A 56,539-nucleotide genomic window follows, 5' to 3' on the forward strand; every position below is an offset into this window, starting at 1 on the left:
CTCGCGGATCTCGCGGGCCACCTCCTCTCGGCGGGCCCAGAGGGTCACCTCCGCGCCGGCGTCGGCGAGTACCTGGGCGAAGGTGGTGCCCCAGCTGCCGGCGCCGAGCACCGCGAGCCGGGGCGGGACGGGACGGTGCTCCTGGGCGTGTGCGCTCATGTCTCCTGCCTCGGGGGTCGGTAGGCGGGATCGGGGCGGCCCACCTCGGGCCGGTGGGCGTCGCGCCGGCCGTCGTGCAGCACCGCCGGGGGCTGCTCGCCGCGCAGCTCCCCCAGCAGGTCGGCGAGGCGTGCCATGAGCTCCTCGGTGACCCGCAGCGCCGCCTGCTGATCGGTCTCGCCCTCGCGCGCGGCGGCGGTGAACGGCTCCCCCACCCGCATCTGCACGCGCCGGCCGCGGCCGGGGCGCGGGAGCGGGGAGCCGACGGGCCAGAGCGCGCGGCCGCCCCAGGTCGCGATCGGGAGCAGCGGGGCGCCGGTCTCGAGCGCAAGACGGGCCGCGCCGGTGCGGGCCTGCATCGGCCACAGGGCCGGGTCGCGGGTGTAGGTGCCCTCGGGGAAGATCATCAGCAGCTCCCCGCGGCCCAGCGCCGCCCGCGCCTCCGCCAGGGCGCCCTCGCCGCCGCGCCCGCCGCGCCGCACCGGGATCTGCCGGGCGGCGCGCAGCAGCGCACCCAGCACCGGCACCGCGAACAGGGACTCCTTGGCCAGGAAGCGCGGGGCGATGCCCGAGGCCTGGAGCAGGTGGCCGTAGGCGAAGGCGTCCAAGGCGCTGAGATGGTTCCCGCAGGCGATCACCCCTCCGTGTGCCGGGAAGTGCGCCGTGCCCTGCCACTGCGGGCGGGTGAGCACCGTGAGCAGGGGGCGCAACGGCAGCTGGGCGAGGCCGATCACGAGGCCCGCCCGCCGCGCCGGGATCCGGGCCGTGCCCAGGTCCCAGCGACGCCGCAGGCCGGTCATCAGCGGGCGGCGGGGCCGCGGCCGAGCGCCCGGCGCGAGACCTGCCCGGTGAGCGAGGCCCGGCGCGGGTCCCCGGCGAGAGCGCGGCGGCGCAGGGTGGTGGGGGCGCGTCGCGCGAGGGTGTTCACGGCGGCGGCGTGCATCAGACGGCGCGGCGCGAAGGCGAGCCGTCCCCGCACCGAGCGGTACTTCACCGCGGTGGTGACCTGCAGCAGCTCCCCGCCGGGCAGCAGCGCCACCCCGATCCGCACGGTGAGCTTGTCGTCGTCGTCGATGATCAGCGCCTCGGAGCCGACCACCTCGTCCGCCACGAACTCCTTCTGCGGCGGGGGCACCATGTCGAACAGGCGCACGGCCTCGTCCCGCAGGGCGCGCACGCCGCGCGAGGTGAGCGGGGTGTTCTCGTGGGCGAAGATCGCCTCCGCCCACACCCGCGGATCGGTCTCCTCCACCCCGGCGGTGGGCACGATCACCACGTCGCAGTAGTCGGGGATCGGGATGTCCCGCAGGGCGAGGGAGCTCCCGGCGCCGGCCTGCGGCAGCTCGGCGCTCATCGGCCCTCCTCCCAGTACTCCGCCCCCAGGGCGGTGAGCTTCTCGCGGAACGACTCGTAGCCGCGGTCGATGAGGTCGATGCCCCGGATGGTGCTGACCCCGTCCGCGCCCAGCGCGGCGATCAGGTACGAGAAGCCGCCGCGCAGGTCCGGCACGGTGATGTCCGCGCCGTGGAGGGCCTCCGGCCCCGAGACCACCGCGGAGTGGTTGTAGTTGCTGCGCCCGAACCGGCAGCTCGAGCCGCCCAGGCACTCGCGGTACACCTGGATCCGGGCGCCCATGTCGTTGAGCGCGCGGGTGAAGCCCAGCCGGTTCTCGTAGACGGTCTCGTGCAGGATCGAGATGCCGTCGGCCTGGGTGAGCGCCACCACCAGGGGCTGCTGCCAGTCGGTCATGAAGCCGGGGTGGACGTCGGTCTCCAGGGCGATGGCGCGCAGCGCCGTGCCCGGGTGGAAGAACCGGATGCCGTCCTCGCGGATCTCGATCCCGCCGCCCACCTTGCGGAACACGTTGAGGAACGTGGCCATCGGCTTCTGCTGGGCGCCGCGCACGAACACGTCCCCCCGGGTGACCAGGGCGGCGCACGCCCAGGAGCCCGCCTCGATGCGGTCCGCGAGGGCGGTGTGCTGGTAGCCGCCCAGCGACTCGACGCCCTCGATGGTGATGGTGCGGTCGGTCTGCAGGGAGATCAGCGCGCCCATCTTCTGCAGCACCGCGATGAGGTCCTCGATCTCGGGCTCCACCGCGGCGTTGGTGAGCTCGGTGACGCCCTGGGCGCGCACCGCCGTGAGCAGCACCTGCTCGGTGGCGCCCACGCTCGGGTACTCGAGGGCGATCTTGGTGCCGCGCAGGCCGTGCGGCGCCGTGATGTAGATGCCCATCTCGCGCTTGTCGACCACCGCGCCGAAGCTGCGCAGCACGTCGAGGTGGTAGTTGATGGGGCGGTCGCCGATCCGGCAGCCGCCCAGGTCCGGGATGATCGCCTCGCCCAGGCGGTGCAGCAGCGGACCGCAGAACAGGATCGGGATGCGGGAGCTGCCGGCGTGGGCGTCGATGTCCGCGACGTGGGCCCGCTCCACGTTCGAGGGGTCCAGGTGCAGGACGCCGCCGGGCACGTCGTGGTCGATCTTGACCCCGTGGATGGACAGCAGCTTCGAGACGATCCGGACGTCGGAGATATCCGGCACCGAGCGCAGCACGCTCGGCCCCTCCCCCAGCAGCGCGGCGACCATCGCCTTCGAGACCAGGTTCTTGGCGCCGCGCACGGTGATCTCACCGTCGAGGGGGCGCCCTCCGCGCACGTGGAAAGTCGAACTCATGGTGTCCTCGCCTGGGTGGACGGACGCCCGGGGCGCCCATATCTGACCGGCTCACCATACCGGAGCGGGCACGGCCCGGGCCCGCGCGCTGCGGGCCCGGGCCGTGGTGCCGGTGCGCGCTGGCTCAGTGCGCGTCGGCGGTGCGCGCCGGCAGCGTCTTCGGCATCCAGGAGGGACGGGAGGCCTCGAAGGCGGTGATGTCCTGCTCGTGGCGCAGGGTGAGGCCGATGTCGTCCAGGCCCTCCATGAGGCGCCAGCGGGTGTAGTCGTCGATGTCGAAGCGGAACGTGCTCTCGCCGCTGTGCACCTGGCGGTTCTCGAGATCGACGGTCACCTCGGCGCCCGGGTTCTCCTCGAGGATCTTCCACAGTTGCTCGATGTCGTCCTGGGCGAGGATGCCGGCGACGAGCCCCTGCTTGCCCGCGTTGCCGCGGAAGATCTCCGCGAAGCGGGTGGAGAGCACGGCCTTGAAGCCGTAGTCGCGCAGCGCCCACACCGCGTGCTCGCGGGAGGAGCCGGTGCCGAAGTCCGGGCCGGCCACGAGGACGGAGCCCTGCGCGTAGGCGGGCCGGTTCAGCACGAAGTCGGGATCGTTCGTGCGCCAGGCGTTGAACAGGCCGTCGTCGAAGCCGGTCTTGGTGACCCGCTTGAGGTAGACGGCGGGGATGATCTGGTCGGTGTCGACGTTGCTGCGGCGCAGCGGGACGCCGATGCCGGTGTGGGTGGTGAAGGCTTCCATCGGGGGGACTCCTGGTAGGGCCGGGTCAGGCGACGGGCTGGAGGTCGGAGGGCGCGGCATCGGCGCCGAGGTCCGACGGGGAGGACAGGGTGCCGCGCACCGCGGTCGCCGCGGCGACCACGGGCGAGACCAGATGGGTGCGCCCGCCCTTGCCCTGACGCCCCTCGAAGTTGCGGTTCGAGGTGGAGGCGGCACGCTCGCCGGGCGCGAGCTGATCCGGGTTCATGCCCAGGCACATCGAGCAGCCCGCCTGGCGCCACTCGGCGCCGAAGGCGAGGAAGATCTCGTGCAGGCCCTCCTGCTCCGCCTGCAGCCGTACCCGCGCCGAGCCCGGCACCACCAGCACCCGCACGTCGGGGTGCTTGGTGCGGCCCTCGAGCACGGAGGCGAAGGCGCGCAGGTCCTCGATGCGCCCGTTGGTGCACGAGCCCATGAAGACGGTGTCGACCCGGATCTCCTTCAGCGGCGTGCCGGGCACCAGGTCCATGTACTCCAGGGCGCGCTCGGCCGCGAAGCGGTCCGTCTCGTCCACGAAGTCCTCCGGTGCGGGCACCGCGGCGGAGAGCGGCAGGCCCTGGCCGGGGTTGGTGCCCCAGGTGACGAACGGCTCGAGCGCGTTGGCATCGATGACCACCTCGGCGTCGAAGGTGGCGTCATCCTCGCTGCGCAGCGTCCTCCAGTACTCGACGGCCTCGTCCCACTGCTCCCCCTGCGGGGCGTGCGGGCGGCCCTTGACGTACTCGAAGGTGGTCTCGTCCGGCGCGATCATGCCGGCACGGGCACCGGCCTCGATCGACATGTTGCAGATCGTCATGCGCCCCTCCATGGAGAGGGACCGGATGGCCTCGCCGCGGTACTCGAGCACGTAGCCGGCGCCGCCGCCGGTGCCGATCTTCGCGATCACCGCGAGGATGATGTCCTTCGCGGTGACGCCCGGCTTGAGCGAGCCGGTGACCGTGACGGCCATGGTCTTGAACGGGGTGAGCGGCAGGGTCTGCGTGGCGAGCACGTGCTCGACCTCGCTGGTGCCGATGCCGAAGGCGAGCGCGCCGAAGGCCCCGTGGGTGGAGGTGTGGGAGTCGCCGCACACCACCGTGATGCCCGGCATGGTCAGGCCCAGCTGCGGGCCCACCACGTGGACGATGCCCTGGTCCTTGTCCCCCAGCGAGTGGATGCGCACCCCGAACTCCTCGGCGTTGCGGCGCAGGGTGTCGATCTGGGTGCGGGAGGTGATGTCCGCGATCGGCTTGTCGATGTCGATCGTGGGGGTGTTGTGGTCCTCGGTGGCGAGGGTCTGATCGATGCGGCGCGGGGTGCGACCCTCCTGGCGCAGGCCGTCGAAGGCCTGCGGGCTGGTCACCTCGTGCAGCAGCTGGAGGTCGATGTACAGAAGGTCCGGTTCGCCGTTCTCACCGCGACGGACCACGTGATCCGCCCAGACCTTCTCTGCGAGGGTCCCCGCCATGTCGATCCTTCCCTGCGCCCCTCGTGGGGGCGCGCACCGTCACTGCTCGAAAACGCTCGGGGTGCGAGCGATGGGGTCCATGGTGTGCGGGTCCACGATGCGGTGCACTTGCGTCTCACCCAATAAGACGTCAGTATCGGGTCATGGACAAGACCTCGGAGGAGAACGGCAGCGGCGTCGGCGTGCTGGACAAGGCGGCGATCGTGCTCGGCGCCCTGGAAGCCGGCCCCGCCACGCTCGCGCAGCTCGTGCATTCGACCGGCCTGGCCCGCCCCACCGCGCACCGGCTCGCGGTGGCGCTCGAGTTCCACCACCTGGTGACCCGCGACATGCAGGGGCGCTTCATCCTGGGCCCGCGCCTGGGAGAGCTCGCCGCGGCCGCTGGCGAGGACCGCCTGCTGGCCTCCGCGGGCCCGGTGCTCGCGGCCCTCCGGGACCACACCGGCGAATCCGCCCAGCTGTACCGCCGCCAGGGCGACCACCGCATCTGCGTGGCCGCCGCGGAGCGGCCCATCGGCCTGCGCGACTCGGTGCCGCTCGGGGCGGCGCTGACCATGCGCGCCGGCTCCGCCGCGCAGATCCTGCTGGCCTGGGAGGAGCCGGACCGGCTGCACCGGGGCCTGCTGGGCGCCCGCTTCACCGCCACCCAGCTCTCCGCGGTGCGCCGACGCGGCTGGTCGCAGTCCATCGGGGAGCGGGAGCCGGGCGTGGGCTCCGTCTCCGCACCGGTGCGCGGGCCGAACGGCCGCGTGGTGGCGGCGCTGAGCATCTCCGGGCCGATCGAGCGGATCACCCGCCAGCCCGGACGGCTCCACGCCGCCTCCGTGATGAGCTCGGCGAACCACCTCACCGAACTGCTGCGCCGCGCCGGCGCCTGAGCTCAGTCCCGCTCGATCCACACCGGGGTGTTCGCGAAGCGCAGCACGTTCACCAGCTGACGCGGCGCGGCGACCGTGCCGCCCGCCCCGGCCGAGCGCTCCCCCGCGACCACCATCAGGCACGCGTCCTGGCTCGCCTCGACGAGCTGCCGGGGGCTGTCCGAGGCGGCGATCGTCACATCCCGCACATACACCGACGGGTGGGTCATCGCGATCCGCTGCGCCGTGCCGGCGAGGATCTCCTGCGCCTCCTCCGGCGTGGTCTCCGGCCGCACCACCAGATGGATGTCCCGGCCGTAGGCCTCGGCGAGATCCGCGGCGCGGGCGAGCGCCTCCGTGGCGATCTCGTGATGGACCAGGCCGATCGGCCCCTGCCCGTCCACGCGCCCGCGCACCACCACCACCGGGCAGTGCGCCCGGGCGGCCAGCGCCAGGCTCTTGGAGCCGACGATCAGCGTCATCAGGCGCCCGAGACCGCGACCGCCCAGCACCAGCAGATCCGCCTCCTCACTGGCCTCGACCAGCACGGGCACCGCGTTGCCGTCCACGATCTCGGAGGTGACGGGGATGTCGACCCCGGTCTCGCGCACGATCTCCACGGCGTCCTGGATCAGGCTGTGCGCGGCGCTGCGGAAGCCCGAGCCCGCCATCCCGGAGATGGGATCGATGTTGACGTCGAGCTCGGTCCACACGAAGGCGTGGACCAGATGCAGCGTCCCGCCGACGGCGTCGGCATGACGGGCGGCCCAGCGGACCGCGAGATCGGATTCGTCGGCATCGAACACACCGACGGTGATGCGGGGACCGGTGCTGTGTGTCATGTCACGAGGATACTCTGCGGCCGCGGAGGCGGGTGGGGACCTGCGGTCCCGGTCGAGGCCGCACGACTCCTGCGGATCCGCCTCATGCAGGGAATGCAGAAGGAGCCGGCATCCGCTGGATGCCGGCTCCTTGTGGTACCCCGTACCGGATTTGAACCGGTGTTACCGCCGTGAGAGGGCGACGTCCTGGGCCGCTAGACGAACGGGGCGGGCGCGGGATCGATGATCCCGCCTCGTACCCCGTACCGGATTTGAACCGGTGTTACCGCCGTGAGAGGGCGACGTCCTAGGCCGCTAGACGAACGGGGCGCGGGCCGCACAGCAGAGGACTGCTGCGTAGCGCTGGGGTACCAGGACTCGAACCTAGAATAACGGTACCAGAAACCGTCGTGTTGCCAATTACACCATACCCCATGGTGAGAAGTACTTTCCGCAGTGTTTCCCGTTCCGCTCCCCGGTGGTTTCCGTGGGCTTCCCGGCGATCTCCTGCGTGCCGTACCGAGGTAAGACTCTAGCGGGTTCTCGCGGCGAGCACAAAGCGAGAGGGCCTCTGAGCGCTGTGAGGCTCGGCACCCCGCCCCACAGCGCCCAGCGGGCTCACACCCAGGAGCTCACGCCTGGAGCGCGAGACGCTCGCGCAGGGCGCGCAGCCGCGCCAGGCTCGAAGGACGGCCCAGCAGCTCCATCGACTCGAACAGGGGCGGGGAGATGCGCCGGCCGGCGATCGCGCTGCGGAGCGGGCCGAAGGCGAGGCGCGGCTTGATCCCCATGTCCTCGACGATCGCGGCGCGCAGCGCCTGCTCCAGCGTGGCCGCGGAGAAGGAGTCCGCCGGGACGGCCTCCACCTCGGCCACGGCGCGGTCCAGCACCGCCACCGGATCGTCCCCCAGCTTCTTCAGGGCGTCCTCCTGCACCACCAGGTCCTCGTCGGCGACGAAGAGGAAGCCCATGAGGTCCGCCGCCTCGCCGAGCAGGTTCATGCGGGTCTGCACCAGCGGCGCCGCGGCGGCGACGAGGGCGCGCTGCTCCTCGGTGACCTGCTCCGGCAGCACCCCGGAGGCCTGCAGGTAGGGCAGCAGGCGCTCCACGAACTCCGCCTCGGGCAGCAGGCGGATGTGGTCGGCGTTGATGGCGGTGGCCTTCTTGAGGTCCACCCGGGCGGGGTTGGGGTTCACGTCCGAGGCGTCGAAGCGCTCCACCATCTCCTGGCGGCCGAACACGTCCTGGTCGGCGCTGTAGCCCCAGCCCAGCAGGGCCAGGTAGTTGACCATCCCCTCGGGCACGAAGCCCTGCTCGCGGTAGAGGAAGAGATCGGCCTGCGGGTCGCGCTTGGAGAGCTTCTTGTTGCCCTCCCCCATCACGTAGGGCAGGTGACCGAACTCGGGGACCCGTTCGGCGACGCCGATCTCGATCAGCGCGCGGTACAGCGCGATCTGGCGGGGCGTGGAGGAGAGGATGTCCTCGCCGCGCAGCACGTGGGTGATCCGCATGAGCGCATCGTCCACCGGGTTCACCAGCGTGTAGAGCGGCTGGCCGTTGGCGCGCACCACCACGAAGTCCGGGGTGGAGCCGGCCTTGAAGGTGATCTCGCCGCGCACCATGTCGGTGAAGGTGATGTCCTCCTCGGGCATGCGCAGGCGCCAGGTGGGCTCGCGGCCCTCGGCCCGCAGCGCCTCCTTCTGCGCCTCGGTGAGGTCGCGATCGTGGCCGTCGTAGCCGAGCTGCGGGTCGCGCCCAGCGTCCCGGTGACGCTGGGCGATCTCCTCCGCAGTGGAGAAGGACTCGTAGATGTGCCCGGCCTCCTTCAGCCGCGCGATGACGTCCTGATAGATCTCACCGCGCTGCGACTGGCGGTAGGGGCCGTGGGGGCCGCCCACCTCGACACCCTCGTCCCAGTCGATGCCCAGCCAGCGCATCGCGTCCAGCAGCTGGTGGTAGGACTCCTCGCTGTCGCGCGCGGCGTCGGTGTCCTCGATGCGGAAGATCAGCTTCCCGCCGTGGTGGCGAGCATGGGCCCAGTTGAACAGGGCGGTGCGCACCATGCCGACGTGCGGGGTGCCGGTGGGGCTGGGGCAGAAGCGCACCCGCACCTCGTCGGCGGAGGTGCTCGGGGCGGGCTGGGCGGGGGCGGTGGTCACTCGGGGATGCTCCTCGGGGAGGTGGTGGGGTGCGACTCAGCGGCGCACGACGGGGTTGGACAGGGTGCCGATGCCCTCGATCTCGACGTCGACCCGGGCACCGGGCTCGACGGTGCGCACACCGGCGGGGGTGCCGGTGAGCACGAGGTCGCCGGGCAGCAGGGTGACGACCGAGGAGATCTCGGCGATCAGCTCCGGGACGCCGCGCAGCATGTCGGCGGTGGTGCCGGACTGGGCCGGCTCGTCGTCGACGCGGGAGGCGATGGACAGGCCGGCGGCAGGCTCGAGATCCGTCTCGATCCACGGCCCGATCGGGCACGAGGTGTCGAAGGCCTTCGCGCGGAACCACTGGTTCTCCTCGCGCTGCGCGTCGCGGGCGGTGAGGTCGTTCGCGCAGGTGTAGCCCAGCACGTGGTCCGCGACCTGCTCCGGGGCGAGGTCCTTGGCCATGCGCTTGATGACCACGGCGAGCTCCGCCTCGAGGCTCAGCTCCTGGCTGTAGGACGGGATCATCACGGGGTCGCCGGGGCCCACCACGGCGGTGTTGGGCTTGAGGAAGTAGAGGGCCTGCTCGGGGACCTCGTGACCGAGCTCGGCGGCATGGGCGGCGTAGTTGCGGCCCACGCACACCACCTTCGAGCGCGGGATCACGGGGGCGAGCAGCCGCACGTCCTCCAGCGGGAGGATCGTGCCGGTGGGACGGATCTCTGTGTACAGGGGATCACCGGTGATTCCGTAGACCATGTCCCGGCCGTCCTTCTCGCTGACGATGCCGAACATGGGGTCCTCGCCGGTGGTGAATCGGGCGATGCGCATGGGCGCCAGTCTAGGCGGTCGGCCCGGCGGGGCGGCCCTGCCCCGCTCGCCCCCGCGGACCCGTCCCTGCCCTCCACGCCGCGCTGGACGCCCCTGACCACCGCCCCTTATGCTTGAACTGTCAATCATCTAGGGCGGGAGCGCAGCACGATGAGCATCGATCCGCAGGCCGTGACCTTCGGCCTGGACACCTTCGGGGACGTGACTGTGGACGACGAGGGCGCGCCGGTGGCGCCTGCCCAGGTGCTCCGCGACGTCGTCGCCCAGGGCGAGCTCGCCGATCGGGTGGGCATCGACCACTTCTCGATCGGCGAGCACCACCGCCCCGACTTCGCCGTGAGCGCGCCGGACATCGTGCTCGCCGCGCTCACCTCGCGCACCGAGCGGATCACCCTGGGCACGGCCGTGATCGTGCTGAGCAGCGACGACCCGCTGCGCGTGATCGAGCGCTTCTCCACCCTCGACGCCCTCTCGCAGGGGCGGGCCGAGCTCACCGTGGGCCGCGGTTCCTTCACCGAGTCCTTCGCTCTGTTCGGCGTCGCGCTGGAGGACTACGAGACGCTCTTCGAGGAGAAGCTGGACCTGCTCGTCGCGGGGCTCTCCCGCGAGCCGATCACCTGGTCCGGCACCACCAGGCCCCCGCTGCGGAACCAGTCGCTGCATCCGGCGCTCGACCGGGAGCTGCCCACCTGGGTGGCCGTGGGCGGCAGCCCGCACTCCGTGCTCCGCGCCGCACGCCACGGCCTGCCGCTCATGCTCGCGATCATCGGCGGCCCGTCGCAGCGCTTCGCCCCCTTCGTGGATCTGTTCCGCGAGGCCACGCAGGAGCTCGGCGTGGGCGCGCTCCCCGTCGGCGTCCACTCCCCGGGCCACATCGCGGCCGACGACGAGACCGCGCGGCGACAGCTCGCCCCGCACTGGATCCACAACCGCAACGAGATCGGGCGCGAGCGCGGCTGGGGCCCCTCGGGCCTCGCCGAGTTCGAGGCGGAGGCCGACCACGGCGCGCTGTACGTCGGCTCCCCCGAGACCGTGGCGCAGAAGATCGCCGCGACCATCACCGCGCTGGGCATCGAGCGCTTCGACATGAAGTACGCCAGCGGCCCGATGCCGCACGCGCAGCTCATGGAGTCGATCCGCCTCTACGGCACCGAGGTGATCCCGCGGGTGCGGGAGCTGCTGGCCGGGTGAGGGCCGTCGCGCCGTGCGAGGATGAGCGCGCCCCCGACCTCGAAGGATCCCAATCGATGCCCGCTCCCCCGCCCGTGCGCACGCTCTCGGCGGCCGAGGCCGTCGCCGCCCGGCATGCGCACGAGCAGCGGGCCGATGCGCTGACCGCCGCGCATCGCGCGCGGAAGCGGCGGGGCGAGAAGCACGCGGTCGAGGACTTCCTGTTCACCTACTACCCGTTCTCGGCCGCGCGCCTGCGCCGCTGGCACCCCGGCTGGCGGGTCGACTACACAGCCGCGGCCGACGTCGACTCCGAGGGTCGCCCCCTGATCGCGGACGTCGACGAGGCCGGGCACCGCTCCTGGTACCTCGACTCGCCGGGACCGGAGGCCGTGCGGCGTGCGGACGTGCAGCGGTACCTCGCGGAGCGCGCCGACGCCCTCGCGTTCATGACCCGCCTGCTGCGCTCCTCGGCGCTCACCCGGCGCCGGCCGGAGTTCGGATGCTTCGGGCTGCACGAGTGGGCGATGGTGCACGGCCTGGGCGAGGGCGAGCAGCGGCACGAGGATCTGCCGCTGCGGCTCACGCAGCAGGAGACGGACGCGGTGGTGGAGCGGGAGAACCTGGTGTGCTCGCACATCGACGCGTTCCGCTTCTTCACGCCGTCGGCCGCGCCCCGGAACTCGCTCGAGCCCGCGCGCGCGACCCAGGTGGACCACGACAACCCCGCCTGCCTGCACGTGGGGATGGATCTGTACAAGTGGTCGATGAAGCTCACCCCGCTGATCCCCTCGGACCTGGTGCTGGACTGCTTCGAGCACGCCCGCACCACCCGGGTGCTGGACATGGAGGCGAGCCCCTACGACGTGCGGCCGCTCGGCTACGGCGCGGTGCCGATCGAGACCCCGGCCGGGAAGGCGGAGTACGTGCGCCGCCAGCGCGAGCTGGCCCGCGGGGCCGAGGCGCTGCGGCAGCGGCTGCTGGAGGAGCTGGAGGGCCTGCACGCCGGCGGGCCGGTCCCGTGAGGGGACCGGCCCGCGGCGTCGGGAGGCGCGGCGCTCAGAGCGTCGCGGCCTCCTCGTAGGCGTCCTGCGCGTCCTCACCGAAGTAGGGGCCGTACATGACGTTCTTCTGCGTGGTGTAGCCGAAGCTGTTCACCGAGTTCTGTGCCCCATCGTCGAGGAACCAGGGACCGCCGGAGGAGCCGCCGGTCATGTCGCAGTCGATGCCCTGAGAGAGGGTGCCTCCCAGGGTGTCGTCGGAGGCCGTCCCGGAGCAGGACTCCAGGGACTGCCCGTCGAAGGGGGTTGCGGCGGGGTAGCCGTAGGCGGTGTAGTGCTCACCGCGCGCCTGGTTGAAGGCGATCGAGGTGGTGCCCACCACGGACTCCAGCGTGCCCGAGCCGCTCTCGGGGACCACGGTCGCGAAGGCGACGTCGTAGCTGATGTCCTCCTGCTGCACCCACTGGTCGGTGGAGACCAGATCCGTGGCGGCCCAGGTGCCGTAGGGCGCCTCGCCGTGGTCGTAGGCGGGCACGAACACCCAGTTGGTGGCCCAGGTCCCGGCGTCGTTCACGCAGTGACCGGCGGTGGCGACGGTGGAGCCGTTCGAGGAGGCGACCGCGTTGCCGGAGCAGACGTAGTCCACGCCGCCCTGGGTGAAGAACACCTTCCCCACCGTGTCCTGGGCGGCGGTGCCGGCCTTGGGGCCCTTCCCCTTGCCGGCGGGCTTGCCCTTCACCACGGCCGGGGCGCCGCGTTCCACGTCGGCGTGGACGGCCGCCTGCTCCGGGGCGAGCTCCGCGGCCGGGACGGCATCCTCCATGCGCTCGGCGGTCCAGTACTCGTGGGCGTCCGCCCGGGAGGAGGAGGCGATGCTCTCCCGGTCCACGTCGGAGCCGTCGGCGGAGGCGAGGCCGGCGCCGCCCATCGTGAGGGCTGCGGCGACGGCGACGGTGCCGAGCGCCCGGGCGCTGCGGCGGAGGGTTCCTGTGCGCATCAGGGGATGCCTTTCTGCGGGGGTGCAGGGATGGACGTCGCCGAAGCGACGTGGCGGCACGCTAACGCATGTGAGGCAGGCCACTGAGCGGGTTCCGGGCAAGCGTTCCGCTTTGACCGGTTTGGTCGTGACCGCGCGTGCTTACCGACCGGTAGCGTCCGCGTCGGGGCGGTCCCCGTCGCGCCGCTCCTCAGGATCGGCGCCCCCGACGTCGTCGGCATCGTCGTCCGACGGGCTCGGCGGGCGCCGCTCCAGGGGGACGGGGCGCGCGCGGTCCCGGCGCTGTGGGTCCCAGTGTGCGAGCGCGTCCTCGCCGCTGCGCTCGGCCGGGGTGAGGGAGGTGTCCTCGGAGCGTCGTGCGGGCATCGCTCACCTTCCGTCGTCGGGACCAGCAGGCTACGCCCGGCGCGTCGGCGCCGCCTGGCAGACTGGCACCATGTCGACCCTCACGCCGTTCCTGCCCGAGAGCTCCGCCGACGCCGGACAGGACGCGATCGTGGACGGCTTCATCGCGGCGCAGGAGTCCGTGGGACGCACGCTCTACCCGCATCAGGAGGAGGCGCTGCTGGCGATCACGGCGGGCGATCACGTGATCGCCGCGACCCCCACCGGCTCGGGCAAGACCACCATCGCCTACGCGGCGGTGTTCGCGGCGATGGCCCGCGGGGAGCGCTCCTACTACACCGCACCGATCAAGGCGCTGGTGAGCGAGAAGTTCTTCGACCTGGTGGCGCAGTTCGGCGCGGAGAACGTGGGCATGATGACGGGCGATTCCGCCGTGAACCACGATGCCCCGATCATCGTGTGCACCGCGGAGATCTTCGCCAATCACGCCCTGCGCGACGGCCCCGCCTCGGAGGTGGGACTCGCCGTGATGGACGAGTTCCACTACTACGGGGACCCCCAGCGCGGATGGGCCTGGCAGGTGCCGCTGGTGGAGCTGCCGCGGTGCCAGTTCGTGCTGATGAGCGCCACCCTGGGAGACGTCTCCTTCTTCGCGGAGGACCTCGAGGAGCGCACCGCGCGCGAGGTCACCGTCATCGACGACGCCCCGCGCCCCGTGCCGCTGGACTTCCGCTGGTCGCTGGACCCGCTGCCGGAGACGATCACCACGATCCTCCAGGACCGCGACGCCCCGGTGTACATCGTCCACTTCACCCAGAAGGACGCCCTCGAGCAGGCGCAGGCGCTGCAGGGCCAGAAGATCCTCGACGCCGGGGAGAAAGAGCGGATCCGTGAGATCATCGGCGACTTCCGCTTCTCGCGAGGCTTCGGGCAGATCCTCTCGCGCCTGGTGCGCGAGGGCATCGGTGTGCACCACGCCGGGATGCTCCCCAAGTACCGCCGCCTGGTGGAGAAGCTCGCGCAGTCCGGCCTACTGAAGATCATCTGCGGCACCGACACCCTGGGCGTGGGCATCAACGTGCCGATCCGCACCGTGCTGCTCACGGGGCTCGCGAAGTTCGACGGCAAGCGGATGCGGCTGCTCAACGCGCGCGAGTTCCACCAGATCGCGGGCCGCGCGGGACGCGCGGGCTTCGACACCGTGGGCCACGTCGTGGTGCAGGCGCCCACCTGGACCATCGAGTTCGAGAAGGAGCGCGCCAAGCAGCGCGCCCGGGAGGCCGCCGGAAAGGCGCCCAACAATGCGAAGAAGCGCAAGAAGGAGCCCAAGCCCCGCATTCCCGAGGGCGCGATCTCGTGGTCGGAGACGAATCTGACCAAGCTGGTGGAGAATCCCCCGGAATCGCTGCGCCCCCATCTGCGGATCACCGCCTCGATGGTGCTGGCGCTGATCGCCCGGCCGGGCGACGCGATCGCCTCCGGCCGGCACCTGATCATGACCAGCCACCAGACGCCCTCCCAGAAGCTGCGCCTGGTGAAGGAGGCGGTGGACCTCTTCCGCGGGCTGCGGGATGCGGAGATCGTGGAGGTGCTGGAACGGCCCGACCATCTGGGACGGCGGTTCGCCCTGGTGGAGGACCTCCAGCTCGACTTCACGATGAACCAGCCGTTGGCCCCGTTCGCGATCGCGATGATCGACTCGCTGGACGAGGAGTCCGAGACCCTCACCCTCGACACCGTCTCGATCATCGAGGCGATCCTCGAGGATCCCCGCCAGATCCTGCTGGCCCAGCAGAACGCCGCCAAGGGCGAGCTGCTCGCCGAGCTGAAGGCCGACGGAGTGGAGTACACCGAGCGGATGGCGCGGCTGGACGAGGTGAGCTGGCCGAAGCCGCTCGAGGAGGACCTCGAGGCGGCGCTGGAGATCTACGCCCGCACCCGGCCGTGGGTGCGCGCCGAGGACCTCTCCCCCAAGTCGGTGGTGCGGGAGTTCTACGAGACCGGCCAGACCTTCAGCGAGTTCGTGCAGCGCTACGGCCTGCAGCGCTCCGAGGGCATCGTGCTGCGCTACCTCTCCGACGCCTACCAGGCGATGCGCCGCACCGTCCCGCAGGACCTGCGCACCGACGCGCTGGAGAGCCTCATCGAATGGCTGGGCGTGCTGGTGCGCGGGATCGACTCCTCGCTGCTGGACGAGTGGGAGGCGCTCACCCATCCCGAGGACCTCGAGGGGGATGCCGCCTCCGAGATCCGGCCCAGCTCCCCGCGCGGTCTCTCCGCCCAGACGGCGGTGCTGCGCACGATGGTGCGCGCCGCGATGTGGCAGCGGGTGGAGCACTTCGCCTTCGAGCGCGAGGAGCGCCTGGCGGAGCTCGACAGCGCCTCCGGCTGGGACCGGGCGCGCTGGGCCACGGCGATGGACGGCTACTACGACACCTATGACCACGTGGGGATCGACGGCGCGGCCCGCTCCCCGCAGCTGCTGCAGATCCACGAGGAGTCGCGGCTGTGGCGGATCCGCCAGGCCTTCGCCGATCCCGAGGGGAACCACGACTGGGCGATCGAGGCCGAGCTCGATCTCGAGGCCACCGACGAGGCCGGGGAGCCGGTGCTCGCGATCACCCACGTGGGCGACGCCGCGGCGCGCTGAGCATGCAGGAGGCCCGCGGCGCGGAGGACGCGCCGCGGGCCTCAGCACACGGTCACTGCGGGTTGACCTCCACCTGCGGGTTCACCTCGACCTGGGGGTTGACCTCGACGAAGCGCAGGGTCGACTTCTGGGGGTTCACCTCGACCTGGGGGTTCACCTCGACGAAGCGCAGGGTCGACTTCTGCGGGTTGACCTCCACCGCGCTCGCGGCGCCCGCGCCGGCGACGGCGAGGCCCACGGCGAGGGTCAGCCCACCGGCGACCTTGGCGACGCGTCCGGTCCAGCGGCGCGGGCCCGTAGCCCCGCCGAGCGTGTTCTTCTCTGACATCACGACGATCTTCCTCTCGACCCCTGGGCGGTGCCTCGGAACGGCCCGCCGGGACCCAGAATACCGAACGTGACGGGCCCCACAAGGGTCCGGCCGCTACCGGCCGCCACCGTGCGAGACCCCTTCCACCGCCGCGCACGCCTCCTCGAGGCTCGCCCCGCGCGCCACAGCCGCGCCCACCAGGAACGCGGAGATCGGGGCCATCGACCGCTGCACGCCGTCCGCCACCACGCCCGTCATCACGTGCACCCGGTCCACGTCGAGATCCACGCCGTCCACCCCGAGGGACGCGGCGGCGCGGTCCAGCCACGGCCGCAGGGTGGTCGACCAGTCTTCCTGCCGGGTCACCGGCTCCCTCGCCGCCATCAGAACTTCACCTTCTCCCAGCCGCGGCGCTCGGCCTCGCGGCGCGGATCCTTGCTGCGGTAGACGATGTACGGCCGCGTGAGGTAGCCGACCGGCGCGGCGAACACATGCACCAAGCGGGTGAAGGGCCAGGCCGCGAAGAGCAGCAGCGCGCTGAGCACGTGCAGCTGGAAGAACAGCGGTGCCTGGCTCATGAGCTCGGTCGAGGGCTGCAGGGTCCAGAACTGGCGGAACCAGATCGAGACCCCCTCGCGATAGTCGTAGTCGCCGAAGGTGGTGTGCACGAGCGTGGCGAGCACACCGAAGCAGATCACGGCGGTGAGGAGCAGGTACATGATCTTGTCGCCCACCGTGGTCGCCCCGAACACGCGCGCGTTGGTGCGGCGGCGGTACAGCAGGATCATCAGCCCGCCCACGCAGGCCACCGCGGCGGCGAGCCCGATCGTCACCGCCATGAGGTGGTAGACGTGGTCCGAGATCCCCAGGAAGCGCGTCCAGGACTTCGGGATCCCGAGGCCCACCACATGCCCCACGAAGATCCCGATGATCCCGAAGTGGAACATCGGCGAGCCGATCGAGAGCAGCCGCGACTCGTAGATCTGGCTGGACCGGGTGGTCCACCCGAAGCGGTCGGTGCGGAAGCGCCACACGTGCCCGAGCACGAACACGGCCAGCACCGTGTAGGGCAGCACCACCCACAGCAGCAGGTCGAGGGTCGAGGTGTCGTTCATCAGGGGCGTCCTCTCAGCAGGTCCACGGGAACGGGGCCGGGGGCGGTGGCGCGGGACTCGCAGCCGCTCGCGGCGAAGGTCTGCCCACCGAGCGCCGCCGCGTCGGCGTCGAGGCCGTAGCCGTCCAGACCCACGGTCTCCTCCTCCGGTCCCTCCTCGGCGAGGCGCAGCACGGCCGCGCGGTCGTCGGCGTCCAGGGGCGGGAGAGTCGCGCACAGGGCCACGAGCACCCCGTGCCAGGGCGAATCGATCTCCTCGAGGTGCAGGCGCAGCAGCTCCACGCCGGGCCGGTTGGCACGCAGGATCTTCGCCCCCCTCTCGGGATCGTGCGCGGCCGCGAACTCGAGCACCAGCGGGAGATGGTCCGGCAGCTCCTTCTCCCCCGCCTCCAGACCCGCCGCCCGGAAGTCCTGCTTGATGCGCAGCAGGGCCATGCCGCGGCGGCGGGTGTCGCCGTGGCTGAAGTACGTCAGGTGCAGGCAGCCCCGTCGGCGGGTGTCGAAGGTGTCGACGTACTGCTCCTGCAGCGCGATCGGGTCCATCGCCCGCAGCGCCTCGAGGCTTCCCGCGACGGCGTCCCGCAGCGCCGCCGGCAGCGGGGCGGTGAGCTCGGCGAGATCGGCGTAGCGCTCGCGCACCGCGGCGTCCGGGTAGCTCAGCAGCCACGAGGCGGCGAGCCAGGTGATCCGCAGCTGCGGCGTGTCCAGGCCCGAGGCGTGCAACAGGTCGCGCGGCGAGCGGACGCTCTTCGGCCCACGCGCCGCGGCGACGGCCGCGCCGTGCACGGCGTCCTCGCCGGTGCGGCGGCCGAGCAAGCGGGCGAGGGCGCCCATCAGGCACCCCCCGTCGCGGGCGCCGGGAAGAGACCGTCGGGGCGACCTCGACCATCCCAGTTCAACAGGTTGATCCGCACGCCGTCCGGGCGCTCGGGCGCGGCCTCCTGACGCTTGGTGGCGTAGCCCGGGCCGGCCATCCCGAGGGACTCCTCCGGCAGGGACATGGTCATCCCCGGGCCGCCGGGCGCGTTCAGCGGGCAGTCGGTGCCGGTGGACTCGAGGTCGTGGGCCGATTCGTGGTGGCCCACGGGGATCACGTAGCGATCCTCGTACTTCGCGATCGCCAGCAGCCGATACATCTCCTGCATGCTCTCGCCGTCCATCCCCACCGCGTTCGCGATCCCCTCGCGAGGCTCGCGGCCCAGGTTGATGTCGCGCATGTAGGAGCGCATCGCGGCCATGCGGTAGAGCACCCGCTCCACGGTGGGCACGTCGCCCGCGGTGAAGAGGTTCGCGAGGTACTCCACCGGGATACGCAGCGCGTCGATCGCGGCGAAGAGGTTCTCGGCATCCTCCGCGTCGTAGCCGGTGTCCCGCACCACGTCCACCACCGGGGAGAGCGGCGGGATATACCAGACCATCGGCATCGTGCGGTACTCGGGGTGCAGCGGCAGCGCGACCTCGTAGTCCTTGATCAGTCGATAGGTGGGTGACCGCTGGGCCGCCAGCAGCCAGTCGTGCGGGATGCCTGCGGCCTTCGCGCCCGCGATCACCTCGGGATCGTTCGGGTCCAGGATCAGGTCGCGCTGGGCGCGGTAGAGCTCCTTCTCGTCGCGGGTGGAGGCCGCCTCGGTGACACGGTCGGCGTCATAGAGCACCAGACCGATGTAGCGCAGGCGCCCCACGCAGGTCTCCGCGCACACCGTCGGCTCCCCCTGCTCGATCCGGGGGTAGCAGAAAGTGCACTTCTCCGCCTTGCCGGTGCGGTGGTTGAAGTAGATCTTCTTGTACGGGCATCCGGTGATGCACATGCGCCAGCCGCGGCAGCCGTCCTGGTCCACGAGCACGATGCCGTCCTCCTCGCGCTTGTAGATCGCGCCGGAGGGGCAGGAGGCCACGCAGGTGGGGTTCAGGCAGTGCTCGCAGATGCGGGGCAGGTAGAACATGAAGGTCTGGTCGAACTCGAAGGTGACCTTGTCCTCGATGCCCTTGAGCATCGGGTCCTTGTCCTTGTGCAGGTACGTGCCGCCGAGGTCGTCGTCCCAGTTGCCGGACCACTGGATCTGGGTGCGCTCGCCGGTGATCAGCGACTTCGGAGGCGCGGTGGGGATGTTCTCCTGCTGCGCAGGGGCGTTCAGGAGGGTGTCGTACTCGTAGGTCCACGGCTCGTAGTAGTCCTCGATGCCGGGCAGCTTCGGATTCGAGAAAAGCTGCATCAGCTTCGTGATCCGCCCGCCCGCCTTGAGCTTCAGCCGGCCGTTGCGCCCCAGCTCCCAGCCGCCCTTCCACTTCTCCTGGTCCTCGTAGCCGCGGGGGTATCCCTGGCCGGGGCGGGTCTCGACGTTGTTGAACCAGATGTACTCCGTGCCGGAGCGATTGGTCCACGCCTGCTTGCAGGTCACCGAGCAGGTGTGGCAGCCGATGCACTTGTCGAGGTTCATCACCATCGACATCTGGGCCATGACGCGCATGTCGTCTCTCCTCGTTCTCGCAGGTCTCAGTACTCGACGGGGGCGGTGCGGCGGCGGATCATCGTGACCTCGTCGCGCTGGTTCCCCGTCGGGCCGTAGTAGTTGAAGGCGTAGGACAGCTGGCCGTAGCCGCCGATGAGGTGGCTGGGCTTGAGCATGATCCGGGTCAGCGAGTTGTGGATGCCGCCGCGCATCCCGTCCCGCTCGGTGAGCGGCACGTTCACGGTCCGGTCCTGGGCGTGGTGCATGAAGGCGGTGCCCTTCGGCATCCGATGCGAGACCACGGCGCGGGCGGCGACCACCCCGTTGCGGTTGGTGGCCTCGATCCAGTCGTTGTCGGTGATCCCCACGGCCTCGGCGTCCTCAACGCTCATCCAGATCGTCTGCCCGCCGCGGGAGAGGTTCATCATGAAGAAGTTCTCCATGTACATCGAGTGGATCGCCCACTTGTTGTGCGGGGTCAGGTAGCGCACCGAGATCGAGGTGCCCTTCTCGTCCCTCTCCCCCGGCGGCAGCTCCCCGAACAGGGCGGTCATGTCCAGCGGGGGCCGGAACACGGGAAGCGCCTCGCCCATCTCGAGCATCCAGTCGTGGTCGAGGTAGAAGTGCTGGCGGCCGGTGAGGGTGTGCCAGGGCTTCTTCCGCTCCACGTTGATCGTGAAGGGGCTGTAGCGGCGCCCGCCGGACTCCGAGCCTGACCACTCCGGGCTCGTGATCACGGGGACGGGGGCGGCCTTGGTGTCCGCGAAGTGGATCCGCTTGCCCTCGTGCTCCGCGGCGAGGTCGTGCAGGCGGGTGCCGGTGCGCTTCTCGAGGGTCTTGAAGCCCTCGGTGGCCATGTGCCCGTTGGTGGTGCCGGAGAGTCCCAGGATGAACTCGCAGGCCTGCAGGTCCGTGACGAGCTTCGGCCGTCCGGCGGCGGGCCCGGTGCGGTGGGTGCCGTTGAGGCGGCCCAGCTCGGCGACGTAGTCGGCGACGTCGTAGGTGATGCCCTTGGTGGTCATGCCGAGGGTCTCGAGCAGCGGGCCGATGGAGGTGAACTTCGCGTGGATCTGCGTATAGTCCCGCTCCACCTCCACCAGGGTGGGCATGGTGAGTCCCGGCACGGGCTCGCACTCGCCCTTCTTCCAGTCCCGCACCCGCCCGTGCGGGGTGGCCAGCTCCCCGGGGGTGTCGTGCTGGAGCGGGAAGGCGACCACGTCGGTGCGGGTGCCCAGGTGCCCCTCGGCGAGCTCGCTGAAGCGCCGGGCGATCCCGGCCCACGTCTCCCAGTCGGTGCGGGACTCCCACGGGTTCGAGATCGCGGGGTTGAAGGAGTGCACGAAGGGGTGCATGTCCGTGGTGGACAGGTCGTGCTTCTCGTACCAGGTCGCCGCCGGCAGCACCACGTCGGAGTGGAGGGTGTGGCTGGTCATGCGGAAGTCGAGGGTGAGCATCAGGTCGACCTTCCCGATGGGCGCCTCCTCCCGCCAGCGCACGTCCCGCGGGCGCAGGTGCTCCGGCGTCTCCTCCTCGGTGGCGGCCGAGTCCACGCCCAGCAGGTGGCGGAAGAAGTACTGATCGCCCTTGGCGGAGGAGCCCAGCGTGTTCGCCCGCCAGATCGACCAGATCTTCGGGTGGTTCTGCGGGGCGTCCGGATCCTCGGCGGCGAAGCTGATCCCGCCGTCCTTCAGCTGCTCGACGAGATACGGGATCGTCTCCTTCCCGGCCTCCGCGGCGCGGTCGGCGACGTCGAGGGAGGAGACGTCGAACTGCGGGTAGAACGGCTGCCAGCCCAGGCGCTGCGAGAGGGCGACGGCATCCGCCGTGGTGGTGCCCGCGAAGCGGCCCGCGCCCGTGGCCGCGGCGAGGGTGTCCGCGCCGAAGCGGTCGTAGCGCCACTGGTCGGTGTGCATGTACCAGTAGGTGGTCTGGGTCATCTGGCGCGGCGGCCGGGTCCAGTCCAGCGCATTGGCGAGATGCAGCCAGCCGGTGATCGGCCGCACCTTCTCCTGTCCGACGTAGTGGGCCCAGCCCCCGCCGTTGACGCCCTGCGTGCCGCAGAGGGTGGTGAGGGTGAGGAAGGAGCGGTAGATGGTGTCGGAGTGGAACCAGTGGTTGGTGCCCGCGCCCATGATGATCATCGAGCGCCCGCCGGAGTCGATCGCACTGCGGGCGAACTCGCGGGCGATGCGCGCCGCGGCCACCCCGGGCACGCCCGTGATGGTCTCCTGCCAGGCGGGGGTGTACAGCGCCTCGGCATCGTCCAGCCCGCGGGCCCACTGCCCCGGCAGTCCCTCGCGCCCCACCCCGTACTCGGCCAGCAGCAGGTCGTAGACGGTGGTGACGAGCCGGCCGTCGAGCTCGCGCACGGGCACGCCGCGGGCGATGTCGCCGCGGCCGCCCTGCCCGGCCGTGTCGAAGCGGGGAAGGAGCACCTCGGCCACGTCCTCGTGGTGGCCCAGCAGGGTGAGCGCCGGATCCAGATCGTCCAGCTCGAGGTTCCAGCGGCCCTCGCCGTCGGCGCTGTAGCGGTGGCCGAGGGTGCCGTTCGGGACCACGACCCCGCCGCCGGCGCGGTCGAACATCATGGGCTTGAAGTCCGCGTGCTCGGTCGCGGCCTCGGCGGTGCGGTGCTCCCCCGCCTCGCTCGCCACCAGGAACTTGCCGGGCACCAGCGCGCCGTCCTCGCGCCTCTCGAGCTGCACCAGGAAGGGCAGGTCGGTGTACTGCCGGGAGTACTCCTCGAAGGCGGGGACCTGCTGCTCGACGTAGAACTCGCGCAGGATCGTGTGGCCCATCGCCATGGCGAGCGCCGCGTCGGTGCCCGGGTGCGGGGCGAGCCACTCGTCGGCGAACTTGACGCTCTCGGCGTAGTCGGGGGCGACGGAGATGACCTTCTGGCCGCGGTAGCGGGCCTCGGCCATCCAGTGGGCGTCCGGGGTGCGGGTGAGCGGCACGTTCGAACCCCACATGATGAGGTAGGCCGCGTCCCACCAGTCCCCGGACTCGGGCACGTCGGTCTGGTCGCCGAACACCTGCGGGGAGGCGGGCGGGAGGTCCGCGTACCAGTCGTAGAAGGAGAGCATCGACCCGCCGATGAGCTGGTGGAAACGGGCCCCGGAGGAGAAGGAGACCTGGCTCATCGCAGGGATCGGCGAGAAGCCGGTGGCGCGGTCGGGCCCGAACTCCTTCACCGTGTGCACGTAGGCGGCGGCGACGAGCTCCTCGGCCTCCTCCCAGGTGGCGCGCACCAGTCCACCCTTCCCGCGGGCGCGCTTGTAGCGCATCGCCTTCTCGGGATCGGAGACGATCGCCTTCCACGCCTCGACCGGGTCTCCCCCGGGCACCTTCGCCTTCTCCTCGCGGAACAGCTGCAGCAGCGCCGAGCGCACGTACGGGTAGCGCACCCGGGTGGGCGAGTAGGTGTACCAGGAGAACGAGGCGCCGCGGGGGCAGCCGCGCGGCTCGTACTCGGGCCTGTCGGGGCCGGTGGAGGGGTAGTCCGTCTCCTGCGACTCCCAGGTGATCACGCCGTCCTTGACGTAGACCTTCCAGGAGCAGGAGCCGGTGCAGTTCACGCCGTGCGTGGAGCGCACCACCTTGTCGTGGCTCCAGCGCTCCCGGTAGAAGGCGTCGCCGCCGCGCCCGCCCACCCGGTGGGTCTCGCGGCTGTCGGCGCTGATCCGCTCGGCGCGGGAGAACATCCTGCGGGCGCCGATCAGCGCGTCGAACAGCGGGGAGTCGATGCCGGGCTCTCCGGCGCCGGTGCTCGCGGGCGTCTCGCGACTCTCCTGGGTGGTCATGGGTGCTCCTTCAGCGATCGGGGCGGTCGAGGGGACGGGCGGGGCGGGCGCGGCTACGAGCCCGCGGCGGCGGTCCGGGCACCGCGGGCCACGAACAGCGTCACTCCGACGGCGCCGAGCGTGGCCAGCAGCAGCAGGACGATGCCCAGCGAGTAGCTGCCGCTGCTGGCGTGGATCGCGGCCATCACCAGCGGCGGGACGAAGCCACCGAGGCCGCCCGCGGCGCCCACGAAGCCCGTGACGGACCCGACCACCGACGGCTCGCTGGTCTGCGCCACCAGGGCGAACACCGCGCCGGAGCCCAGTCCGAGCCCGGCCGCCATGACGATGAAGGCGATCGTGCCCAGCGGCATCAGCGCGGGCTGGAACGCCAGGACGAGGGCCGCCGCGGCGACGGCGGTGTAGGACAGCAGCAGGGTGCGGGAGGCGCCGAGGGAGTCGGAGAGGGTGCCGCCCAGCGGGCGCATGATCACCGCGACGATCACGAATCCCGCCATGCGGAAGGAGGCATCGGCCGTCTCGAGCCCGTACCAGTTCTGGAGCATCGTGGGCAGGAACACCGAGAACGCCACGTAGCCGCCGAAGGACAGCGCGTACAGGTAGCAGGCCTGCCAGGTGACCGTCAGCCGCATCACGGCCGCGGACTGCGCGACGATGCTCCTGCGCGCGGGCTGCCAGGTGGGGGCGGGCCGCATGAACAGCCGGCCCACCACCGCGAAGGCGATCAGCGCGGCGGCGGTGGCCACGAACGGCGCCACGTCCCCGATGCCGGTGAGCAGCGGCACCGTGGTGAACGCGCTGATGGCGGTGCCGCCCATGCCCACGCCGTACAGGCCGGTGGCCATGCCCCGCTTGGCCGGCGGGAACCAGGAGTTCACGTAGGGCACGCCGATGGCGAAGGTGGTGCCGGCGATGCCCAGGAAGAACCCGCCCACCAGCAGGGTGGGGTAGGTGTACTGGCCCACGAACCCCAGGAAGAGCACCGGGATCACGGTGAGCACGGAGACCAGGGGGAACATCAGGTGGCCGCCGAAGCGGTCCGTGAGTGCCCCCATGACGATCCGCCCCAGCGAGCCCACCAGCACCGGGATGGCCACGATCAGCGAGGCATCGGCGCTCAGGCCGCGCTCCACGTAGATCGGGCCCAGGGGGCTGAGCAGCGCCCAGGCCCAGAAGTTGATGCCGAATCCTACGGTGACCAGGAGGAGGGCTCTCCAGGCGCCGGCGGGGACGGTGTCGGAGGAGGCGGTGGTGGTGCGGGACGGGGTCACGGTCATCGGTGCTCCACGCTCGGGGGCGGATACGCAGATCGAGGGGTCTCGACGGCGCACGGCGGGGTCGTTCCCGCGCCCCCATAGGGTCCTCGGCCTGTGGGCCCAGAGTAGGGGACGTCCGTCCCGAAAGCACTGTTACCGACTATTCACCTGCGGAATTCCCGGGGCCGCCACGGAAAGTGATGCCGAGGACACGCGAAGAACGCCGCGTGAAGGACGAGAGAAACGCAGCCCTCTCCTCGCGCGGCGCACGAAAGAATGAATTCCGTGAATCCGGTGATGCGATATTCCGCGTCGCGGCGGCTCAGGCGGGAGCGTCGAGCTCCAGGTCCACCATCAGCTCCCCGGCGATGGTCTCGAGCGCCTCGCGCAGGTCCTGCTCCTGGGCCGAGGCCGGCAGGCGGACCTCCGCCTCCGCCTCGAACAGCATCCCGCCGCCCTCCGGCGCCTCGCGGGTCCAGCTGCGCAGGCCGTCGATCGTCGCACCCTGCGAGCGCAGGGCCGTGGTGATCTCGCGGACCATGCCCGTGCGGTCCTGTCCCAGCAGGTGCAGGGCGAGGACATGGCGCGGCTCCTCCGCCGCCTCCCCGGCGCGGCCGGTGGTCGCCTCGACCTCCAGCCCCACCTCCTCGGCGAGGGCCGGCAGCGCGGCCAGGAAGTCCTGTGCGCGCTCGGCGGGCAGATCCACCTGCACGATCCCGGCGAACTTCCCCGCCAGGAGCGCGAGCTGGCTGTCCACCCAGTTCCCGCCGTGCTCGTCCACGGCGGCGGCGAGAGCCGCGACCAGGCCCGGGCGGTCGTCCCCGATGGCGGTGAGCACGAAGGAGGTGGCAGGCACGTGGGTCGTCATGGGCTCAGCGTATCCCGCGGGGCGGCGGGAGGAGCGGCTTCGCGCAACTCCGCCCGGCCTCAGACCCCCGACTTGTACAGCCCGTAGGTGTACGCGTCGTAGATCGCCTCCCAGGAGGCCTCGATGACGTTGGGCCCCACGCCCACGGTCTGGAACTCGAGGCCGCGGCCCGAGGTGCGCACCAGGACGCGCACGGTCGCGTCCGTGCCGTGCTGGGCGTCGAGGATGCGCACCTTGAAGTCGCGCAGCTCGAAATCGTCCACCTCCGGATGCCGCTCCCGCAGCGCGGAGCGCAGTGCCAGGTCCAGGGCGTTGACGGGACCGTTGCCCTCCGCGATCGCGACCTTCCGCTCGTGCGGGCCGTCGCCGTCGCCGTGGAGCTTCACGGTCGCCTCGCTCTCGAGGGTGCCGTCCCGGCCCCGCTGCGATGTGGCGCGCCACGACTCCACGGTCGAGTAGCTCGGCACCTGCCCGAGCTCGTCCAGCAGCAGCAGCTCGAAGGAGGCGTCGGCCGCCTCGTAGGAGTAGCCCGAGGCCTCGCGCTGCTTGACCGTGGCGGCCAGGCGCGAGAGCAGCTCGCCCTCCCCCGTCAGGTCGAAGCCCAGCTCGCGGCCCTTGAGCTCGATCGAGGCGCGCCCGGCCATGTCGGAGATGATCATGCGCATGTCGTTGCCGACGCGCTGCGGATCGATGTGCTGATAGAGATCCGGGTCCACCCGGATGGCGCTGGCGTGCAGGCCCGCCTTGTGGGCGAAGGCGCTGGCTCCCACGTACGGGGCACGGGTGCCCACCGGCATGTTCACGATCTCGCCGATCGCATGGGCGATGCGGGTGGTCTCCTCGAGCACGTGCGCCGGCACCAGCTCCATGCCCATCCGCAGCTGCAGATCGGCGAGGAGGGTGACGAGGTCCGCGTTGCCGGTGCGCTCGCCGTAGCCGTTGACGCAGCCCTGCACGTGGGTGATCCCCGCGCGCACCGCGGTCAGCGCGTTCGCCACCGCGCAGCCGGAGTCGTTGTGGGTGTGCACACCCAGGCGGGCCGCACCGGCGCCGGCCTGCTCGAGCCGGGTGCGGAGCTCCTCGATCACCTCGGTGACCTGGTGCGGGAGCATGCCGCCGTTGGTGTCGCACAGCACCAGCACGGAGGCGCCCGCCTCGTGCGCGGCCGTCATCACCGCGGTCGCGTGCTCCGGCTCGTGCCGGAAGCCGTCGAAGAAGTGCTCCGCGTCCAGGAACACCTCGCGGCCCAGGCCCACCAGGTGCGCCACCGTGTCCCGCACCATCGCGAGGTTCTCCTCCGCGGTGGTGCGCAGCGCCCCCGTCACGTGGCGCAGATCGGACTTGGCCACCAGGGTGATCGTGGGGGCGCCGGAGTCCACCAGGGCGGCGACCTGCGGATCGTCCTCGACACGCACGCCCGCCTTGCGGGTCGCGCCGAAGGCGGCCAGGCGCGCATGGCGCAGCGTGAGCTCCTCGCCCGCGCGGGCGAAGAACTCGGTGTCCCGCGGCACGGCGCCGGGCCAGCCGCCCTCGATGTAGGTCACGCCCAGCTCGTCGAGGTGGCGGGCCACGGCGAGCTTGTCCGCGACCGAGAGCGTCAGGCCCTCCTGCTGGGAGCCGTCGCGCAGGGTGGTGTCGTAGAGGTGGAAGCCGGTCAGCGGCGCGGGAGCCGGGAGCGTGGTGGTCATGAGGCGCTCACACCAGCCGGGTCAGCCAGCCGTGACGGTCCGGGATCCGGCCGTACTGGATGTCGGTGAGCTCCTTGCGCAGGGCGAGCGTGGTCTCGCCGGAGCCGCCGTCGCCGACGGTCCAGGTGCCGCCGTGCGCCATGAAGGAGCCGATGGGGGTGATCACCGCGGCGGTGCCGCAGGCGAACATCTCGGTGATCTCGCCGGAGTCCAGCTGCTCGAGCACCTCGCTCATCACCAGGCGCTGCTCGGCCACCTCGAGCCCGCGGTCCTGGGCGAGGCGCAGCACCGAGGCGCGGGTGACCCCTTCGAGGATGGAGCCGGTCAGGGACGGGGTGAGTACGCGGCCGTCGCGGGTGATGGCGAAGACGTTCATGCCCGAGAGCTCGTCGATGCCGGTGTGGGTCTCCGAGTCCAGGAACAGCACCTCGTCGGCCCCGTTCTCGACCGCCTGGCGGCGGGCCAGCAGCGAGGAGGCGTAGTTGCCGCCGCACTTCGCGGCGCCGGTGCCGCCGGCCCCGGCCCGCGCGTACTCGTCGGTGATCCACACCACCAGGGGCTGCACGCCGCGGGGGAAGTACGGCCCGGCCGGGGAGGCGATCACGTAGTAGTCGACCGTGTGGGAGGCCCGCACCCCGAGGAACTCCTCGGAGGCGAACATGAACGGGCGCAGGTACAGCGACTCCTCCCCCGTCGGCTCCGGCACCCAGGGCTCGTCCGCCGCGGTGAGGGCGCGCAGCGAGGCGAGGAAGTCCTCGGCGGAGAGCTCGGGCAGCGCGAGACGGCGGGCGGAGCGCTGCATCCGCTCGGCGTTCGCCTCCGGGCGGAAGGTCCATACCGAGCCGTCCGCGTGGCGGAAGGCCTTCAGGCCCTCGAAGATCTCCTGCCCGTAGTGCAGCACCGCGGCGGCCGGGGAGAGCTGCAGGGGCCCGTAGGGCAGCACGGAGGACTCCGCCCAGCCGTCCTGAACCGTCCAGCGGGCGTGCGCCATGAAGTCGGTGAAGTGGGTCCCGAAGCCGGGGGCTGCGAGGATCCGGGCGCGCTCGTCGTCCCCGAGACGACGGGTCGTGCTGGTGGGGGTGAAGTCGAGCGCGCTCACGGGGTTCTCCTCGGGACGGGGTCGGGCAGGGTCAGTGTGTCAGGATCCGGGGCTCAGCGCCCGGCGATCGCCGCCACCAGGGCATCGCCGATCTCAGTGGTGCCGCGGGAGGCCAGCTCCTCGGAGCCGGCCCGGGCGGTGAGGTCGTTCTCGACCGCGGCGCGCACGGCGGCGGCCGGCTCCTCGTGGCCGAGGTGATCGAGCAGGATCGCGACCGAGAGCACGGTGGCGGTGGGGTCGGCGAGGTTCTTCCCGGCGATGTCCGGCGCGGAGCCGTGCACCGGCTCGAACATCGAGGGGAAGGCGCCGGTGGGGTTGATGTTGCCGCTCGCGGCGAGGCCGATGCCGCCGCCCACGGCGCCGGCGAGGTCGGTGACGATGTCGCCGAAGAGGTTGTCGGTGACGATCACGTCGAAGCGGGACGGATCCTGCACCAGGTAGATCATCATCGCGTCCACGTGGGCGTAGTCGACCTCCACCTCCGGGTGCTCGAGGGAGACCTGCTCCACGATGCGGCGGTAGAGGTGCCCGGCATGCACCAGCACGTTGTGCTTGTGCACCAGGGTGAGCTTCCGGCGGCGCTTCTCGGCCTGGGCGAAGGCGTAGCGCACCACGCGCTCGACGCCCACGGCGGTGTTCAGCGACACCTCGGTGGCGACCTCGAGCTCGGTGCCGGTGCGCAGCGAGCCGCCGTTGCCCACGTAGGGCCCCTCGGTGCCCTCGCGCACCACCACGAAGTCCATCTCCCCGGGGTTCGCCAGCGGCGAGGCGACGCCGGGGAACAGCCGGGTGGGGCGCAGGTTCACGTAGTGGTCGAAGGCGAAGCGGAGCTTCAGCAGCAGGCCCCGCTCGAGCACGCCCGAGGGCACGCCCGGGTCGCCCACGGCGCCCAGCAGGATGGCGTCGTGCTCGGCCAGGCGGGCCATGTCCTCGTCGGTGAGGGTCTCGCCGGTGCGGTGCCAGCGGCCCGCGCCGAGGTCGAAGTCGGTGGTCTCGACGGCGACGCCGGCGGGCTCGAGCGCGGCGCGGAGGGCGCGCACGCCCTGCGGCACGACCTCCTTGCCGATGCCGTCGCCCTCGATGACGGCCAGGCGCAGGGTGCGGGTGGCGGGGGTGCTCATGGATGCTCCTCGAAGCGGTGGGGGGATCAGTAGACGAGATCGACGGCGTGGATCGAACGGGCGTCGATCGCGGCGCCCAGCTCCTCGGCGAAGTCGCGGTCCACGGACTCGTCGAGGTCCAGCACCACCAGCGCCTCCGCCCCGCGGGCGGTGCCGGCGCGGGAGACCTGCATGCCGGCGATGTTGATGCCCGCCTCGCCCAGGCGCAGGCCGTACTTGCCGATCAGGCCGGGGCCGTCCTCGTAGCGGATGATCAGCAGGTGGTCGCTGAGCGGCACGTCCAGCGCGTGGCCGTAGACCTCGGTGAGCTTGTGCTCCTGGTCCACGCCGCTGAGGGTGCCGGAGACGGTGACCACCTCGCCGTCGCGGAGGGTGCCGCGCAGGGTGATCACGTTGCGGAAGCGCTCGGAGCTCTCGTCGGTGACCAGCTGCACGGCGATGCCGCGCTCCTCGGCGAGCACCGGCGCGTTGACGTAGCTGACCTGCTCGGTGACCACCGAGCGGAACACGCCGCGCAGCGCGGAGAGCTTCAGCGCGGTGACGTCGCGGGAGGCGATCTCGCCGTGCACCTCGATGTCCAGCAGCTCCGGCGACTCCCCGGCCAGGGAGGTGAACAGCTGTCCCAGACGATCGGCGAGGGCCACGCCGGGGCGCACCAGGTCGTCGATGGCGCCGCCGGCCACGTTGACCGCGTCCGGCACCAGCTCGCCGGCCAGGGCCAGGCGCACGGACTTCGCCACCGCCACGCCGGCCTTCTCCTGTGCCTCGGCGGTCGAGGCGCCCAGGTGCGGGGTGAGGGTGACGTTCTCGAGCTCCAGCAGGCGCTGGGCGGTCTCGGAGGAGGAGGGCGGCTCGCTGGTGTAGACGTCCAGCGCGGCGCCGGCGATGCGGCCGCTGCTGAGGGCGTCGTAGAGCGCCGCCTCGTCGATCAGGCCGCCGCGGGCGGCGTTGACCACGTGCAGGGAGGGCTTGGCCAGCGCGAACTGCTCGGCGCCGAGGAGGCCGGTGGTCTCCGGGGTCTTGGGCATGTGCACGGTGGCCACATCGGCCTCGCGCATCAGCTCGTCGAGCTCGACCACGCGGGCGCCGAGCTCCGCGGCGCGGGCGTGGTTGACGTAGGGGTCGTAGGCCAGCAGGGTCACGCCGAAGGGGCGCAGGCGCTCGGCGACCAGCTGGCCGATGCGGCCGAAGCCCACGACGCCCACCGTCTTGCCCAGCAGCTCGATGCCGGTGAGCTGCTTGCGCTCCCACCGTCCCGCCTTGACGGAGGCGTCGGCCCGGGCCACGTTGCGCAGCGAGGCAAGGATCAGGGCGACGGCGAGCTCCGCGGCGGAGACGATGTTGGAGGTGGGGGCGTTGATCACCATGACGCCGGCGCTGGTCGCGGCGGGCACGTCCACGTTGTCCAGGCCCACGCCCGCGCGGGCGACCACCTTGAGGCTCCTCGCGGCGGCGAACACCTCGGCATCGACCGTGGTGGCGGAGCGGACCAGCAGCGCGTCGGCGTCGGCGACCGCGGCGAGCAGGGCGGGACGGTCGGTGCCGTCGACGTGGCGGACGTCGGCGCCGTCGCCGAAGACCTCGATGGTGGCGGGCGAGAGTTCTTCGGCGAGCAGCACGACGGGACGCGTCACGGGAGTGCCTTTCGGAAAGGAGGGGACGGCCGACGCTGCGGCCGTCGTCGGAACCGAGGACAGCGTACTGCGCTGTCCGCCATTCGGTCGCCCCGATCAGGATCCGAGATGTGGGGCGAGCAGGGGTGCGGGAGGGGCGCGGACGCGAACGGCGGAGCCACCACCGGGGTGCCTCCGCCGTGCCGCCTCCCGCGGGGTCAGCGCGCGGCGCTGCCCTCGGTGTAGTCGGAGTCGACCGACTGGGCGCTCCAGGAGAACATCTTGCGCAGGTCCTTGCCGACCTTCTCGATCGGGTGCTCGGCCTCCTTGGCGCGGAGCTCCTGGAACTCGGTCGCGCCGCCGTCCTGGTCGTCGATGAACCGCTTCGCGAAGGCGCCGGACTGGATGTCGGCGAGGATCGCCTTCATGTCCGCCTTGGTCTGGTCGGTGATCACGCGCGGGCCGGAGACGTAGTCGCCGAACTCGGCGGTGTCGGAGATCGACCAGCGCTGCTTGGCGATGCCGCCCTCCCACATGAGGTCCACGATGAGCTTGAGCTCGTGGAGCACCTCGAAGTAGGCGATCTCGGGCTGGTAGCCGGCCTCGGAGAGGGTCTCGAAGCCCGCCTGCACCAGGTGGCTCATGCCGCCGCAGAGCACGGCCTGCTCGCCGAAGAGATCGGTCTCGGTCTCCTCGGTGAAGGTGGTGCGGATGACGCCGGCGCGGGTGCCGCCGATGCCCTTGGCGTAGGAGAGCGCCAGCGCCCAGGCGGAGCCGGTCGCATCCTGCTCGACGGCGACGATGTCCGGAATGCCGCGGCCGGCGACGAACTCGCGGCGCACGGTGTGACCGGGGGCCTTCGGGGCGATGAGCAGCACGTCCACGCCGGCGGGGATCTCGATGTAGCCGAAGCGGATGTTGAAGCCGTGGGCGAAGGCGAGCGCCTTGCCCTCGCTCAGGTGCGGGGCGATGGACTCCGCGAAGACCTTCCGCTGGTCCTGGTCCGGGGTGAGGATCATGATGAGATCCGCCCACTCGGAGACCTCGGCGACGGTCCCGACGGTGAGGCCCTCCTCCTGGGCCTTGGCGGCGGAGGTCGAGCCCTCGCGCAGGCCCACCCGGACCTCGACGCCGCTGTCGCGGAGGTTCAGCGCGTGGGCGTGGCCCTGCGAGCCGAAGCCGACGACGGCGACCTTCTTGCCCTGGATGATGGACAGATCGGCATCGTCGTCGTAGAAGATCTCAGCCACGGTGTGCTCCTTCGTTGTGGGGTGCGGGCGTCGGGTCGATCCTAGCGCCCTGCGTCTTACCTTGTGAGAGGGGGTCTTGGTATGCGGGAAACGGGCGGTCAGGACAGCAGCGAGCGGTCGGTGATCGCCCGGCCGCCGCGACCGATGGCCACCTCGCCGGACTTCACGATCTCGCGGATGCCGAAGGACTCCAGCATCCCCAGCAGCGCGGTGAGCTTGTCCTGCGTGCCGGTCGCCTCGACGGTGACGGAGTCCGCGGCGGCGTCGACCACCTTGGCGCGGAACATCTGCACGATCTCCAGCACCGAGGTGCGGGTGGAGTTGTCCGCGGTGACCTTGATGAGGATCAGCTCGCGCTGCACGGTGGAGCGGGCGTCGAGCTGGACGATCTTCAGCACGTTCACGAGCTTGTTGAGCTGCTTGGTGATCTGCTCGAGGCGGTGCTGGTCGACGTCCACCACGACGGTGATGCGGGAGATCTCCGGGTGCTCCGTGGGGCCCACGGCCAGCGAGGAGATGTTGTACCCGCGGCGGGAGAACAGCGCGGCGACACGGGTGAGCACGCCGGGCTTGTTCTCCACCAGGACGGAGAGGGTCTGGCTCTCCGGGGTCATGACGTACTCGGAGGTGCTGGGGGTGTTGGTGCTCATGCTCAGATGTCCCTCTCCCACTCGGGGCTCATGCCCTGCGCGATCTGGATCTCGTCGTTGGAGACGCCGGCGGGCACCATCGGCCACACCATCGCGTCGGCGCTGACGGTGAAGTCCACGACCACGGGCCGGTCGTTGATCTCCATCGCCTGCCGGATGGTGTCGTCGATGTCCGCGTCGCGCTCGCAGCGCAGCCCGGCGCAGCCGTAGGCGTCGGCGAGCTTGACGAAGTCGGGCACGCGCCGGGTGCCGTGGCCGGTGTTGAGGTCGGTGTTGGAGTAGCGCTGGTCGTAGAACAGGTTCTGCCACTGGCGCACCATGCCCAGGCTGGAGTTGTTGATCAACGCGACCTTGATCGGGATGTCGTTGATGACGCAGGTGGCGAGCTCCTGGTTGGTCATCTGGAAGCATCCGTCGCCGTCGATGGCCCACACCACCTTGTCCGGCATGCCCACCTTGGCGCCCATCGCCGCGGGCACGGAGTAGCCCATGGTGCCCAGGCCCCCGGAGTTCAGCCAGGTGCGCGGGTTCTCGTAGGTCACGAACTGGGCGGACCACATCTGGTGCTGGCCCACGCCGGCCACGTAGATCGACTCCGGCCCGGACAGGGCGCTGAGGCGCGAGATCACCTTCTGCGGCGCGGTGTGCCCGTCGGCCGTCTCGGTCCAGCCCAGCGGGTAGTTCTGGCGCAGCATGTCCAGCGTGTTCCACCAGGCGCCGTAGTCGCGCGGATCGCCCTCGTCCAGGCGGCCGCGCAGCTCGGCGCTCAGCGCCCGGGCGACGTCCGCGGCCTGTCCCACGATCGGCACGTCCGCGACCACGTTCTTGGAGATCTCCGCGGGGTCGATGTCCGCGTGGACCACCTTCGCGTTCGGGGCGAAGGAATCCAGGCGCCCGGTGACGCGGTCGTCGAAGCGGGCGCCGATGGCGACGATGAGGTCCGCCCGCTGCAGGGCCGAGACCGCGGCGACGGTGCCGTGCATGCCGGGCATGCCCAGGTGGCTGGGATGGGAGTCCGGCAGTGCGCCGCGCGCCATCAGCGTGGTCATGAAGGGCGCGCCGGAGACGTCCACCAGCTCGCGCACCTCCTCGGTGGCGTCGCCGCGCAGCACGCCGCCTCCCAGCAGGAAGACGGGCCGCTTCGCCTCCAGGAGCAGGGAGGCCGCCTCGCGGATCTGCTTGGTGTGGGGGCGGGCGTCCGGGCGGTAGCCGGGCAGGTCCAGGCTCTCCGGCCACTGGAAGACGGTCTCGGCCTGCTGGGCGTCCTTGGTGACGTCCACCAGCACCACGCCGGGCCGGCCGGTGGAGGCGATGTGGAACGCCTGCTTGATCACCTTGGGGATGTCGTCCGCGTTCGAGACGAGGAAGTTGTGCTTGGTCACCGGCATCGTCATGCCCACGATGTCCGCCTCCTGGAAGGCGTCGGTGCCGATGAAGGCGGAGCCCACCTGGCCGGTGATCGCGACCATCGGGATCGAGTCCATCTGGGCGTCCGCGATCGCGGTGATGAGGTTGGTGGCGCCGGGGCCGGAGGTCGCCAGGCACACGCCCACCTTCCCGGTGGCGTGGGCGTAGCCGCTCGCGGCGTGGCCGGCTCCCTGCTCGTGGCGCACCAGCACGTGGCGCAGCCCCTCCGCGTCCATCAGCGGATCGTAGGTGGGCAGGATCGCACCGCCGGGGAGGCCGAAGACGACCTCGGCCCCGGCGTGCTTGAGGGACTCGACCAGCGCCTGGGCGCCGGTCATCTGCTGTCCGGTCATCGGAACTCCTTCGTCGTCTCGGACGGTGGGCGTGGCGGGGAACTGCTGCGACGATCTGCGCGTCCCTCCCGTCACGCATCCCGGGTCGGGACACGAAAAAGCCCCTCCGCCTGGGGCTCGGGGAGGGGCGCGGATGACAGCTCGTAGTGGACGAGTGGGCGTCAGCCGCGCTCGGGAACTACGAGAAGGATCGTGTGCATGGACACACCATAGAGCGTGACCCGGCCCCGGGGCCACGCGTCCGGATGGCGAGACCGCGCGGTCGTGCCCGCGCGCTGCGCCCCGGCGGCCCCGCGTCACGGACTCGACGCACAGCGACGAAAGTCCTGCGCACGCGACACCGTCCCGCCTACCGTATGAGCGACGCCACCAGTTCCGAGAGAGGACCGTGCACCCCCATGAGCACACCGGGCCATTCCCCCCTCGCCCCCGCCGCGGGGACCACCCTCCCACCCGGCTCGCGCCTGGTCGTGATCGGCGGCGGCATGACCGGGCACCGGTTCGCGGCCCGCCTGCGCGCCCAGGACCCCACCGGCGACTGGCGGCTCACCGTGCTCGGCGAGGAGCCCCAGCGGCCCTACGACCGCGTGCACCTCTCGGACTGGTTCGGTCACCGCCGCGCGGAGATGCTCTCGCTCGACACGGGGGTGTGGGAGGACCCGCGGATCACCCTGGTCACCGGCGACGCCGCCGCGGCCGTGGACCGCGCCGCCCACACCGTCACCTGCGCCTCCGGCACCGTCCATCCCTACGACCGGCTCGTGCTCGCCACCGGCTCCTGGGCGTGGGCCCCCCGCGCCGAGGGCAAGGACCTCCCCGGCGCCTTCAGCTATCGCACCGTCGCGGACGTCGAGGCGCTCGCGGGCTGGGTGGCGGAGCGCGGCGAGGCGCTGGGCCGGCAGGTGCGCGGCGTCGTCGTCGGCGGCGGCGTGCTGGGCCTCGAGGCCGCGGCCGCGCTCCAGGGCCTCGGCGCCCACTCCACCGTGGTCGAGTTCGCGGACCGCCTCATGGCCGTCCAGCTCGACGACGGCGGCGGCGAAATGCTGCGGCTGCTCATCCAGGACAAGGGCATCGACGTGCGCACCGGCGTGGGCGCGACCGCCTTCCGCCCCGCCGAGGACGGTGCGATCGGCACCGCGGAGCTCACCGACGGCAGCGAGCTGCCCGCGGATGTCGTCATCTTCTCCACCGGCATCCGCCCCCGTGACCGGATCGGACGCGAGGCGGGACTCGCCGTCGGCGAGCGCGGCGGGATCGTGGTGGGAGAGAGCTGCCAGACCTCCGACCCGGACATCTGGGCGATCGGCGAGTGCGCGTCCTTCGACGGCGTGTGCGCAGGACTGATCGCGCCCGGCAACGACATGGCCGACGTGGTCGTGGACCGCTTCCTGGGCGGCATGCGCACCCATCAGCGCGCCGAGGACGGCACGAAGCTCAAGGGCGTGGGGGTGGACGCCGCCGCCTTCGGAGACGTCAACGCCATGACCCCCGACGCGCTCGAGGTCTCCTTCGTCGATCCCGTGCACCGCCAGTACCGCAAGCTCGTGATGAGCGATGACGCGACGACCCTGCTCGGCGGGGTGTTCGTCGGAGACATCTCGCTGTACTCGCAGCTGCGCCCGCTGACCGGGCGGGCCCTGGGCGCCGACCCGTCGGCCGTGATCGCACCGGAGGGCGGCGGGGACGCCCTGGCGGGGGCCGAGCTGCCTGATGACGCGGTGGTGTGTTCGTGCAACAACATCGCCGCGGGCACGATCCGTCATGCCGTGAACGAGGAGGGCTGCCACACCGTCGGCGCGCTCAAGGAGTGCACGACCGCCGGCACCGTCTGCGGCTCCTGCGTCCCGACCCTCACGACGCTGCTGAACCAGGAGCTCGCCAAGGCCGGGATCGAGGTCTCGCGGGCGCTGTGCGAGCACTTCGACCACTCCCGCGCCGAGCTGTACAGGCTCGTCGAGGAGGGCGGCCAGGAGACCTTCACCGAGGTCGTCGCCGCGCACGGCACCGGTGCGGGGCGCGGCTGCGCGGTGTGCCGGCCGACGGTCGCCTCGATCCTGTCCTCCCTCGGCGCGTTCTCCGGCAGGCGCCACAGCCCCGTGGGCCGCCAGCTCGGCTCGCTGCAGGACACCAACGACCACGTCATGGCGAACATCCAGAAGGACGGCACCTACTCGGTGATCCCCGCGATGCCCGCCGGGGAGGTCACCCCCGAGAAGCTGCTCGTCTTCGCGCAGGTCGCGAAGGACTACGGCCTGTACGTGAAGGTCAACGGCGCCCAGCGGATCGGCATGTTCGGCGCCCGGCTCGAGCAGCTGCCCGAGATCTGGGAGCGCCTGGTCGCGGCCGGCTTCGAATCCGGCCACGCCTACGGGAAGTCGCTGCGGATGGTGAAGAGCTGCCTGGGCACGAACTGGTGCCGATTCGGCGTGGGCGACTCGACCGCGATGGCCGTGCATCTCGAGCAGCGCTACCGGGGGCTGCGCTCCCCGCACAAGCTCAAGATCGGCGTCTCGGGCTGCGCCCGCGAGTGCGCGGAGGCACAGGCGAAGGACGTCGGCGTGATCGCCACGCACCGCGGCTGGAACCTCTACGTCGGCGGGAACGGCGGCGCCCGGCCCGCGCACGGGCAGCTCCTGGTCGAGGACCTCGACGACGAGACCCTGCAGCGCTGCATCGATCGTTTCCTCATCCTCTACATCCGCGAGGCGGACAAGCTCCAGCGCACCGCCCGCTGGGTCGAGGAGTATCCCGGCGGGATCGACGCGCTGCGGCGCGTGGTGGTGGAGGACTCCCTCGGCATCGGCGAGGAGCTCGAGGCGGCCATGCAACGCCACACCGACACCTACGTCGACGAGTGGGCCGAGGCCGTGCAGGATCCGGAGCGGCGCGCGAAGTTCGTCTCCTTCCTCAACGCGCCGGACCTGCACGACACGAGCCTGCGCTACGTGCTCGAGCGCGAGCAGGTGCGCCCGGCCCGGCCGGAGGACGATCCCGCCGACACCTTCCCCACCCCGCTCGCGGCGAAGGTCCACGCCCTCGCCGGCGCCGCCCACGTCACGCAGGAGGACCAGTGATGACCGCCCCCGCCGACGCCCTCGTGCCGATCTGCCCGCTCGGCGCGCTGACCCCGGAGCGGGGCGCTGCGGCGCTGCTGCCGGACGGCACCCAGATCGCCGTGTTCCTGCTGGACGACGGCAGCGTGCGTGCGGTGCAGCAGCACGATCCCTACTCGGGCGCGAACATCCTCTCCCGCGGCCTGGTGGGCACCCACCTGATCGCGGGCGAGGGCGAGGAGCCGGGGCGTCTGGTCCCCACGCTCTCCTCCCCCATGTACAAGCAGAGCTGGGACCTCGACACCGGCGCGGTGCTGGACGCCGGCGGCGGGGAGACGCTGCCGATCGCGGTGTTCGCCGTCGAGGTGCAGGACGGGCACGTGCACGTCTCCGCCGCGCCGCGCCCCGGCACGGGCGGGGAGGCGTGAACAGCCGGACCGGCGCCCACCTCGAGCCCGGGGCCGTCGCCCTCGTGGGCGGCGGTCCCGGCGCCTGGGACCTGATCACGATGCGTGGGATGGCCCTGCTGCGCCAGGCCGACGTGGTGGTCGCCGACCGGCTCGGGCCGCGCGCGCTGCTGGACGAGCTGGGCGCTGACGTCGAGGTGATCGACGTGGGCAAGCGGCCCGGCGCGCACTCCATGCGGCAGGACGAGATCGGCGCGCTGCTCGTCGCGAAGGCCCGCGAGGGCCGGCGCGTGGTGCGGCTGAAGGGCGGGGACCCGTACGTGCTGGGCCGTGGCGGGGAGGAGGTCCTCGCCTGCCGCGCCGCGGGCATCGACGTGCAGGTGGTGCCCGGGGTGACCTCCGCGCTGGCCGGTCCCGCGAGCGCGGACGTGCCCGTCACCCACCGCGGCACGGCCGTCGCCGTGCACGTGGTCAACGCCCACGGCGATCTGGGACCCGCGGATCTCGCGGCACTCGCCGACCCGGGCACCACCACCGTGCTGATGATGGGCGTGAAATGGCTGCCGCGCCTGGTGTCCCAGGCGCTGCTGAACGGGATCGACCCCGCGACCCCGGTCGCGGTGGTGCAGGAGGCGACCCTGCCGGACCAGCGGTCCGTGCGCGGCACCCTCGCGGACATCGAGCAGGTCGTCGCGGAGGCCGGCATCGGGCACCCGGCGGTGATCGTGGTGGGCCGGACCGCCGCGGAGGGTTTCCTCCGCCCGGAGGAGCCGGCCGCCGCGGCGGACGTCCCGGAGCACGGCTCGGGCCGCGAGGCCGTCGATCTGCCGGAGGGCGATCCCGCTCCAGGCCCCTCCCCCGCCCCGGTGCTGATCGGCTGCTCCCACGGCACCCGTTCGCGCGCCGGGCGCGACGTGCTGCGCGCCCTGCTGGGTCGGATCGCGGGGCAGGCGCCGGGCGCGGTGCGGGAGGCGTTCGTGGACGTGCAGTCCCCGGACGTCGCCGCGGTGATCGCCGCCCATGCCCGGCCCGTCGAGGCCCGCACGCGCGAGGGCGAGGAGATCCAGGCGGTGGTGGTGCCGCTGCTGCTCTCCCTCGGCTATCACGTCAAGGACGACATCGGCGGGGCGGTGGCGGGCCGCGCCGCGGTGGCCGCGGCCCCGCTCGGCCCGGATCCGCGGCTCGCGGAGGTCATGGCGCAGCGGCTCGCCGAGGCGGGGCTGCGGGACGGTGACGCGGTGGTGATGGCGGGCTCCGGCACCCGGGATCCCGAGGGCGTCGCGCAGGTCGAGGAGATGGCGCGCCAGCTCGGTCGGCGGCTCGGGCGCGAGGTGGGGGTCGGCTTCGCCTGTGCGGCCACGCCCTCGGTCGCGGATGCCGTCGCCACGGCGCGGGAGGGGCTCGCCGACGGGGCGCGGGTGGTGGTGGCGAGCTATGTGCTCGCCCCCGGCCACTTCCACGACCTGGTCGCCGCGGCGGGGGCCGACGTGGTCGCCGCACCGCTCGGGGATCATCCGCTCGTCGCCGAGATCGCGCTGGAGCGCTACGAGGCCGCGCTCGGCGCATGACCGCTGCCGGCCGCGACGGCGGCAGGACGTGCGCGCGCCCCGCCTCCCCCGGGTGGGGAGGCGGGGCGCGGAGGTCGCGGGCAGGCCGGTGTCAGTCCAGCGGCCGACGGGTCGCGCCGTAGGTCGCCGAGCGCACCAGGTGCGCGTACACCTTGAGGGCCTGGGAGACCTGGCGCTCGCGGTGCTCGGGCCGCCACGGCAGCGGGCCCTTCGCGGTGCGGCGGCGGGCCAGCTCGTCCTCGGGCACGTCCAGCTCGAGCAGGCGCTTGTCCACGTCGATGATGATCGTGTCGCCGTCCTCGATGAGGCCGATGAGCCCGCCCTCGGCCGCCTCCGGGGAGATGTGGCCGATGGAGACTCCGCTGGTGCCGCCGGAGAAGCGGCCATCGGTGATCAGCGCGCAGGTCTTGCCCAGGCCCCGCCCCTTGAGGAAGGAGGTGGGGTAGAGCATCTCCTGCATGCCGGGGCCGCCCTGCGGGCCCTCGTAGCGGATCACCACCACGTCGCCGGCCTTCACGGTCTTGTCCAGGATCTTCTGCACCGCCTCCTCCTGGGAGTCGCACACCACCGCGGTGCCCTCGAAGTGGAAGAGGTCCTCGGTGACGCCGGCGGTCTTGAACACGGCGCCGTCGCGGGCCAGGTTGCCCTTGAGCACGGCGAGGCCGCCGTCCTTGGTGTGGGCGTGCGGCACGGCGCGGACCACGCCGCTCTCGCCGTCGAGATCGAGCTCATACCAGGTGTTCGTGGTGGAGAACGCCTGGGTGGTGCGCACCCCTCCGGGGGCGGCGTGGAACAGCGCCTCGGCCTTCTTCGAGGCCGTCCCGCCGCGCACGTCCCACTCGGCCAGCCAGCTGGTGAGGTCCGGGGAGTGGACGGTGTGGACGGTGTGGTCCAGCAGCCCGGCCCGGTCCAGCTCGCCCAGGATCGCGGGAATGCCGCCGGCGCGGTGGACGTCCTCCACGTGCGCGGTGCCGTTGGGTGCCACCTTCGACAGGGTGGGCACCAGGCGGGAGATGCGGTCGATGTCGTCGAGCCCGAAGTCGACCCCGCCCTCGATCGCGACGGCGAGGATGTGCAGGATCGTGTTGGTGGAGCCGCCCATCGCCACGTCCATGGCCATGGCGTTGGAGAACGCGGCCTTGGTGGCGATCGAGCGCGGCAGCACGGACTCGTCGTCCTCCTCGTAGTAGCGCCGCGCGAGGTCCACGATGGTGCGCCCCGCCTCGAGGAACAGCTCCCGGCGGAAGGCGTGGGTGGCCAGGGTGGTGCCGTTGCCGGGCAGGGACAGCCCGAGCACCTCGGTGAGGCAGTTCATGGAGTTCGCGGTGAACATGCCCGAGCAGGAGCCGCAGGTGGGGCAGGCGTTCTCCTCCACCTCGGCGAGCTGCGCGTCGGTGACCGAGTCGTCGGCGCTCAGCGCCATCGCGTCCACCAGGTCGATGCGCCCCTCGGTGACGCCCTCGACGGGCTTGCCGGATTCGGAGGGCCCGCCGGAGACGAACACCACGGGGATGTTCAGCCGCATCGCGGCCATGAGGTGGCCGGGGGTGATCTTGTCGCAGTTGGAGATGCACACCAGGGCGTCGGCGGTGTGGGCGTTGACCATGTACTCGATGGAGTCGGCGATGACGTCGCGACTGGGCAGCGAGTAGAGCATGCCGCCGTGGCCCATCGCGATGCCGTCGTCCACCGCGATGGTGTTGAACTCCTTGGAGATCCCGCCGGCCTCCTCGATCGCGCTCGCGACCAGGTCGCCCATGTTCTTCAGGTGCACGTGGCCGGGCACGAACTGGGTGTACGAGTTCGCGATCGCGATGATCGGCTTGCCGAAGTCGCCGCTCTTCATGCCGGTGGCGCGCCAGAGGGCGCGCGCGCCTGCCATGTTGCGGCCGTGGGTGGAGGTGCGGGAGCGGAGCTGAGCCATGCGCGTCATCGTACGCCGCCATGCGAGATGCGGGTGTCAGTATCCGGACGGCGGACGGCCCGGCCCCAGAGCGGGGCCGGGCCGTCCGGAGTGCAGGGGCGCTCAGGAGACGCCGAGCTTCTCCATGATGATCTCGCGCACGCGGCCGGCGTCCGCCTGGCCGCGGGTGGCCTTCATGATCGGGCCGATGAGGGCACCGATCGCCTGGACCTTCCCGCCCTGGATCTTCGCGACCACGTCGGGGTTGTCGGCGATCGCCTGATCCACCGCACCGGTGAGCACGGAGTCGTCGGAGACGACGGCCAGGCCCTCGGCGTCGACGATCGCGGCGGGGTCGCCCTGGCCGTCGAGCACCTTCACCAGCACCTGCTTGGCGATCTTGTCGTTGATCTTCTTCTCGTCTACCAGGCCCTGCAGCTCGGCGACCTGCGCCGGGGTGATCGCGAGAGCGGGAAGCTCGGTCTCGGAGTCCTTCGCGATGCGGGCCAGCTCGCCCATCCACCACTTGCGGGCGCTCTGGGCGCTCGCGCCGGCGCCGACGGTCGCCTCGATCAGGTCAAGGGCGTCGGCGTTGACCGCGTCGCGCATCTCCAGATCGGAGAAGCCCCACTCGCCCTTCAGGCGACGCCGCCGGGCGGCGGGCAGCTCGGGCAGCGCGGCGCGCAGCTCCTCGATCCACTCGCGGCTGGGCGCGACCGGCACCAGGTCCGGCTCGGGGAAGTAGCGGTAGTCCTCCGCATCGGACTTCGGACGGCCCGAGGAGGTGCCGCCGGTGTCCTCGTGGAAGTGGCGGGTCTCCTGGACGATCTGCTGGCCGGCGTCGAGCAGCCCCGCCTGGCGGGAGATCTCGAAGCGCACGGTCCGCTCGATGGAGCGGAAGGAGTTGACGTTCTTCGTCTCGGTGCGGGTGCCGAGCGGGGCGCTCGGGTCCTTCCGCAGGGAGACGTTGACGTCGGCGCGCACGTTGCCGCGCTCCATCCGCGCCTCGGAGACGTCCAGCGCCCGGAAGATGTCCCGCAGGGTGCGCACGTAGGCGGCGGCGACCTCGGGGGCGCGGCCCTTCGTGTCCGGGATCGGCTTGGTGACGATCTCCACCAGCGGCACGCCGGCGCGGTTGTAGTCCACCTGCGAGTGGGTGGCGCCGTGGATGCGGCCGGTCGCGCCGCCGACGTGGGTGTTCTTGCCCGCGTCCTCCTCCATGTGGGCGCGCTCGATCTCCACGCGCACGATCTCGCCGTCCTCGAGCTCCACGTCCACCCAGCCGTCGAAGGCGATGGGCTCGTCGTACTGGGAGGTCTGGAAGTTCTTGGTGAGATCCGGGTAGAAGTACTGCTTGCGCGCGAAACGGCAGGTCTCGGCGATCGAGCAGTTCAGCGCCAGGCCGATCCGGATCGCGTACTCCACGGCCTTCGCGTTGACCACCGGCAGCGAGCCGGGCAGCCCCAGCGAGGTGGGGGTGATCGCCGTGTTCGGCTCGGCGGCGAAGATGTTCGGCGCGCCGTCGAACATCTTGGTGGCGGTGCCCAGCTCCACGTGCACCTCGATGCCGAGCACCGGGTCGAAGCGGGCGATCGCGTCGTCGAAGTCGACGGGGGTGATGGCGGTGGTGGTCATCGGGCTGCGCCTCCTGCGAGCTCGGGGGCCTTGGCCAGCAGCGGACCGCCCCAGGCGTCCTCGAGCAGCGCCTCCAGGGCGCCGCCCACCTGGTACAGGCGCTCGTCGGCGCGGGCCGGGGCGAGGAACTGGATGCCGGCGGGCAGGCCGTCCTCGGCGAGACCGCTGGGCAGGGAGATGCCCGGGGTGCCGGCGAGGTTGGCGGGGATGGTGGCGATGTCGTTCATGTACATCGCGGTGGGGTCGTCGATCTTCTCGCCGAGGCGGAAGGCGACGGTGGGAGAGGTGGGCGAGGCCAGCACGTCCACCTGCTCGAAGGCGGCGGCGAAGTCCCGCTGCACCAGGGTGCGCACCTTCTGGGCGCTGCCGTAGTAGGCGTCGTAGTAGCCGGCCGAGAGCGCGTAGGTGCCCAGCAGGATGCGGCGCTTGACCTCGTCGCCGAAGCCGGCGCCGCGGGTGGCCTTCATGACGGACTCGGCGGTGGGGCTGTCCTCGGGCACCACGCGCAGGCCGAAGCGCATGCCGTCGAACTTGGCGAGGTTCGAGGACGCCTCCGAGGGCATGATCAGGTAGTAGGCGCCCAGCGCGTACTCGAAGTGCGGGCAGGAGAGCCGCACGATCTCGGCGCCGGCCCGCTCGAGCTGGTCGAGGGACTCGGTGAAGCGGGCGCGGACCTCGGGGGCGAAGCCCTCGCCCTCGAGCTCCTCGATCACGCCGATGCGCAGGCCCTTCACGTCGCGGCGGCGCGCCGCCTCGGCGAAGGAGCCCACAGGATCGGGCAGCGAGGTGGAGTCGAGCAGGTCGTGCCCGGCGATCAGCTCGTGCAGCAGCGCCGAGTCCTCGACGGTGCGGGTGACGGGGCCGGCCTGGTCCAGGGAGCTGGCCATGGCGATGAGGCCGTAGCGGGAGACGGAGCCGTAGGTGGGCTTGACGCCCACGGTGCCGGTGACGGCGCCCGGCTGGCGGATCGAGCCGCCGGTGTCGGTGCCGATCGCGAGCGGGGCCTCGTAGGCGCCGACGGCCGCGGCGGAGCCGCCGCCGGAGCCGCCCGGGATCCGCTCGCGGTCCCAGGGGTTGCGGGTGGGGCCGTAGGCGCTGGTCTCGGTGGAGGAGCCCATCGCGAACTCGTCCATGTTGGTCTTGCCCAGGATCGGCAGGCCCGCGGCGCGCAGCTTCTCGACCAGGGTCGCGTCGTAGGGCGGGACCCAGCCCTCGAGGATCTTCGAGCCGGCCGTGGTGGGCTGGCCCTTGGTGACCACGACGTCCTTGACGGCGACGGGCACGCCCGCGAGGGGGTGGAGCTCCTCGCCGGCGGCGCGGCGCGCGTCGACGTCGCGCGCGGTGGCGAGCGCCTCCTCCTCGCTGGTGTGGAGGAAGGCGTTCAGATCGCCGTCCACGGCGGCGATGCGGTCGAGGTGGGCGCGGGTGAGCTCCTCGGCGGAGATCTCCCCCGCGCGCAGGGCCTCCGCCTGGGCGGCGGCGCTGCGGCGGATCATGGCGGGTGCGGTCATGGAGTCGGTCATGCTCTCTCTCACTCCTCGCCCAGGATCTGCGGGACGGCGAAGCGGCCGTCCTCGGCCTCGGGGGCGCCGGCCAGCGCCTCGTCCTGGGTGAGGGTCTCGGTGACGACGTCCTCGCGGAAGACGTTCGTCATGGCAATGGGGTGGCTGGTCGCGGGGACGTCCTCGGAGGCGACCTCGGAGACGGAGGCGACAGCGTCCATGATGGAGTCGAACTCGCCGGCGAAGCGGGCGATCTCCTCCTCGGTGAGCTGGATCCGTGCGAGGTCGGCGAGGCGTGCGACGTCATCTCGTCCGATCGAAGGCATGCCGACAGTCTAGGACGAGCGGAGCCGCGGGCCGTACGGCCGTTCGCGCGCCGTCCGTGCGCGCCGCCCGTCAGGCGGGAGCGAGGTAGCGGTACTCCCCGGCCGGGGCGAAGCCGGCGGAGCGGTACAGGCGCCGCGCCGGGGTGTTCTCGCTCTCCACCTCGAGCAGGGCGAGATCCGCGCCCTGGACCCGGGCGAGCGCGAGCAGCGAGTCCACGCACGCCCGTCCCAGGCCCTGCCGGCGGTGCTCGGGGTCCACGGCGAGCTGATCGAGCACGGCGACGGTGCGACGGCGGTGCGGGACGAGGGCGGCGCGGCCCACGGCGAGGGGCGCACGGGACCCGGCGGCCGGGTCGTCGAGGGCGAGGTAGATCGCGGGGGTGCCCGCCATCAGGTCGCGCAGGGTCGTGCGGGCGCCGTCCTCGGCGCGCGGGGCCAGGCGCCAGGACGCCTCGAGCCAGGGCGCGGGCGGGGAGCCGACGGTGATCGCGGCGCGGGGATCGGGGGCCGCGCGGTGATCGGCGAGGCCGCGGTGCAGCACGTGGACCGGGGCGTGGGGTGCATGGCCGCGCTGCGCGAGGGCGCTGCGAACCGGCTCGTGGTCGATGCCCTCGCCGGTGAACAGGCGGAAGACGGGCTGCTCCCCCGCCGCGGCGAGCAGTCCCTCGATCCGCGCCAGGGCGGCCTCGAGCGCCGCGGGATCGGTGGGCGGCTCGAGCGGGACCACGCTGTTCGCGCGGCGCGTCACGCCCCGGGAGCGCTGCACCGCGAAGCCGTCCACGTCCAGCCGGGACAGGGCGCGCCAGCCGCCCAGCAGGGTCTCGATCAGCGCCGTGCCGGAGAGCGCGGGGACGGAGGGCCGACGGGTGCGGGAAGCCATGCGGGAAGTCTACGAGGGCTAGTGGTGCGCGTTCCGTGCCCGTCGTGCCCCGGATAGACTCGGCACGTCCGGCCGGCCACGAAAGGATCCACCATGACCGTCGATCCGCACAGCGACGCCGCCTCCCCCGCGCCCGGGAGCGACGAGGAGTCCGTCGAGGAGGCGCGGCTGCGCGAGGCGCAGGAGCTCGAGGAGCGCATGCGCCGCGCCCTGGCCACCAAGGAGGATCCCCTGCGGGATTCCGAGACCACCTCGGAGCGGCTGCGCCGCCTGGAGCGCGAGCGCGCCGAGGGCGGAGCCGGGGGCGAGGGCACCGGGTCCTGAGCCCCCTCACGGCCGCTGCGGCGGCGGCATGAGCAGCAGCGGCAGGTAGAGCACGCCGGAGAGCTGATAGGGGAAGGTGATCCGCATGATCACCCGGATCCCCCAGTGCATCCCGAAGGCCCCGGCGGCGAACAGCCACCCGGCACGCCGATCGGCGAGCGCGAGCGGGGCCCCGAGCTCGAGCACCAGGGAGGACACCGCCATCACGGTGAACAGGCCGGTGTGAGGGCCGAGAACTCGCACGAGCGGGTTCGCCGGCTCCCCGAGCATCTCCTTGCGCAGGGCGTCCACGGCGACCTGGTTGCGCATCGAGGCGCCGCTCGCCCACCGCAGCCCGTCGGTGCCGGCGAGCTTCGCGATCCCCGCGAGCAGGTAGGTGAGCGCGACCGCGCCGTTCATCACGGCGGGCGTCGCGCCGTACATCCAGGAGCGGCGCCCGGGCAGCACCGTGCGGTCGCGCACGAGGGCGTCCACGCTGAGCGCATCCGCGGCCGGGGCGGCGCCGAGCACCATGGTGTGCAGCACCAGCGCGTTCTCGTGGTGGTAGACCATCGACCACGAGTTGCGGTAGCTGAAGTTCCACGTCTGCAGGGCGGAGTGCAGGGGCCCGGTGACCCGGTGCGCCACCCCGGCGGTGAACAGCGCGCCCGTGACCAGGGAGGCGTCCAGCAGTGCATCGGCGATCCTCGGCGGCAGCGGTCTGCGCAGCACCCGGGCCACCCCCACGGGATCGAAGCTCTCGCTCGCGGTGCGGTGCACGCCGCGGTACAGGGCGCGGCGGCGACCCACGTGCCACAGGTGGTAGCCGCCCACGGCGAGGCGCAGCAGAGCAGGAGCCGTGGGGGACGCAGTGGGGGCGAGGCGGCGGCGTGCGACGTCCGCGGCCCGGCGCAGCAGGGGGCTCATCGTCCTGCCCCCGCCGCGATCGGCGAGGGGCGACGGCCCGGGACGGGTGCGGCACCGCACAGCTCGATCCGTGCGGTGATCTGCTCGCGGTCCGCGCCGCGCAGGTACGCCTCCAGGCGGTACCGGCCGCGGACCACGCGCACCTCGGTGATGGCGCGGTCCTCGGCACGGTTCCGGGCGGCCAGCCGCTCTGCGGCCTGGGTGGCGAGGATCTGGCCGTCGCCGGCCCGCACCCGGCGGCGGACCTGGCGGCGCACCGCGTTCAGCCCGCCGGTGCCGAGGTAGCTGTAGTGGAGCGGGCGGGAGGTGCCCGCCGCGTCCACGCCCAGCAGATGCGCGACCCGGTAGTGGGCGGAGCGGCGGGCGGAGAACATCGGGTAGTGGCTGAAGGGGAACGAGTCGCGCACCTCGCGTTCGGCACCCAGGTGACGGGCCGGGAGGGCGATCGCGGTGAGGAGGGCGCCGGCGAGGAGCCCGGCGAGGAGTCGGGTGGTGGGGGTGTCGGGGAGGGAGGCTCCCGCGGGGCGGCGGTGCGGCGCAGGCGTGGTCATGGCCGGAAGGCTAGGCAGGTGGGATGAGACGGAGGCGGCCAGGGATGAGAGGTGCATGAGAGGTGTCTCAGAGACGCCTGGACGAGCGTTCCTCCCCATCGCGCGGCCGTCCACCGCGCCGTGGCCGCTCCCCCGGGCGTCGGCCGGGCTTGCGACACTGGGGGCATGAGCTCGAGCCCGCATTCCCCCGCCGCCCCGACGGACGGCGCCGCGCTGCACGAGGAGGCCCTGCAGGCCCTCGGTGCGCTGACCGGCCGGGAGGAGGCGCGCTTCCATCCCGGGCAGTTCGAGGCGATCCAGGCGCTGGTGGCCGAGCGGCGCCGCGTGCTGGTGGTGCAGCGCACCGGATGGGGGAAGTCCGCGGTGTACTTCCTGGCCGCGCTGCTGCAGAGGCGGCGCGGGGCCGGGCCCGCGCTGATCATCTCCCCGCTGATCGCGCTGATGCGCGACCAGGTCGCGGCCGCGCGCCGCGCCGGGGTGCGGGCCGAGGCGATCAGCTCCGCGAACCCCACTGAGTGGCGCGACATCGAGGAGGGGCTGGCCGCCGACGCGATCGACGTGCTGCTGGTCTCCCCCGAGCGCCTGGTCAACCCGCGCTTCCGCGAGGAGCAGCTGCCGCGGCTCGTGGACCGCTGCGGGCTGCTGGTGATCGACGAGGCCCACTGCATCTCCGACTGGGGGCACGACTTCCGTCCCGACTACCGCCGACTGCGGGACCTGGTGGCGCAGCTGGGCACCGAGGTGCCAGTGCTCGCCACCACCGCCACCGCGAACTCGCGCGTGGTCGCGGACGTCGCCGAGCAGCTCGGCACCGGCGGGGCCGACGGCGAGGTGCTCACCCTGCGCGGCTCCCTCACCCGCGAGTCGCTGCGACTGGGGTCGCTGAGCCTGGCCGATGACCGGCAGCGCCTGGACTACCTGGTGCGGCACCTCGACTCCTTCGAGGGCTCGGGGATCATCTACGCCCTGACCGTCTCCGCCGCCGAGGATCTCGCCTCCCTCCTGGACCGGCCCGGGCGGAGGGTGCGCGCCTACACCGGGCGCACCGATCCCGAGGAGCGGGCCGAGCTCGAGCAGGCCCTGAAGGACAACCAGGTCAAGGCGCTGGCCGCGACGAGCGCGCTGGGGATGGGCTTCGACAAGCCGGATCTCGGCTTCGTGATCCATCTGGGGGCGCCCTCCTCCCCCGTCGCGTACTACCAGCAGGTGGGCCGCGCGGGCCGCGCCACCGACCGGGCGGACGTGCTGCTGCTGCCGGGGAGGGAGGACCGGGCGGTCTGGGAGTACTTCGCGACCTCCTCGATGCCCTCGCAGGAGAGCGCCTCGCAGGTGCTCACCGCCCTCGCGGAGGCCGGCGCGCCGCTGAGCACCCCGGCGCTGGAGACCCGGGTGGACGTGCGCCGCAGCGCCCTGGAGCTGCTGCTGAAGGTGCTCGCCGTCGACGGCGCCGTCCAGAACGTGAAGGGCGGCTGGATCGCCACCGGCGCGCCCTGGCACTACGACGCCGCGCGCTACGAGACCGTCGCCCGCGCCCGCCGCGAGGAGCAGCAGGCGATGCTCGCCTACGAGGCGCTCTCCGGCGGGCCGGAGCAGTGCCGGATGGTGTTCCTCGCCCGGCAGCTCGACGATGAGACCGCCGTGCCGTGCGGGCACTGCGACGTGTGCGCGGGGCCCTGGTACCCGGCGCCGGACGCACCCGCCGCCGCAGGTGACCGCCCCGGCGAGGAAGGCGCCGACGAGCGCGTCGCCGCGCTGCTGGAGCGGGTGGGCGTCCCGGTGGAGCCGCGGGCGAGCTGGCCCTCGGGCCTGGACCGGCTGCTCGGCGCGGACGCGCCGAAGGGGCGGATCCCCGAGGGCGAGCGCGCCGTGGAAGGCCGCGTCATCGCCCGCATGTCGGACCTCGGCTGGGCTGTGCCGCTGCGGGAGCTGCTGCGCAGCGACGAGGACGGCCGCCCCGTCGATGCGGTCGTGCCCGAGCGGATCGGCTCCCGGATCGTGGAGGTGCTGAAGGACTGGGACTGGGAGCAGCGCCCCGCCGCGGTGGTCGCGGTCCCCTCGGCCACCCGGCCGCAGCTGGTGAGCTCGCTCGCCGCCGGCATCGCCTCCGTCGGACGCCTCGAGGACCTCGGCGCCCTCGACCTCGCCCCGGGCGCCGCCCCGCTGCGCGGCGGCGGCAACAGCGCCTTCCGCGTGGCGGACCTGTGGGAGCGCTTCAGCGTGGGCGAGCAGCTGCGTTCGCGCCTCGAGCAGCTCGACGGCGCACCGATCCTGCTGGTCGACGACGTGATCGACACCCGCTGGACGATGGCGGTCGCGGCGCGGCTGCTGCGCAGGGCGGGCTCCGGACCGGTGCTCCCGCTGGCGCTCGCGCAACAGGCCTGAGCACCGGCCGCGCCCCGGCGAGGACCGCCCCGCGCGGGGATCAGTCGGTCCCCGCCTCCGCCTCGGCCTCGTCCGCGCCGGCGCCGTCCTCCTCGTTCGCCTCCGGCAGGGCGACCGCGTCCGGCCCGCCCTCGAGCAGGGCCACGAAGTCGGCCTCGTCGAGGATGCGCAGGCCGAGGTCGCGGGCCTTGGTCTCCTTCGAGCCGGCGTTCTCGCCGACCACCACGAAGTCCGTCTTCTTCGAGACGGAGCCGGAGGCCTTCCCGCCGCGGGTGATGATCGCCTCCTTCGCGCCGTCGCGGCTGAAGCCGTCCAGCCCGCCGGTGACCACCACGGTGAGGCCCTCGAGGGTCTTCACGAAGCCCTCCTCCACCTCGTCCGCCATGCGCACGCCGGAGGCGGCCCAGCCGTCCACGATCTCGCGGTGCCAGTCGACCTCGAACCACTCCACCACGGCCTCGGCGATGATCTGCCCGACCCCGTCGGTCTCCGCGAGCTGTTCGACGCTCGCCTCGCGGATCGCGTCCATCGAGCCGTAGGCGGTGGCGAGCGAGCGCGCGGCGGCAGGGCCCACGTGCCGGATCGACAGCGCCACCAGCACCCGCCACAGCGGCTGGTCCTTCGCCTTCTCGAGCTCGGCGATCAGCTCGCCGGTGGTCTTCAGCGCCGCGGGCTCCTTGACCTGCTTCCAGACGTTCTCGCGCTTGTAGTGGCGGAACTGGGGGCGGGTCCAGAAGGCGGGCTGGATGCGCCAGTCCCCCGTCGGCTCGCCGTCGCGCCGCTCGGGCTGCCACACCACCACGTCGGCGAGCGCGTCCGCGGTGAGGTCGAAGAGGTCCGCGCCGGTGTCGATGACGGGCTGCTGGATCGCGGGCAGCAGCGGGTCCTCGGCGGAGGTGAGGCGCAGCAGCGGGACCCCGTCGGTCCCCTGGACGACCTCCCCGTTCTTGACGACCACGAAGGCGTCCAGCTCGGTGTCCGCCACGTCCCGGATCGGGAGATAGATCGCGTGGTCCTCGGTGAGCGCGGCGAGCGCCTCGGGGCGGCGCTTGTCCGGATCGGTGAGCGCGATCGCGCTCTCCTCGCCGAGCGACTCGATGTCGAAGGCGCCGCGGGAGCCGGCGTGCTCCACGCGCCCGGTCACCTGGGCGGGGCAGTCACGGCGGTTCGGGCAGCGCCAGTCCTTGTCCCCCTCCTTCTCGGGCCGGATCTCGGTGCCGCAGGCGGGGCACTCCGTCGGCATCACGAAGGGGCGCTCGGTGCCGTCGCGCAGCGACTCCACCGGGCCCAGGATCTCCGGTATCACGTCCCCCGCCTTGCGCAGCACGATCGTGTCCCCGATCAGCACCCCCTTGCGCTCCACGTCGAACTGGTTGTGCAGCGTGGCCTTCTCCACCGTGGAGCCGGCCACCAGCACCGGCTCCATGATCCCGAAGGGGGTGACGCGCCCGGTGCGGCCCACCTGCACCTGGATGTCCAGCAGCTTGGTCGTGACCTCCTCCGGGGGGAACTTCACGGCGGTGGCCCAGCGCGGGGCGCGGGAGGTGGAGCCGAGCGCGCGCTGCTGCGCGAAGGAGTCCACCTTCACCACGATCCCGTCGATCTCGTGCTCGAGGTCATGGCGGTGCTCGCCGTGGTGCTCGACGTAGGCGGCGACCTCGTCGACGGTGCTCACCACGCCCAGATGGGCGGAGGTGGGCAGGCCCCAGGACTTCAGCAGCTCGTACATCTCGCTCTGGGAGCCCGCCGGCGGGTCCGGCCAGGCGCCGAGGCCGTGCACGGTGAGGCGCAGCGCGGCCAAGCGCGCCTCGCCCGCCTCCCGCTCCAGCCCGTCCTTCTTGTCCAGCTGCTGGCGCAGGCCGCCCGCGGCGGTGTTGCGGGGGTTCGCGAAGGAGGGGAAGCGGCGGGTGGCGGCGAGCTGCTCGCGCTGCTCGTCGAAGGGTCGACGCCCCTCCGCCGCCCGCGCCTCCCAGCGGGTGCGGGCCTCGGCCACGGCCCGCTCACGCAGCTCCACCTGAAGGTCGTTGAGGCGGGTGAAGTCCTCGGTGGGCATGAACACCTCGCCGCGCACCTCCACCAGCGGCGGATGCCCCTCGCCCTCCAGGCGCTGCGGGATGCCCTCGATGCGCAGGGCGTTGACGGTAACGTCCTCGCCGGTGCGGCCGTCGCCGCGGGTCGCGGCGGTGACGAGCTCGCCGTGCTCGTACCGGAGGTTGATCGCGAGACCGTCGATCTTCAGCTCGGTGAGGTAGCGCACCGTCCCGCCGAGCTCCGCGGCCACGTGGGCGCACCACTCCCGCAGCTCCTCGAGCGAGAACACGTTGTCCAGCGACTGCATCCGCTCAGCGTGCTCGAGCGTGGGCAGGCCGGTGGCCGCGGTACCGCCCACGGTGCGGGTGGGCGAGTCCTCGGAGGCCAGCTGCGGGTTCTCCGCCTCGAGCTCCCGCAGCTCCTTCTCCAGCGCGTCGTACTCGCCGTCGGCCATCGTGGGCGCATCGTGCTCGTAGTAGTCCGCGCGCGCCTGCTCGATCTGCGCGGTGAGCTCGGCGACGCGCTGCTGCGCACGGGCCGCGGTCTCGGTTCCCTGCTGGTTCGTGGTCACCGGAACATTGTGACGCACCGGGGCGACGCGGGCGCCGCAGCCCGCCGGACCGCTCAGGAGGCCAGGCGCTCCGCCCAGGACGGCGCGATCCGCAGCAGCGCCTCGAGCGCCGCCTCGTCCAGCAGGGTCGAGGCGTCGGGCTGCGCGGAGGGATCCGCCCGGCCGGCATGCACCTCGTGGGAGGCGCCGGTGTGGGCGATCACCGCCACCCCGGCGGCGTCCGCATCGGAGTGGCCCAGCCGGCGCCAGGTCTCCAGCATCGTCTCCAGCTCGGGGCCGAGGTTCCCGCCGGGGCGGGGGTCCACCACGAGCTCCAGCACGGCGCCGTCGTCGCAGGCCTCGGCGATGCCCTCCCACAGGGCGCGGCCCGCGTCGGTGGACAGCGACGGCAGGCGGCGCGGCGCGATCGCGAGCCGGCGGATGCCGGCGTCCCGGGCGGCGCGCAGCAGCTCCAGATCCGCCCCCACGCCCACGGTGACGGCGTCCGGGCCCAGGCCGAACTCCTCCAGGGCGACCATGAGGATCCGCCACAGCATCCCGATCTCGGGGGCGGGCACCGCCGGGTAGCGGCGGCGGCCGGACGGGGTGGGGATGCGGCCCGCGTGGATCGCGGCCACGGCGTCCTCGCGCAGCAGCACGTGCTGCTGGGCGCCGGGGACCCTGTCGGCCACCAGGCCCAGGTGCTCCACCAGGCCCTCGGCCAGCAGCATCGGGAGGTCTCGCACCGCGCCCGGGTCCCCGAGGGTGCGCTCCCCGGACTGCAGGAAGGTGGCACCGGCGAGCGTGGCCGGGCCCAGGGCGGTGGTCATCAGCGGGCCGCGGTACCCCAGAAGCGCGATCCGGGCCGCGTCCAGCATCCGCTCGCGCATCTCGCGGGCGTGTTGCCAGGCGAGCCCGGTGCCGGTGCCCAGCCGCCAGCCGTAGCTCACCAGGTCCCCGGTGGTCTCGGCGAGCAGGGCGAGGGTGGCGGGCAGCAGGTGGTCGGTCTCGTCCAGGCCCAGCGCGGAGGGCAGGTAGAGGCGGGTGGCGATCTGCTCCTCGGGGTCGTCGCCGAGCAGCGCCCGCACCCGCATCAACGCCGCGAGGTGCGGATCCTCGGGCAGGCCGAGGCGCTGCGTCTCCTGCGCCGTGGGGGCGCGGAAGGTGCCGTCGCCGGTGAGGGTGACCAGTGATCTCATGCGCGTCGCTCCAGGGTGGCGGCGGCGAGCACCCGGTCCTCGTCGTAGAGCACGAGGGTCTGACCGGGCGCGACGCCGCGAAGTGGGGTGTCGAGGCGGATCCGCAGGGCGGTGCCGGCGGGCTCCACGGCAGGGGTGGCGCCGTCGGCGCGAGCCGGGGCCGGGCCGCCCTCCGCGGGCGGCACCGCGGCGCTGGTGGAGGGGACCCCCACGAGCGTGGCGGGGATCGCCTCGCCGTGGGCGCGGATCTGGGCGCTCACCCGCCGGCCCGCGGTGAGCGGCTCGAAGGAGATCACGTCCCCGGCCACCAGCTCGTAAGTGGAGAGCAGCTCGGCCGCGCCGATCACCACCTGGCGGGAGGCGGGGTCGATGTCGACCACGTAGCGGGGGGCGCCGTCGGGCGCCGGTCGCTCGACGCCCAGGCCGCGGCGCTGCCCGATCGTGAACCCGTGGGTGCCGCGATGGGTGCCCAGCACCGTGCCGTCCGCGTCGACCACCTCGCCGGGCGCCTCGCCGAGGTTCCGCTCGAGGAAGCCGCGGGTGTCGCCGTCGGCCACGAAGCAGATGTCGTAGCTGTCCGGCTTGGTGGAGACGCCCAGACCGCGGGCCCGGGCCTCGGCCCGCACCTCGGCCTTGGTGGCGTACTCCCCGAGCGGGAACAGGGAGCGGCGCACCGCCTCCGGCCCCATCACGGCCAGCACGTAGGACTGGTCCTTCTCCATGTTCCGCGAACGGTGCAGCGACGGGGCGCCGCCCGGGCCGTCGGCGCGGATCGAGGCGTAGTGCCCGGTGCACACCGCGTCGAAGCCCAGCAGCGTGGCGCGCTCCAGCAGGGAGGCGAACTTGATCCGCTCGTTGCAGCGCACGCACGGGTTCGGGGTGCGTCCGGCGGCGTACTCGGCGAGGAAGTCCTCCACCACCAGGTCGTGGAAGTCGTCGGAGAGATCCCACACGTAGTACGGGATCCCGATGCGCTCGGCGGCCCGGCGGGCGTCGGAGGCGTCCTCCACGGTGCAGCACCCGCGGGAGCCGGTGCGGGTCTGGTCACGGCTCTTGGACAGCGCCATGTGCACGCCCACCACCTCGTGGCCGGCCTCGGCGGCGCGCGCCGCCGCGACGGCGGAGTCGACCCCGCCGCTCATCGCCGCCAGCACCTTCATGCGCCGTCGCCCTCCTCCGGATCCTCACAGCTCCTGCCCATCGAGTGTACGGAGGAGGGTGCATGCGGTCAGCGTCCGTGAACGTGAGATGCGCCCCGCGGGATGGTGGGCCGCGCCGGGATCAGCGGTGCAGGGCGCCGACGGCGCGGGCGCGCTCGAGCGCACCGGGCAGCACGGCGAGCAGGTGATCGACCTCCGCCTCCGTGCTGGTCCATCCCAGCGAGAGCCGCAGCGCACCGCGGGCCTCCCGCTCCGGCACGCCCATCGCGGCCAGCGCGGGGCTGGCCTGCGTGACGCCCGCCGCGCAGGCGGAGCCCGCCGAGCAGTCCACCCCGGCGGCGTCCAGCAGGAACAGCAGGGAGTCCGCGTCCGCGCCGGGGAACAGCAGGTGCACGATGTGCGGGGAGTGCGCGGCGGTGGGCAGGGTGGGGCGGGCCGACGGATCCAGCGCCGCGACCCCGGCCCGCAGCCGCTCGGCAAGGGCGGCGAGGCGGCGGGAGCTCGCCTCCTGCGCGTCGAGCGCCTCGCCGAGGGCGGCGGCGAAGGCCGCGGCCTGGGCGGCGTCGAGCGTGCCCGACCGCACCCCGCGCTGCTGCCCGCCGCCGGTGGAGAGCTCCGCGAAGCGCACCTCGGGCCGCGCCACCAGCACCCCAACCCCCACGGGGGCGCCGATCTTGTGGCCGGACAGGGACATCAGGTCCACGTGCTCCCGGCGCGGCAGCGGCACGTGCCCCACCGCCTGCACGGCATCGGTGTGCACCAGGGTGCCGTGGGCGCGGGCGCTCTCGGCGAGCGCGGCGATGTCCTGCACGGCGCCGGTCTCGTTGTTCACCAGTGCCGCGCTGAGCACGCCCACCGCGCCGTCGGCCAGCGCGCCGTCGACCTCCTCGGGGCGCAGCGCCCCGGCGGCGTCCACGCCCAGCTCCCGCACCTGCAGGGCAGCCTCGGCCCCGGCGAGCGAGCGGGCCGTGGCGAGCACCGCGGGATGGTCGGTCGCGGCGACGGCCACCGCGGTGCGGGACGGGTCCTGGCGGAGCCTGCCCAGGGTCGCCCCGCGCAGGGCGAGGTTGTCCGCCTCGGTGCCGCCGGAGGTCATCAGCACCCAGCTGCGCGGCACGTCGAGGCGGGCGGCGATGGTGCCGATCGCCTCGTCGAGCACGGCGCGGGCGCGGCGCCCGGAGGTGTGGACAGCGGACGGGTTGCCCACCACCTGCGAGGCCTCGAGGAAGGCCTCGCGGGCCGCGGGCCGCATCACGGTGGTGGCGGCGTGGTCGAGATACGCGCGCGGAGTGTCCTGCGAGGTCATCACGTCCTCACCACGGCTTCAC

At 72.5% G+C, this 56,539-nt stretch carries 47 protein-coding genes and 3 tRNA genes (2 of these 50 running past the window's edge); 9 read left to right on the forward strand and 41 right to left on the reverse strand.

The features are described from left to right. From DWV08_RS06675 to leuC, 6 genes are all read right to left on the reverse strand, one after another. Positions 1-159, reverse strand: partial view of an NAD(P)H-dependent glycerol-3-phosphate dehydrogenase gene (locus DWV08_RS06675; protein ID WP_115413084.1) — the 5' portion only. 864 nt of this gene lie to the left of the window's left edge; 159 of the gene's 1,023 nt are visible here — the first part of the coding sequence; it begins with the start codon at positions 157-159; its stop codon lies off the left edge, out of view. Beyond that, positions 156-959 carry a lysophospholipid acyltransferase family protein gene (locus DWV08_RS06680; protein ID WP_115413085.1) on the reverse strand — a complete coding sequence of 268 codons (804 nt, stop codon included), beginning with the start codon at positions 957-959 and terminating at the stop codon, positions 156-158. Before DWV08_RS06680 ends, DWV08_RS06675 begins: the two co-directional genes overlap by 4 nt. Beyond that, positions 959-1,513, reverse strand: a complete 555-nt coding sequence (locus DWV08_RS06685; protein WP_115413086.1) for a DUF2867 domain-containing protein — start codon at positions 1,511-1,513, stop codon at positions 959-961. Before DWV08_RS06685 ends, DWV08_RS06680 begins: the two co-directional genes overlap by 1 nt. Beyond that, the gene (murA, locus tag DWV08_RS06690) at positions 1,510-2,832 is read right to left on the reverse strand and encodes a UDP-N-acetylglucosamine 1-carboxyvinyltransferase (RefSeq protein ID WP_115413087.1); all 1,323 of its coding nucleotides are present in this window, start codon (positions 2,830-2,832) and stop codon (positions 1,510-1,512) included. Before murA ends, DWV08_RS06685 begins: the two co-directional genes overlap by 4 nt. Before the next feature lie 124 nt (positions 2,833-2,956). Beyond that, positions 2,957-3,571 (reverse strand): 3-isopropylmalate dehydratase small subunit, encoded by a 615-nt coding sequence (gene leuD / locus DWV08_RS06695; protein ID WP_115413088.1) that lies wholly within the window; start codon positions 3,569-3,571, stop codon positions 2,957-2,959. A 25-nt stretch (positions 3,572-3,596) separates the two neighbouring features. Continuing rightward, a complete protein-coding gene (leuC, locus tag DWV08_RS06700) occupies positions 3,597-5,036 on the reverse strand; it encodes a 3-isopropylmalate dehydratase large subunit (RefSeq protein WP_115413089.1) in 1,440 nt (479 codons plus the stop codon). Positions 5,037-5,179: 143 nt separating this feature from the next. Between leuC and DWV08_RS06705 the strand changes: the two genes are divergently transcribed. Beyond that, a complete protein-coding gene (locus tag DWV08_RS06705) occupies positions 5,180-5,914 on the forward strand; it encodes an IclR family transcriptional regulator (RefSeq protein ID WP_115413090.1) in 735 nt (244 codons plus the stop codon). A gap of 2 nt (positions 5,915-5,916) precedes the next feature. Here the strand turns inward: DWV08_RS06705 and DWV08_RS06710 are convergent, their stop codons facing one another. From DWV08_RS06710 to DWV08_RS06735, 6 genes are all read right to left on the reverse strand, one after another. Beyond that, positions 5,917-6,735: a universal stress protein gene (locus DWV08_RS06710; RefSeq protein ID WP_115413091.1), complete on the reverse strand. Its 819-nt coding sequence runs from the start codon at positions 6,733-6,735 to the stop codon at positions 5,917-5,919. Positions 6,736-6,868: 133 nt separating this feature from the next. Then, positions 6,869-6,944, reverse strand: a tRNA-Glu gene (locus DWV08_RS06715). A 27-nt stretch (positions 6,945-6,971) separates the two neighbouring features. Beyond that, positions 6,972-7,044, reverse strand: a tRNA-Glu gene (locus DWV08_RS06720). Between the two features lie 33 nt (positions 7,045-7,077). Continuing rightward, a tRNA-Gln gene (locus DWV08_RS06725) sits at positions 7,078-7,149 on the reverse strand. Between the two features lie 197 nt (positions 7,150-7,346). After that, positions 7,347-8,873: a glutamate--tRNA ligase gene (gltX, locus tag DWV08_RS06730; RefSeq protein WP_115413092.1), complete on the reverse strand. Its 1,527-nt coding sequence runs from the start codon at positions 8,871-8,873 to the stop codon at positions 7,347-7,349. 36 nt (positions 8,874-8,909) lie between these two features. Then, positions 8,910-9,689 (reverse strand): fumarylacetoacetate hydrolase family protein, encoded by a 780-nt coding sequence (locus DWV08_RS06735; protein WP_115413093.1) that lies wholly within the window; start codon positions 9,687-9,689, stop codon positions 8,910-8,912. A gap of 150 nt (positions 9,690-9,839) precedes the next feature. Here DWV08_RS06735 and DWV08_RS06740 point away from each other — a divergent pair, with 150 nt between their 5' ends. Both DWV08_RS06740 and DWV08_RS06745 read left to right on the forward strand, forming a co-directional pair. Beyond that, on the forward strand, positions 9,840-10,880 hold the full coding sequence (locus tag DWV08_RS06740) for an LLM class flavin-dependent oxidoreductase (protein ID WP_115413094.1): 1,041 nt from the start codon (positions 9,840-9,842) through the stop codon (positions 10,878-10,880). A gap of 56 nt (positions 10,881-10,936) precedes the next feature. Next, the gene (locus DWV08_RS06745) at positions 10,937-11,884 is read left to right on the forward strand and encodes a 3-methyladenine DNA glycosylase (RefSeq protein WP_115413095.1); all 948 of its coding nucleotides are present in this window, start codon (positions 10,937-10,939) and stop codon (positions 11,882-11,884) included. Positions 11,885-11,918: 34 nt separating this feature from the next. Here the strand turns inward: DWV08_RS06745 and DWV08_RS06750 are convergent, their stop codons facing one another. Both DWV08_RS06750 and DWV08_RS06755 read right to left on the reverse strand, forming a co-directional pair. After that, entirely contained in the window at positions 11,919-12,857 is a 939-nt protein-coding gene (locus DWV08_RS06750; RefSeq protein WP_115413096.1) for a trypsin-like serine peptidase, read from the reverse strand. 141 nt (positions 12,858-12,998) lie between these two features. After that, positions 12,999-13,223: a hypothetical protein gene (locus DWV08_RS06755; protein ID WP_115413097.1), complete on the reverse strand. Its 225-nt coding sequence runs from the start codon at positions 13,221-13,223 to the stop codon at positions 12,999-13,001. Between the two features lie 70 nt (positions 13,224-13,293). Here DWV08_RS06755 and DWV08_RS06760 point away from each other — a divergent pair, with 70 nt between their 5' ends. Continuing rightward, positions 13,294-15,852, forward strand: coding sequence for a DEAD/DEAH box helicase (locus tag DWV08_RS06760; protein ID WP_115413098.1), 2,559 nt, complete (start codon positions 13,294-13,296; stop codon positions 15,850-15,852). 52 nt (positions 15,853-15,904) lie between these two features. Here the strand turns inward: DWV08_RS06760 and DWV08_RS06765 are convergent, their stop codons facing one another. The 15 genes from DWV08_RS06765 to DWV08_RS06835 form a co-directional block, all read right to left on the reverse strand. Further along, on the reverse strand, positions 15,905-16,180 hold the full coding sequence (locus tag DWV08_RS06765) for a hypothetical protein (protein WP_162801515.1): 276 nt from the start codon (positions 16,178-16,180) through the stop codon (positions 15,905-15,907). A 96-nt stretch (positions 16,181-16,276) separates the two neighbouring features. Next, positions 16,277-16,528 (reverse strand): DUF6457 domain-containing protein, encoded by a 252-nt coding sequence (locus DWV08_RS06770; protein WP_241237368.1) that lies wholly within the window; start codon positions 16,526-16,528, stop codon positions 16,277-16,279. 17 nt (positions 16,529-16,545) lie between these two features. Beyond that, on the reverse strand, positions 16,546-17,277 hold the full coding sequence (gene narI, locus DWV08_RS06775) for a respiratory nitrate reductase subunit gamma (protein ID WP_115413101.1): 732 nt from the start codon (positions 17,275-17,277) through the stop codon (positions 16,546-16,548). Beyond that, the gene (gene narJ / locus DWV08_RS06780) at positions 17,277-18,110 is read right to left on the reverse strand and encodes a nitrate reductase molybdenum cofactor assembly chaperone (protein WP_115413102.1); all 834 of its coding nucleotides are present in this window, start codon (positions 18,108-18,110) and stop codon (positions 17,277-17,279) included. The genes narI and narJ overlap by 1 nt, the downstream gene beginning before the upstream one ends. After that, the gene (narH, locus tag DWV08_RS06785; RefSeq protein WP_115413103.1) at positions 18,110-19,744 is read right to left on the reverse strand and encodes a nitrate reductase subunit beta; all 1,635 of its coding nucleotides are present in this window, start codon (positions 19,742-19,744) and stop codon (positions 18,110-18,112) included. Before narH ends, narJ begins: the two co-directional genes overlap by 1 nt. 26 nt (positions 19,745-19,770) lie before the next feature. Continuing rightward, positions 19,771-23,529 (reverse strand): nitrate reductase subunit alpha, encoded by a 3,759-nt coding sequence (locus DWV08_RS06790; protein WP_115413104.1) that lies wholly within the window; start codon positions 23,527-23,529, stop codon positions 19,771-19,773. Between the two features lie 53 nt (positions 23,530-23,582). Then, positions 23,583-24,806, reverse strand: coding sequence for an MFS transporter (locus DWV08_RS06795; protein WP_115413105.1), 1,224 nt, complete (start codon positions 24,804-24,806; stop codon positions 23,583-23,585). A gap of 301 nt (positions 24,807-25,107) precedes the next feature. Then, positions 25,108-25,653, reverse strand: coding sequence for a glycine cleavage system transcriptional repressor (locus tag DWV08_RS06800; RefSeq protein WP_115413106.1), 546 nt, complete (start codon positions 25,651-25,653; stop codon positions 25,108-25,110). 59 nt (positions 25,654-25,712) lie between these two features. Then, on the reverse strand, positions 25,713-27,341 hold the full coding sequence (gene cimA / locus DWV08_RS06805) for a citramalate synthase (RefSeq protein ID WP_115413107.1): 1,629 nt from the start codon (positions 27,339-27,341) through the stop codon (positions 25,713-25,715). A gap of 7 nt (positions 27,342-27,348) precedes the next feature. Continuing rightward, complete coding sequence (locus DWV08_RS06810; RefSeq protein WP_115413108.1) at positions 27,349-28,440, reverse strand: branched-chain amino acid aminotransferase; 1,092 nt, start codon at positions 28,438-28,440, stop codon at positions 27,349-27,351. A 53-nt stretch (positions 28,441-28,493) separates the two neighbouring features. Continuing rightward, positions 28,494-29,561, reverse strand: a complete 1,068-nt coding sequence (locus DWV08_RS06815; protein ID WP_115413109.1) for a 3-isopropylmalate dehydrogenase — start codon at positions 29,559-29,561, stop codon at positions 28,494-28,496. 26 nt (positions 29,562-29,587) lie between these two features. After that, positions 29,588-31,195: a phosphoglycerate dehydrogenase gene (gene serA, locus DWV08_RS06820; RefSeq protein WP_115413110.1), complete on the reverse strand. Its 1,608-nt coding sequence runs from the start codon at positions 31,193-31,195 to the stop codon at positions 29,588-29,590. 197 nt (positions 31,196-31,392) lie between these two features. Next, positions 31,393-32,424 carry a ketol-acid reductoisomerase gene (gene ilvC / locus DWV08_RS06825; RefSeq protein ID WP_115413111.1) on the reverse strand — a complete coding sequence of 344 codons (1,032 nt, stop codon included), beginning with the start codon at positions 32,422-32,424 and terminating at the stop codon, positions 31,393-31,395. A 98-nt stretch (positions 32,425-32,522) separates the two neighbouring features. Beyond that, entirely contained in the window at positions 32,523-33,074 is a 552-nt protein-coding gene (ilvN, locus tag DWV08_RS06830) for an acetolactate synthase small subunit (RefSeq protein ID WP_241237367.1), read from the reverse strand. A gap of 2 nt (positions 33,075-33,076) precedes the next feature. Continuing rightward, the gene (locus tag DWV08_RS06835; protein ID WP_241237366.1) at positions 33,077-34,834 is read right to left on the reverse strand and encodes an acetolactate synthase large subunit; all 1,758 of its coding nucleotides are present in this window, start codon (positions 34,832-34,834) and stop codon (positions 33,077-33,079) included. A 398-nt stretch (positions 34,835-35,232) separates the two neighbouring features. Here DWV08_RS06835 and nirB point away from each other — a divergent pair, with 398 nt between their 5' ends. From nirB to cobA, 3 genes are read left to right on the forward strand one after another with little or no spacing between them, the layout of a single operon-like run. Then, positions 35,233-37,908: a nitrite reductase large subunit NirB gene (gene nirB, locus DWV08_RS06840; protein WP_115413112.1), complete on the forward strand. Its 2,676-nt coding sequence runs from the start codon at positions 35,233-35,235 to the stop codon at positions 37,906-37,908. Then, positions 37,908-38,315 (forward strand): nitrite reductase (NAD(P)H) small subunit, encoded by a 408-nt coding sequence (locus DWV08_RS06845; protein ID WP_115413113.1) that lies wholly within the window; start codon positions 37,908-37,910, stop codon positions 38,313-38,315. Before nirB ends, DWV08_RS06845 begins: the two co-directional genes overlap by 1 nt. Next, positions 38,312-39,862 (forward strand): uroporphyrinogen-III C-methyltransferase, encoded by a 1,551-nt coding sequence (gene cobA, locus DWV08_RS06850; protein ID WP_115413114.1) that lies wholly within the window; start codon positions 38,312-38,314, stop codon positions 39,860-39,862. The genes DWV08_RS06845 and cobA overlap by 4 nt, the downstream gene beginning before the upstream one ends. 91 nt (positions 39,863-39,953) lie before the next feature. Here the strand turns inward: cobA and ilvD are convergent, their stop codons facing one another. From ilvD to DWV08_RS06875, 5 genes are all read right to left on the reverse strand, one after another. Beyond that, positions 39,954-41,786, reverse strand: a complete 1,833-nt coding sequence (gene ilvD / locus DWV08_RS06855; protein ID WP_115413115.1) for a dihydroxy-acid dehydratase — start codon at positions 41,784-41,786, stop codon at positions 39,954-39,956. A 102-nt stretch (positions 41,787-41,888) separates the two neighbouring features. Further along, positions 41,889-43,400 carry an Asp-tRNA(Asn)/Glu-tRNA(Gln) amidotransferase subunit GatB gene (gatB, locus tag DWV08_RS06860; protein WP_115413116.1) on the reverse strand — a complete coding sequence of 504 codons (1,512 nt, stop codon included), beginning with the start codon at positions 43,398-43,400 and terminating at the stop codon, positions 41,889-41,891. After that, on the reverse strand, positions 43,397-44,923 hold the full coding sequence (gatA, locus tag DWV08_RS06865) for an Asp-tRNA(Asn)/Glu-tRNA(Gln) amidotransferase subunit GatA (RefSeq protein WP_162801516.1): 1,527 nt from the start codon (positions 44,921-44,923) through the stop codon (positions 43,397-43,399). Before gatA ends, gatB begins: the two co-directional genes overlap by 4 nt. Positions 44,924-44,931: 8 nt before the next feature. Next, entirely contained in the window at positions 44,932-45,228 is a 297-nt protein-coding gene (gatC, locus tag DWV08_RS06870) for an Asp-tRNA(Asn)/Glu-tRNA(Gln) amidotransferase subunit GatC (protein ID WP_115413117.1), read from the reverse strand. Between the two features lie 70 nt (positions 45,229-45,298). Then, positions 45,299-46,108: a GNAT family N-acetyltransferase gene (locus DWV08_RS06875; RefSeq protein ID WP_115413118.1), complete on the reverse strand. Its 810-nt coding sequence runs from the start codon at positions 46,106-46,108 to the stop codon at positions 45,299-45,301. A gap of 93 nt (positions 46,109-46,201) precedes the next feature. Here DWV08_RS06875 and DWV08_RS06880 point away from each other — a divergent pair, with 93 nt between their 5' ends. Further along, complete coding sequence (locus DWV08_RS06880) at positions 46,202-46,432, forward strand: hypothetical protein (RefSeq protein WP_115413119.1); 231 nt, start codon at positions 46,202-46,204, stop codon at positions 46,430-46,432. 6 nt (positions 46,433-46,438) lie between these two features. Here DWV08_RS06880 and DWV08_RS06885 read toward each other — a convergent pair whose 3' ends face one another. Beyond that, the gene (locus tag DWV08_RS06885) at positions 46,439-47,338 is read right to left on the reverse strand and encodes a hypothetical protein (RefSeq protein ID WP_115413120.1); all 900 of its coding nucleotides are present in this window, start codon (positions 47,336-47,338) and stop codon (positions 46,439-46,441) included. Beyond that, positions 47,335-47,889, reverse strand: a complete 555-nt coding sequence (locus DWV08_RS06890; RefSeq protein WP_115413121.1) for a hypothetical protein — start codon at positions 47,887-47,889, stop codon at positions 47,335-47,337. Before DWV08_RS06890 ends, DWV08_RS06885 begins: the two co-directional genes overlap by 4 nt. A gap of 165 nt (positions 47,890-48,054) precedes the next feature. Between DWV08_RS06890 and DWV08_RS06895 the strand changes: the two genes are divergently transcribed. Beyond that, positions 48,055-50,271, forward strand: a complete 2,217-nt coding sequence (locus tag DWV08_RS06895; RefSeq protein ID WP_115413122.1) for a RecQ family ATP-dependent DNA helicase — start codon at positions 48,055-48,057, stop codon at positions 50,269-50,271. Between the two features lie 40 nt (positions 50,272-50,311). Here DWV08_RS06895 and DWV08_RS06900 read toward each other — a convergent pair whose 3' ends face one another. The 5 genes from DWV08_RS06900 to DWV08_RS06920 form a co-directional block, all read right to left on the reverse strand. After that, entirely contained in the window at positions 50,312-52,873 is a 2,562-nt protein-coding gene (locus tag DWV08_RS06900) for an NAD-dependent DNA ligase LigA (protein ID WP_162801517.1), read from the reverse strand. Between the two features lie 53 nt (positions 52,874-52,926). Further along, positions 52,927-54,051 carry a hypothetical protein gene (locus DWV08_RS06905; protein WP_115413124.1) on the reverse strand — a complete coding sequence of 375 codons (1,125 nt, stop codon included), beginning with the start codon at positions 54,049-54,051 and terminating at the stop codon, positions 52,927-52,929. Continuing rightward, positions 54,048-55,211 (reverse strand): tRNA 2-thiouridine(34) synthase MnmA, encoded by a 1,164-nt coding sequence (gene mnmA / locus DWV08_RS06910; protein WP_115413125.1) that lies wholly within the window; start codon positions 55,209-55,211, stop codon positions 54,048-54,050. The genes DWV08_RS06905 and mnmA overlap by 4 nt, the downstream gene beginning before the upstream one ends. Before the next feature lie 121 nt (positions 55,212-55,332). Beyond that, on the reverse strand, positions 55,333-56,517 hold the full coding sequence (locus DWV08_RS06915; RefSeq protein ID WP_115413126.1) for a cysteine desulfurase family protein: 1,185 nt from the start codon (positions 56,515-56,517) through the stop codon (positions 55,333-55,335). Between the two features lie 7 nt (positions 56,518-56,524). Then, positions 56,525-56,539 carry the end of a hypothetical protein gene (locus tag DWV08_RS06920; protein WP_115413127.1) on the reverse strand. 933 nt of this gene lie beyond the right edge of the window, so 15 of the gene's 948 nt are visible here — the last part of the coding sequence; its start codon lies beyond the right edge, outside the window; it ends in the stop codon at positions 56,525-56,527.

This window comes from Brachybacterium saurashtrense (assembly GCF_003355475.1).
In the GTDB taxonomy this organism is placed as follows: Bacteria; Actinomycetota; Actinomycetes; order Actinomycetales; family Dermabacteraceae; genus Brachybacterium; species Brachybacterium saurashtrense.

Coding starts and splice junctions, on each gene's coding strand:
- DWV08_RS06680 (WP_115413085.1), bottom strand. CDS start 959: ATGACCGGCCTGCGGCGTCGCTGGGACCTGGGCACGGCCCGGATCCCG.
- DWV08_RS06735 (WP_115413093.1), bottom strand. CDS start 9,689: ATGCGCATCGCCCGATTCACCACCGGCGAGGACCCCATGTTCGGCATC.
- DWV08_RS06710 (WP_115413091.1), bottom strand. CDS start 6,735: ATGACACACAGCACCGGTCCCCGCATCACCGTCGGTGTGTTCGATGCC.
- DWV08_RS06915 (WP_115413126.1), bottom strand. CDS start 56,517: ATGACCTCGCAGGACACTCCGCGCGCGTATCTCGACCACGCCGCCACC.
- DWV08_RS06815 (WP_115413109.1), bottom strand. CDS start 29,561: ATGAGCACCCCCGCCACCCGCACCCTGCGCCTGGCCGTCATCGAGGGC.
- ilvN (WP_241237367.1), bottom strand. CDS start 33,074: ATGAGCACCAACACCCCCAGCACCTCCGAGTACGTCATGACCCCGGAG.
- DWV08_RS06765 (WP_162801515.1), bottom strand. CDS start 16,180: ATGTCAGAGAAGAACACGCTCGGCGGGGCTACGGGCCCGCGCCGCTGG.
- DWV08_RS06790 (WP_115413104.1), bottom strand. CDS start 23,529: ATGACCACCCAGGAGAGTCGCGAGACGCCCGCGAGCACCGGCGCCGGA.
- gatC (WP_115413117.1), bottom strand. CDS start 45,228: ATGCCTTCGATCGGACGAGATGACGTCGCACGCCTCGCCGACCTCGCA.
- narI (WP_115413101.1), bottom strand. CDS start 17,277: ATGAACGACACCTCGACCCTCGACCTGCTGCTGTGGGTGGTGCTGCCC.
- murA (WP_115413087.1), bottom strand. CDS start 2,832: ATGAGTTCGACTTTCCACGTGCGCGGAGGGCGCCCCCTCGACGGTGAG.
- DWV08_RS06880 (WP_115413119.1), top strand. CDS start 46,202: ATGACCGTCGATCCGCACAGCGACGCCGCCTCCCCCGCGCCCGGGAGC.
- DWV08_RS06890 (WP_115413121.1), bottom strand. CDS start 47,889: ATGACCACGCCTGCGCCGCACCGCCGCCCCGCGGGAGCCTCCCTCCCC.
- DWV08_RS06705 (WP_115413090.1), top strand. CDS start 5,180: ATGGACAAGACCTCGGAGGAGAACGGCAGCGGCGTCGGCGTGCTGGAC.
- narJ (WP_115413102.1), bottom strand. CDS start 18,110: ATGGGCGCCCTCGCCCGCTTGCTCGGCCGCCGCACCGGCGAGGACGCC.
- DWV08_RS06835 (WP_241237366.1), bottom strand. CDS start 34,834: ATGACCGGACAGCAGATGACCGGCGCCCAGGCGCTGGTCGAGTCCCTC.
- DWV08_RS06895 (WP_115413122.1), top strand. CDS start 48,055: ATGAGCTCGAGCCCGCATTCCCCCGCCGCCCCGACGGACGGCGCCGCG.
- DWV08_RS06885 (WP_115413120.1), bottom strand. CDS start 47,338: ATGAGCCCCCTGCTGCGCCGGGCCGCGGACGTCGCACGCCGCCGCCTC.
- gatA (WP_162801516.1), bottom strand. CDS start 44,923: ATGACCGACTCCATGACCGCACCCGCCATGATCCGCCGCAGCGCCGCC.
- nirB (WP_115413112.1), top strand. CDS start 35,233: ATGAGCACACCGGGCCATTCCCCCCTCGCCCCCGCCGCGGGGACCACC.
- DWV08_RS06685 (WP_115413086.1), bottom strand. CDS start 1,513: ATGAGCGCCGAGCTGCCGCAGGCCGGCGCCGGGAGCTCCCTCGCCCTG.
- DWV08_RS06845 (WP_115413113.1), top strand. CDS start 37,908: ATGACCGCCCCCGCCGACGCCCTCGTGCCGATCTGCCCGCTCGGCGCG.
- DWV08_RS06795 (WP_115413105.1), bottom strand. CDS start 24,806: ATGACCGTGACCCCGTCCCGCACCACCACCGCCTCCTCCGACACCGTC.
- DWV08_RS06800 (WP_115413106.1), bottom strand. CDS start 25,653: ATGACGACCCACGTGCCTGCCACCTCCTTCGTGCTCACCGCCATCGGG.
- ilvD (WP_115413115.1), bottom strand. CDS start 41,786: ATGGCTCAGCTCCGCTCCCGCACCTCCACCCACGGCCGCAACATGGCA.
- leuD (WP_115413088.1), bottom strand. CDS start 3,571: ATGGAAGCCTTCACCACCCACACCGGCATCGGCGTCCCGCTGCGCCGC.
- DWV08_RS06875 (WP_115413118.1), bottom strand. CDS start 46,108: ATGGCTTCCCGCACCCGTCGGCCCTCCGTCCCCGCGCTCTCCGGCACG.
- leuC (WP_115413089.1), bottom strand. CDS start 5,036: ATGGCGGGGACCCTCGCAGAGAAGGTCTGGGCGGATCACGTGGTCCGT.
- DWV08_RS06905 (WP_115413124.1), bottom strand. CDS start 54,051: ATGAGATCACTGGTCACCCTCACCGGCGACGGCACCTTCCGCGCCCCC.
- narH (WP_115413103.1), bottom strand. CDS start 19,744: ATGCGCGTCATGGCCCAGATGTCGATGGTGATGAACCTCGACAAGTGC.
- gatB (WP_115413116.1), bottom strand. CDS start 43,400: ATGACCACCACCGCCATCACCCCCGTCGACTTCGACGACGCGATCGCC.
- mnmA (WP_115413125.1), bottom strand. CDS start 55,211: ATGAAGGTGCTGGCGGCGATGAGCGGCGGGGTCGACTCCGCCGTCGCG.
- DWV08_RS06750 (WP_115413096.1), bottom strand. CDS start 12,857: ATGCGCACAGGAACCCTCCGCCGCAGCGCCCGGGCGCTCGGCACCGTC.
- DWV08_RS06760 (WP_115413098.1), top strand. CDS start 13,294: ATGTCGACCCTCACGCCGTTCCTGCCCGAGAGCTCCGCCGACGCCGGA.
- DWV08_RS06745 (WP_115413095.1), top strand. CDS start 10,937: ATGCCCGCTCCCCCGCCCGTGCGCACGCTCTCGGCGGCCGAGGCCGTC.
- DWV08_RS06755 (WP_115413097.1), bottom strand. CDS start 13,223: ATGCCCGCACGACGCTCCGAGGACACCTCCCTCACCCCGGCCGAGCGC.
- cimA (WP_115413107.1), bottom strand. CDS start 27,341: ATGACCACCACGCTCCCGGCTCCCGCGCCGCTGACCGGCTTCCACCTC.
- DWV08_RS06740 (WP_115413094.1), top strand. CDS start 9,840: ATGAGCATCGATCCGCAGGCCGTGACCTTCGGCCTGGACACCTTCGGG.